The following is a 57671-nucleotide window of genomic DNA, read 5'->3' as shown; positions in this document are numbered from 1 at the left end:
TCGGTGGGATTCATTAATCGATCAATTAACACATCGAGAGAGCATGAATTCTCCAATTGATAAACTAGAGAGAAAGATTGGCTATCAGTTCAATGATGCCGATCTTATCCACTTGGCGCTGACTCACCGCAGCGCCGCAGGTAAACATAACGAACGTCTTGAGTTTCTGGGCGATTCAATTTTAAGTTTTGTTATCGCTGATGATCTTTACCACCGTTTCCCTAAGGTAAACGAAGGTGATATGAGCCGCATGCGTGCAACATTAGTACGTGGTCATACATTGGCAGAACTAGGTCGTGAATTCGAACTAGGAGATTACTTAAAATTAGGTCCAGGTGAGTTGAAGAGTGGCGGTTTCCGTCGTGATTCTATTCTAGCGGATGCTGTTGAAGCGATCATCGGCGCTGTCTATTTAGATAGTGATACCGAGACGGTTCGCGGCATTATTTTAAGCTGGTACCAATCTCGCCTAGAAGCAATTCAGCCTGGAGTATCTCAAAAAGATCCGAAAACTCGTCTTCAAGAGTTTTTGCAAGGTCGAAGAAATCCTCTACCTGTCTACACAGTGACTAATATTAAAGGTGAAGCACACAACCAAGAGTTTACGGTTGAGTGTGAAGTGGCAGGTGTGGATAAACCTGTTATCGGTAAAGGCACTAGCCGCCGCAAGGCAGAACAAGCGGCTGCTGAAACAGCATTAGAGCAACTAAGCAATGTCTGATAACAACCAAGATTTCGATATCGATGCATTCTTTTCATCTGATAGCAAACAAACCGGCCTACCGGAAAACCAACACTGTGGCTTCATCGCTATTGTCGGTCGCCCAAATGTAGGTAAGTCGACGCTTCTGAACCATATTCTGGGTCAGAAAATCTCTATTACATCACGTAAACCACAGACGACACGTCACCGTATTATGGGCGTGGAAACTGAAGGTGATTACCAAGCGATCTTCGTTGATACTCCTGGACTTCATATTGAAGAAAAGCGTGCAATCAACCGTTTGATGAACCGTGCGGCGAACAGCTCACTGAGTGATGTAAACCTAGTATTCTTCCTTGTCGACGGTACTCACTGGACTGACGACGATGAAATGGTTCTGAACAAACTGAAGAAGACCGACTTCCCAGTTGTACTTTGCATCAACAAAGTAGATAACGTTCAAGACCGCACTAACGTCATGCAACACATGATGGAAGTCTCTAAGAAGATGGACTTCATTGATGTTGTGCCAATCTCTGCGAAGCAAGGTAAGAACATTGATGTACTGCGTAAGCACGTACGTGAACACTTACCAAAAGCGACTCACCACTTCCCAGAAGAATACGTGACGGATCGCTCGCAACGCTTTATGGCATCTGAAATTATCCGTGAAAAGCTAATGCGCTTTACGGGTGACGAGCTACCTTACTCGGTAACGGTTGAAATTGAACGCTTCGATTACAACCCAGATAATGATGGCTTCCACATCAATGCTCTGATTCTTGTTGAACGTACTGGTCAGAAGAAAATGGTGATTGGTAAAGCGGGCGAGAAGATCAAAACGATTGGTCGTGAAGCGCGTATTGATATGGAAGAGCTATTCGGTCGTAAGGTTTACCTAGAGACTTGGGTCAAGGTTAAATCTGGCTGGGCTGATGATGAGCGTGCACTTCGCTCGTTAGGCTACATCGACGATCTATAATATATTGAACGTCACTTTCTGAGATTAAGAAAGTTGAACTGAAGATAAATCCAAGAGAGAGTGCGAACTCTCTCTTTTTGTATCTGTAATAAGGGTAAGTGATTGAGCGAAGGGTTACAGCGATGCTTTGTGTTGCACCGTCGGCCATACAGTGAGTCGAGTCTGATCTTGGACGTCTTCAGTGAAGAGTTCGGTCGGATGACGTTGATGTCTAAAGGCGCACGCAGCAAGCGTTCCAATTTGAAAGGTGCATTGCAGCCTTTTACGCCGCTACTGCTTAAGTGGTCTGGTAATGGTTCGATGAAAACCTTACGCCAAGCTGAGCCAATCAGCTTGGGGCTTCCTCTCGCGGGTATAAACCTGTATTCAGCCATGTATGTCAATGAGCTAATCGGACGCGTATTGATGGCTGAAGTACCCATGCCTGCACTTTTTCACGACTATCTTCATGCTTTAACAGAGCTCGCGCATAATGAGAATCCTGAGCCAGCACTGCGTCGCTTTGAGTTGGCTCTATTATCTGCAATGGGCTATGGGGTCGACTTTTTACACTGCGCAGGTACTGGTGAAGCCATCGATCCAACCATGACTTATCGCTACCGAGAGCAGAAAGGTTTCATCGCTTCAGTGCGTCGAGATAACCTAACTTTTATGGGCGATGAACTTATTGCAATCAGCGAACGTAGGTTTATCACTAAAGAGCAGTTAAAAGCGGCAAAACGCTTTACACGCATAGCCTTAAAGCCGTATCTTGGCGGCAAACCATTAAAAAGTAGAGAGCTATTTATGCCAACAATAGCCCTCTCTAGAGCACGGAGTATTGGAAAATGAGCTCAATCCTTTTAGGCGTTAATATCGACCATATTGCAACACTACGTAATGCACGTGGTACTAAATACCCAGATCCAGTACACGCAGCTGAAATCGCTGAACGTGCTGGCGCAGACGGCATTACTATTCACCTACGTGAAGACCGTCGTCATATCGTTGATCGCGATGTGCGTATTCTGGCTGAAACACTTCAAACTCGCATGAACTTGGAGATGGCAGTAACGGACGAGATGGTTCAAATTGCACTCGATACTAATCCTGAGTTTGTTTGTCTGGTTCCTGAAAAGCGTGAAGAGCTAACCACTGAAGGTGGTTTGGACGTTGTTGGTCAACTAGAGAAGATCAAAGCGGCGACACAAAAACTGTCTGCAGCAGGTATCAAGGTATCTCTGTTTATCGATGCTGACCGTGAGCAAATCGATGCAGCAAAAGCGTGTGGCGCACCGTTCATTGAACTGCACACGGGTCACTATGCTGATGCTAAGACAGAAGAAGACCAACAAGACGAGCTTAAGAAGATCGCAGCAGGCGCAAGCTACGCAGATGACTTAGGTATCACAGTCAATGCGGGCCACGGTCTGACTTACCACAACGTTGCGCCAATTGCGGCACTTCCAGAGATCTACGAGCTGAACATCGGTCACTCTATCATGGGACGTGCAGTGTTTGATGGCTTAAACAAAGCCGTTGCAGACATGAAAGCAATCATGGAAACAGCACGTAACAACGCTTAGTTTTGTTAGTCATAAGCGTTAAGCGATAGTTAATCATTAGATAGAAAGTAATTTGTAGAGGAAGCATGGCAGTTGTTGGATTAGGTACAGATATCGCAGAAATCGAACGTGTCGAGAAGGCGCTGTCGCGAAGTGGTGACGCCTTTGCTCAACGTATTTTGACGGATTCTGAGTTTGAAGTATTCCAACAGTTGAAGCAAAAAGGCCGTTACCTTGCAAAACGCTTTGCCGCTAAAGAAGCAGCATCTAAGGCATTAGGTACAGGCATAGCGCTAGGTGTGACCTTCCACGACTTTGAGATTTCAAACGATGAGCATGGTAAGCCAGTATTGAGCCTGCACAAGAAAGCACGTGAAATCGCAGAGGCGAGTGGCACAACATCAATTCACCTGACGATCTCAGATGAACGCCACTACGCTGTGGCAACCGTGTTACTCGAATCGTGATTGATTACGACTAACCTGAATCTAATGTTTGATTAGCGACTCGCTACAAAACAAAAAAGCAGAGCTTATGAGCTCTGCTTTTTTATTGGTTGAAAACCGTTTAAAGAGTCTTTGTTAAGAGCAAGTACTCGTCAAGCCTTCGTGGGTTTCAAATAGTGAATTGCAGTGGCTTGAACCTTCTCTAGCTCATCCTGAAGTTCAAAAAGCTCTGGCTCAATATCTTCAACAGAAGTGCCTGAACGTAGTTCTTTCTCTATTGTTGCACATACCGATTTCAACCTTGGAACACCACTGTACGAGCTGCTGCCATGCATCTTATGGATGATGTGTATCAGTTGCTCAACAGGGTAATCACTGTCTTCAATGGCTTTCTCTGCAGCCTCATAAACCTCAGGAATGAAGTCGACTAGCATTTGCAGCATATCGCGTGCGAGGTCTTCTTTATTGGCGGCTTGCTTCATCGCCGCTTGCCAATCAATGATGATGTTCTTGTGCACACTTGCTTCAGTTTCTGACACTTGGCTGTTATCGATTTCAGCTGAAACAGCAGGGTGGTCTGGATTTATCTTTTCGATGTGCTCAACCTCTGAGGTCGGGCTCCAGTGAATCAGAACCTGTTGTAACACATGCTCTTCAATCGGCTTGGTGAGGTAATCATCCATACCCGCTTCAAGCAGTCGGTCACGCTCGCCAATCATCGCATGAGCGGTTACGGCAATGACTGGCGTATTGGCATTGTTCGCCAGCTTCTTAATATTCTCACAAGCCGTCACACCATCCATTTGTGGCATTTGAATATCCATGAAGATGATATCAAACGGTGTTTCTGTCGCCTTGTCGATCGCCTGTTGTCCGCTAGTACAACTGATGACGGTTTCTACACGCTCTTTAAGCAGAGCGGTAATCAACTTAAGGTTGGCTGGGTTGTCATCCACGGCCATCACAGTAAGCGGTAGCTTCTCTTCAGAATGGGTTTCAATCGCTGGTGCTATCAAGGTTGGCGCTTGGTTAGACACCAAGGTTTGCAGTAGCTTCTTACGAGATAGAGGCTTGGTGATGCACTGAACATCAACCTCTTTCATTAGCTGCTCACCCAATGCTAACTCAGTACTTGGCGTACCAATAATCACGTTCTGCGCAATCTTCTTCGCCCCAATTGCCCAGCCGCTTACCGTATCAAATTGGTAATCTTGGTTAGCTGCAAGGTTAAGCAGAACATAGTCGTATGAGGTCGACTCGTCCGGCATCACCGAACGGTAAGTGACGACTAAGCCTTCCTGAGTCAAGATTTGCTGAGTAATCGAAGCCGCTTGCATGTTTGGTTCGATAAGCAGTAGTTGTTTGTCTTGCAGGCATTGAGTTTCAATCAGCTCGGTCATCGGCATATCGGTCGTCGAAAGCCTTAAGGTAAACCAGAAGGTTGAGCCTTGGTGCAGGCGACTGGTTAGACTGATTTCGCCACCCATTTGGCTAACAAGCTTCTGGGTGATTACTAGGCCTAGGCCAGTACCGCCATAGCGACGAGAAATACTTGCATCCGCTTGGCTGAAGGCTTGGAAAAGCTGTGCTTGCTGACGCTCAGAGATACCAATACCGGTATCGCGAACCATAAATTGCAGTTCGATGTTGTCTTCGCTTTGCGAGCGCAGTTCAACACTGATATCAATGTTGCCACGTTCAGTAAACTTGATTGAGTTACCAACGAGGTTGGTTAGGATTTGCTGGATACGCAGTGGGTCACCAACAACGCCCGGTGGCACTTTCGGATCAATCTTAAGCGTCAGTTCTAACCCTTTTTCATGGGCGTTGGTGGCTTGAAGGTTCACTACCTCTTCAAGGCTCGCTTGGAACTCAAATGGAATGTTTTCTAGGGCTAGCTTGCCGGCTTCTAGTTTCGAGAAGTCCAAGATATCGTTGATGATGCTAAGCAGGTTATTTGCCGAGCGTTCAATGGTTTGTAGGTAATCGGTTTGGCTGTTCGACAGGTGAGTCTTAAGCATCTGGCGAGTAAAGCCAATCACACCATTTAGTGGTGTTCTTAGTTCGTGAGACATGTTGGCCAAGAACTCGGACTTAACACGTGCCGCTTCTTGTGCGCGTTTTTTCGCGATGTCTAACTCAACGTTCTGAATCTCTAGCTGCTCAAGGGTTTCACGCAGATCTGAGGTTGCTTGGTCGATACTGTGTTGCATCTCTACGTGATATTCCGACAGCGACACCGCCATCGCGTTGATACCATTTTTGAGCGAGTCCAGCTCACCGTGCATTTTCCCTTCGATACGGACATCCAAGTGACCACGACGAATCCGGTCGACCATGTTTTTCATATGTGTGATCGGTTGAGTCACATCGTGCATCAAACGGAAAGCGAAAACACCAGAAAGACCCAGTCCAAGAATCAGAACTAAGAAGGCAGAGAACACCTCTTGGTATTGCTGCAAACGAAGTGAAGAAAGGTCTAATTCAATCGCAATATAACCAATCGCTTGGTTGGCCTGAGATTGACCATTGGCCGAGTTGATGTACTGACCTTCCGCAATAATCGGCGTCCGAAGAATCAGCGTATTATCGAGCAGGTTCGACGAACTCAAATGCGGGATCGGTTTATCTTTGGGATAGGTCAGGCTTTCAAAATCAGGGTGGAAGTTTGATGTTACAAACAACTCGTGACGTTCATCAAACACCGCGATACTACGCACAAGCTTAGAATTCTTTCGATGCGCATAGCTAATTAGCTGACGAACAGACTCTCGGCTTTCGAGTTGCATGCCGGATTCACTCGCAATCGCCAGTGGTTCAATGATGCTAGTACCAGTGTTAACCACTTGCCCCTCAAGGTCTTGATAGCGGTTAAATGAGAAAAATGCACTCAATAGCAACCCAATAATCAGGGTTGGAGCTAGAGTTAAGGTAATTACACGGGCTCTTAAGCCATATCTGGTCATGTTCTTTAATTACATCGAGGTCTGGATATGGGAAAATAACGCACACAATGGCGGTTAAGTGAACGGTAAGCTTAATCAAAGCCGTGACGTTCGACAATGATTCCAAGACAGAATAGTGAGTCCTGGATACCAATTACTTATTAAAAGATACATTAGGCACAAGCAATGGCACGTTTTTTCCAACCAAAAAAGAAAACTCAACTAGAGACCAAGCATCAATCGGTTTTAGTTGAACGAATGGATCACAATGGCGCTGGCATCGCTTATCAGAAAAACAAACCTGTTTTCATTGATGGCGCATTGCCCGGTGAGCAGGTGGTTATTCAACTTACTGAGAGTAAGAGTAAATTTGCACGCGCAAAACTCATCAAATTATTGAAGCCGAGCGAGCAACGTTTAAAGCCTTTTTGTAAACACTTTAGTCAGTGTGGTGGCTGCCATCTTCAGCACCTTGGTTACGACTCTCAGATTGAGCACAAGGCGCAATCTCTCACGCACTTAATGAATCAATATAAGACGGATAAGACTGAAGTTGCCCAACCTATTGTGGGTGATGAAACGGGTTATCGTCGTCGTGCGCGCATCAGCCTGTTTGTTGACAAAAAAACACAGAAGCTTCAGTTCGGTTTCCGCAAGAAGCAGAGTAAGCAGATCGAAAACATCACCGACTGTGCCGTGCTTGATCCTCGTCTGAATGTATTGCTGCCAAAGCTGAAAAATTTACTCAACACTTTCAGCAACCTTACCTCTTTAGGACACGTTGAATTAGTGTTGGGCGATACTGGCCCTGTTATGGTTCTGCGTCACCTTAAGCCTTTGGTAGAAAAAGATGAGCAAGCGCTGATTGCGTTAGCGAAAGGGGAAGGCGCGACGCTGTACTCGATGCCAGAAACCGACAAATTGCTTCGCTTAGTGGGTGATGCGCCAGCTTATAAAGAAACGGGTGTGACATTGCCGTTTGAACCAAACCACTTTATTCAGGTTAACCAGAAGGTAAACCAACAGATGGTGGCTCAAGCTATTGAGTGGTTAGAACCTAAAGCGGATGAGCGAGTACTTGACCTGTTTTGTGGGTTAGGTAACTTCAGTCTGCCGATCGCACAACAATCGGCGTTTGTGGTTGGTGTGGAAGGTGTTGATGAAATGGTACAACAAGCCACGTCGAATGCAGAATTAAACCAATTGAGTAATACCGAGTTTTACCAAGCGAACCTTGAAGAAGACTTATCTTCACAGCCTTGGGCAAAAGAGAAATTCGATAAAGTATTGCTCGACCCTGCAAGGGCTGGAGCGAGTGGGATCGTTGATCAAATTTCAGCGTTAGGAGCGAAGCGTGTGGTTTATGTTTCGTGTAATCCTGCTACTCTAGCTAGAGATTCTGAGAGCTTAGAAAAACAAGGCTATCAATTAGCCAAGCTTGGTATGTTGGACATGTTTCCACACACCAGTCATTTAGAATCAATGGCTCTCTTTATCAAGGCTTAGAGGCCCTTAAACAAGGCTTCAAAATGAATCACAAAGGCGCAGGGAAACTTGCGCTGATATCAATATGGTCGAACTAACTTGGAACCAGTTAGTCATATTGAATTGGGTATAAACAGAATAACTAGGAAGGCATGATGGTTGCGGTACGAAGCGCACATTTAAACCCAAGCGAACAGTTTGAGCTAGAAAGTTGGATTGCGTCATTGAATCAAGACGCAAAAACCTCAAATAAACTGATTAAAGTTTATCGTCACTGTGAAGAACTTTTAAAAGATCACGAGCAAGCATCGCTCTTGCTTTGGCGTGGCCGCGAGATGATCGAAATCTTGGTCACCTTGTCCATGGACCGTGCCACTTTAATTGCTGCACAACTTTTCCCCGTCGTCTCTAGCGGCGTTTTTGAGCGCGAAGCGTTTGAAGAAAGCTACGGCAAAGAAACCGTAAAGTTGATTGATGGCGTTGAAGAAATGGCGGCTTTGGGTCAACTTAACGTGACCCTTGAAGGCAGTGCTGCCTCGGGTCAAGTCGATAACGTTCGTCGCATGCTATTAGCAATGGTTGATGACTTCCGTTGCGTAGTCATCAAGCTAGCAGAGCGAATCTGTAACCTTATTGAGGTGAAAAAGGCACCTGATGCTGTGCGCCGTGCGGCAGCAAAAGAGTGTTCTAACATCTATGCACCGCTAGCGAACCGTTTAGGTATTGGTCAGCTTAAGTGGGAAATCGAAGATTACGCATTCCGCTACCAGCAGCCAGACACCTACAAGCAGATTGCAAAACAGCTGTCTGAGCGTCGTATCGTACGTGAACAATACATCACAGATTTCGTTGACGACTTAACGGCAGAAATGAACCGTTCAAGCATCAATGCTGAAGTCAGCGGTCGACCAAAACACATCTACAGCATCTGGCGTAAAATGCAGAAGAAAGGCTTGGCCTTTGATGAGCTTTTTGATGTTCGAGCTGTGCGTATCATCGCCGACCAACTTCAAGACTGTTATGCCGGTTTAGGTGTCGTTCATACAAAATACAAACACCTACCAAGCGAATTTGACGACTATGTGGCGAATCCTAAGCCAAATGGTTACCAGTCGATTCACACGGTTGTTCTTGGCCCTGAAGGCAAGACTATTGAGATTCAGATCCGTACCAAGCAGATGCACGAAGACTCAGAACTTGGTGTTGCGGCGCACTGGAAGTACAAAGAAGGTGCTTCAAGCGGCCGCAGTGGTTACGACGAGAAAATCACCTGGTTGCGTAAGCTTATCGATTGGCAAGAAGAGATGTCGGATTCTGGCGAGATGCTAGATGAAGTCCGTAGCCAAGTATTCGATGACCGCGTCTACGCGTTTACACCGCGTGGTGATGTGGTCGACTTGCCAATGGGAGCAACTCCGTTGGACTTCGCTTATCACATCCACTCGATGGTTGGACACCGTTGTATCGGTGCCAAAGTGGCAGGGCGTATCGTACCGTTCACCCATAAACTATCAATGGGCGACCAAGTCGAGATCATAACCCAGAAAGAGCCGAACCCATCTCGTGATTGGTTGAACCCAACCACAGGTTTCGTTCACTCTGGCCGTGCTCGTGCGAAAATCAACGCATGGTTCCGCGCGCAAAGTCGTGAGAAGAACCTAGAAGCGGGTCGTGACATTCTTGAGGTTGAATTAGCGAAGGTTGGTGCAACTCTAAAAGATGCCGATCAATACGCGCTAAGACGCTTTAATGTGAACACGCCAGATGAGCTTTATGCCGGTATCGGTAGTGGCGACTTGCGCATTAACCAAGTGGTTAATCACATCAATGCGCTGGTGAATAAGCCAACAGCCGAAGAAGAAGACAAGAAAGCGCTAGAGAAATTGCTTGAGTCGGAAAACAAGCCTGCACAACAGAGTCGTCCTAAGAAAGATGCCGTAGTCGTTGAAGGTGTTGATAACCTAATGACCCACCTTGCTCGTTGTTGTCAGCCAATCCCAGGCGATACGATTAAAGGTTACATCACTCAAGGTCGTGGTATTTCAGTTCACCGTAGCGATTGCGAACAGCTAAGTGAGCTAAGTCTACATGCACCAGAACGTATCATTGATACCGTTTGGGGTAATGGTTTTGTCGGTTCTTACATCCTAACGCTGCGTGTTGAGGCACTAGAGCGTAATGGTTTGCTGAAAGACATCACCTCACTGTTCTCGAACGAGAAGATCAGCGTGACGACAATGAAGAGCCGTATCGACTACAAACGTCAGTTATCGGTAATGGATTTCGATTTAGAAGTGACCAACATTGAGATTCTGAGTCGAGTGACAAGTCGAGTCGAGCAGATCAAAGATGTAATGAGCGTCAAAAGACTAGGCTAGTTTTTACGTCGTACTTGGCTTTCTAACCGTGTTAACTGCACTATACTCGCTTCATCACATAGGCAAGCTATGCTCAGAAGTCTCGTAAGTTTGTTGCCTTGTTAGAAGAACCAATTACTTAGTAAAAACCGAACAATGCATTGAATGACGCGTTGGTTTAACAAGAAAAATAGAAAGGTGAGTGGTTTTGGCTGCTCACCTTTTTTAGTTTTAGAAGACGTTATAAATTTAAAAATCAAAGACAGTTATAGGAAGAAAACGATGAATCACCCGATTGAACAACTTGAACAGATCATGGCTAAGCTGCGCGATCCAGAAGGTGGCTGTCCTTGGGATTTAAAACAAAATTTTGAAACAATTGTCCCGCATACTATCGAAGAGACCTACGAAGTAGTGGATGCGATTCACAACAAAGATTGGCCGAACCTACAAGAAGAGTTGGGTGACTTGCTGTTTCAGGTGATCTTCTATAGTCAGTTAGCGAAAGAGCAGGGGCTTTTTGAGTTCTCTGATGTGGTTGACGGCATTAATGAGAAGTTAACACGACGTCACCCGCATGTGTTCTCTGATACCGAGTTTGCCAGTGATGAAGAAATCAATGCTAACTGGGAAGCGGAAAAAGCCAAAGAAAAAGCACAAGCAGGCAAAACTCAAGAAAGTATTCTAGACTCAATACCAAACTCTCTACCTGCGCTTTCGCGTGCTACAAAGATTCAAAAGCAGGTCGCGAAATTTGGCTTTGACTGGGACTCAATTGGCCCAGTAGCGGATAAGGTTTTAGAGGAAGTTGACGAGGTGCTGGAAGAGGCGCTTCAAGTCACACCTAACGAAGATTTGGTTGAAGAAGAGTTGGGTGATTTGCTGTTTGCGACGGTCAATTTGGTGCGACATTTAGGTAAAAATCCAGAAACGGCGCTGAACAAAGCCAATCTGAAGTTTTCACGTCGCTTTAAAGGGGTGGAACAAAAAGTTCGTCAGCAAGATAAAAATTTGACCGATTTTTCACTACAACAGCTTGATTCCATGTGGGATGAAGTCAAAGTGGCGGAGAAAAGATAACCAAAGCTTTTATCATGAATTGATTTGAAGCAAAAAATAAAAAATAGCAGTGTGATAGATTTCACGTTGTGGCGATAAGGGGCTTCTGGTATATTTTCATCCCGTCCAGAAGTAGTCCATTTCCCTCATTCAACCAATTTCAGGTTAAACATGACGACAAATTACATTTTTGTTACTGGCGGGGTTGTATCCTCTCTAGGTAAAGGTATTGCTGCAGCATCTCTTGCGGCTATTTTAGAAGCTCGTGGTCTTAAAGTGACTATGATGAAGCTTGACCCTTACATCAACGTTGATCCAGGCACTATGAGCCCGACTCAGCACGGTGAAGTGTTCGTTACGGAAGATGGCGCTGAAACAGACCTTGACCTTGGTCACTATGAGCGATTCATTCGCACCAAGATGACTAAGCGTAACAACTTCACTGCAGGTCGTGTTTACTCAGACGTACTAGCAAAAGAGCGTCGCGGTGATTACCTAGGTGCAACAATTCAGGTTATCCCACACATCACTAACTCTATCAAAGAGCGTGTTATTTCTGGCGCAGCTGGCCACGATATCGCGATCGTTGAAGTTGGTGGTACGGTTGGTGATATCGAATCTCTACCATTCATGGAAGCGATTCGTCAGCTAGCAGTAGAACTAGGCCGTGAACGCGCAATGTTCATGCACCTTACTCTAGTGCCATACCTAGCAGCTGCGGGCGAAGTGAAAACTAAGCCAACGCAACACTCTGTAAAAGAGCTACTGTCTATTGGTATTCAGCCAGACATCCTAGTTTGTCGTTCAGACCGCAACATTCCTTCGAACGAGCGTAAGAAAATTGCTCTGTTCTGTAATGTGCAAGAAAATGCAGTTATTTCTATGCGCGATGTTGACTCTATCTACAAGATCCCTCAGCTTATTAAAGCTCAAGGCACTGATGAACTTGTATGTAAGCGTTTCGGCATCACAGCTCCAGAAGCAGATCTGTCTGAATGGGAACAAGTAATTTACGAAGAAGCTAACCCAACGGGTGAAGTGACGATTGGTATGGTTGGTAAGTACATTGAACTACCAGACGCATACAAATCAGTAAATGAAGCGCTAAAACACGCAGGCTTGAAAAACCGCCTAAGCGTTAATATTAAATACGTAGATTCACAAGACGTTGAGTCTCGTGGCGTAGAAGTTTTAGAAGGCCTAGATGCAATCCTAGTTCCTGGTGGTTTTGGTGATCGTGGTGTTGAAGGTAAGATTCTTGCTGCTCAATACGCTCGTGAAAACAAAGTACCGTACTTAGGTATCTGTCTGGGTATGCAAGTAGCGCTTATCGAGTACGCTCGTAACGTTGCTAAAATGGAAGGGGCGCACTCTTCTGAATTCTGTACTGAAACTAAGTACCCAGTTGTTGGTCTTATCACTGAGTGGACTGATGGCGAAGGTAAAGTTGAAGAGCGTACAGAATCATCTGACCTAGGCGGCACGATGCGTCTTGGTTCACAGCTTTGTCACCTAGCGAAAGGGACTAAAGCATACGAATTATACGGTAGCGCGACGATCCATGAACGTCACCGTCACCGTTACGAAGTGAACAACAATCTTCGTCCACAAATCGAAAAAGCGGGCCTAAAAGTATCGGGTCTATCTGCGGACAAGAAACTGGTTGAAGTTATCGAGAACCCGAACCACCCATGGTTCGTTGCTGCTCAATTCCACCCAGAGTTCACTTCAACACCTCGCGATGGTCACCCATTGTTTGCAGGTTTCGTTAAAGCGGCTGGTGAGTTCCAGCGCGGCGAGTTAGAAAAGTAAAAAGGAATACAGGTAGCTGCGTAAGTTGTGCTGCTACCTTTAAATTTGACATTTATATATTCAACGAGAAGGAAACATTCAATGTCTAAGATCGTTAAAGTTCTAGGTCGTGAAATCATCGATTCACGTGGTAACCCAACTGTAGAAGCTGAAGTACACCTAGAAGGCGGTTTCGTAGGTATGGCTGCTGCTCCATCGGGCGCATCTACTGGTTCTCGCGAAGCTCTTGAGCTACGTGACGGCGACAAATCACGTTTCCTAGGTAAAGGTGTTCTTAAAGCTATTGAAGCTGTAAACGGCCCAATCGCTGAAGCTCTAGTTGGTACTGACGCTAAAGCACAAGCTGACGTTGACCAAATCATGCTTGACCTAGACGGTACTGATAACAAGTCTAAGTTCGGCGCGAACGCTATCCTAGCTGTATCTCTAGCTAACGCAAAAGCTGCTGCTGCTGCGAAAGGCATGCCTCTATACGAGCACATCGCTGAGCTAAACGGTACTGCTGGTCAGTTCTCTATGCCTCTACCAATGATGAACATCATCAACGGTGGTGAGCACGCAGATAACAACGTTGACATCCAAGAGTTCATGATCCAACCAGTTGGCGCTAAAACTCTTAAAGAAGGTCTACGTATCGGCGCTGAAGTATTCCACAACCTAGCTAAAGTTCTTAAGTCTAAAGGCTACAGCACTGCAGTTGGTGATGAAGGTGGTTTCGCTCCTAACCTTAAGTCTAACGCTGAAGCTCTAGAAGTTATCGCAGAAGCTGTTGCAGCTGCTGGTTACGAACTAGGTAAAGACGTTACTCTTGCTATGGACTGTGCAGCATCTGAGTTCTTCGACAAAGAAGCTGGCATCTACAACATGAAGGGCGAAGGTAAAACTTTCACTTCTGAAGAGTTCAACCACTACCTAGCTGAGCTAGCGAACAACTTCCCAATCGTTTCTATCGAAGACGGTCTTGACGAGTCAGATTGGGATGGCTTCAAGCACCAAACTGAACTTCTAGGCAACAAACTTCAAATCGTTGGTGACGATCTGTTCGTTACAAACACTAAGATTCTTGCTGAAGGTATCGAGAAAGGCGTAGCTAACTCTATCCTTATCAAGTTCAACCAAATCGGTTCTCTAACAGAGACTCTAGCTGCTATCAAGATGGCTAAAGACGCTGGCTACACTGCAGTAATCTCTCACCGTTCTGGCGAAACTGAAGATGCAACTATCGCTGATCTAGCGGTAGGTACAGCTGCAGGTCAAATCAAAACTGGTTCTATGAGCCGTTCTGACCGTGTTGCTAAGTACAACCAACTTATCCGTATCGAAGAGGCTCTAGGTTCTAAAGCTCCTTACAACGGTCTTAAAGAAGTTAAAGGTCAATAATTCCTAGCGAATTATTAGCTTAAAGCTTTTGAAAGCGCTCTACTTCGGTAGGGCGTTTTTTTTGCCTGTAGAAAGTGGTGGAAAGGAGCTCTAGGTTCTAAAGCTCGTTCTTGTTACATCTAAAGTTCGTAATTCCCTAGACTGACGAAGGAAGGAATCGGGGGATCTCTTATTTGCGTTTGCCTCGATAGATTCCCAACTCAGTCGTTCCTCCTTCTTGGGAATGACGGATCACGAGTCTTAGGAAAGGCACTCTGTCTTCGGTGCTTTCGTCTGCAGTCGTTTGTTCGCCATTATCGAGATTGATGGAGGAGGGTGTTGAGAATCTTATTACAGGTTTCGAACAACAATAATTCTCCTACTTATTGATTCCCTTACACCACATATCTCGCACCAATAAGCTCATTATGGTATATATGTGCCTTATTCTAGTTCCTTCTTTTTCAACCGGCGAAAGGTGTTATGCGAATTTTTGCTTTAGTACTGCTCATAGTGTTTGGCTGGCTACAACACACACTGTGGCTCGGTAAAAATGGTATCTCTGATTACTACGGTGTGAACAACGAAATCCAAGTTCAGCAACAAGTAAACGAAAAGCTGCATGTTCGTAATGCCGAGATGTTTGCCGAAATCGACGATCTACGCCAAGGCTTAGACGCGATAGAAGAGCGTGCTCGTCATGAGCTTGGAATGGTAAAAGAAGGCGAAACGTTTTATCGCATCATTGGTGAGGAATCCCATTAATGTCGACTCAACTTCAAAGCGTGATTGCCGTTGTACCTGCGGCGGGCGTCGGTAGCCGAATGCAGGCCGACCGTCCTAAGCAATATCTTAAGATTAACGGCACAACGATTTTAGAACACACGGTTGAGAAATTATTGTCTCACCCACAAGTCTCTCAAATTGTCGTCGCGATTAGCGATGATGACCCATACTACCCAGAGCTTGCCCTTAATCAGAACCCACAAGTGATCAGAGTCCCTGGTGGAAGCGAAAGAGCGGACTCCGTGCTCTCTGCTTTAGATTACATCGCAGAGCAACAGCTCGGTGATTGGGTGATGGTGCACGATGCTGCAAGGCCTTGTGTTCAGTTGGGTGATATCGATAAGTTGATCTCAGGTGCGATGAGCCATGATGTCGGGGCTATTTTGGCCGCTCCTGTTCGTGACACGATGAAGCGAGGTGCCCAAGGGCAGATTGAGCATACCGTTGAACGAGCCGATTTATGGCACGCACTGACACCGCAAATGTTTAAAGCAGAGCCTCTGTGGAATGCATTAAGTGAGGCGCTTCAACAAGGTGTTTCGATTACCGATGAAGCTTCAGCCTTTGAGTGGAAAGGTTTATCGCCCGCTTTAATCGCTGGGCGTTCAGATAATTTTAAGATTACTCAGCCAGAAGATTTAGCGCTTGCTGAGTTCTATTTAAGTCAGAATAAGGAATAATGATGATTCGTATTGGCCATGGCTTTGATGTACATAAGTTTGGTGGTGAAGGCCCGGTAATTATTGGTGGCGTGAGCGTCCCTTATGAACAAGGTCTTATTGCACACTCAGACGGTGATGTTGCCCTGCATGCGTTATGTGACGCTCTATTAGGTGCGATTGCTGCGGGTGATATTGGTCGTCATTTCCCAGATACTGATGATGAGTGGAAAGGTGCAGACAGCCGTGAGCTATTGAAAGATGTTTATCGTCGAGTAAAAGAACAAGGCTACGTGATTGGTAATGCCGATATTACTATCATGGCGCAAGCACCAAAAATGGCGCCTCATATAGAATCTATGTGCCAAGCTATTGCACAAGATTTAGAAACCAGCATTAGTAAGGTAAACGTAAAAGCCACGACTACAGAGCGTTTAGGTTTTACCGGTCGCAAAGAGGGCATCGCATGTGAAGCGGTGGTCCTAATTACCAAAAGTGCGTAAGCACCAACACGAAAAGAACAGCATGTCAGATATTTTATCTTCATTGGCTTATCTAAACGGTAAACCAACTGCGAAAGCAAAACTAAAAGCAAAAGCCGAACACTTTGTCGTTAATGAAGACTTGGGTTTTGAATTTACTGGCGAAGGCGAGCATCTCATGGTTCGCATCCGTAAAACGGGTGAGAACACGAGCTTCGTGGCGAATGAGCTGGCTAAAGCTTGCGGTGTTAAGTCGAAAGACGTGAGTTGGGCGGGTTTGAAAGACCGTCACGCTGTGACAGAGCAATGGTTGAGCGTCCACCTACCGAAAGGTGAGCCTGACTTTTCAGCGTTCTTAGCACAATACCCAAGCATCGAAATCCTAGCGACAGCACGTCACAACAAAAAGTTACGTCCGGGCGATTTAGTTGGCAACCAATTTGAGTTGACCTTGTCTGAAGTAACGGATTGCGAAGATGTGGTAAAGCGCTTGGAAAAAGTTGCTCAAGTGGGCGTGCCAAACTACTTTGGTGCTCAGCGTTTTGGTAATGAAGGTAACAACTTATCTGAAGCTCGTCGTTGGGGCCGCGATAACGTTCGTACTCGTAACCAGAATAAACGCAGCTTGTACCTTTCTGCTGCGCGCTCGTGGATTTACAACCTAATCCTTTCAGATCGTATTGAGCAAGATGCGTTTTCATCAGCATTGGTTGGCGATATCGTGGTGAAAGACGGCGCTCAATTAACAGTAACGCCTGACAACATTGAAGCTGTAAACCAAGACATCGCGAACGGATCTGCTTTGATGACCGTTGCTTTGGCTGGCGATAATGCCTTGCCAACGACTGATGAGTCTCAAGCTCTAGAACAGAAACACCTTGATGCTGAACCGGATCTAATGGCTCTGATTCGTGGTAACCGTATGCGCCATGATCGCCGTGAAGCGTCACTGAAACCAACGGATTTAACTTGGGAAGTGAACGAAGATAATGTCACGCTTAAGTTCTCTCTTGATGCGGGTTGTTTCGCAACAGCGATCGTTCGCGAATTGGTTGAAGAAGTACACGTAGAAAGAAGCTACGAGCAATAACGATTCTGCTTGGAGCTAAGTCACTTGATATTGGAATTTAGTCACTTGGCATTGGAACAAAAGAAAGGATACAAGATGAAGATTTTACTCAGCAACGATGATGGTGTGCATGCTCAAGGTATTCATGAGCTAGCAAATGAATTACGTGATCTTGCTGAAGTTATCATTGTTGCACCTGACCGAAATCGCTCAGGTGCTTCAAATTCATTAACTTTAGAACAACCTTTGCGCGTTCAAGAAATTGCAGAAAATACCTACTCGGTACAAGGCACGCCGACTGATTGTGTGCATTTCGCGTTAAATGAACTGCTCAAGAACAATATGCCCGATCTGGTTTTAACGGGCATTAATCACGGTGCTAACCTTGGTGACGATGTGCTTTATTCAGGCACAGTCGCAGCCGCAATGGAAGGGCACTTCTTAGGCGTTCAATCGGTGGCGTTTTCATTGGTGGGTAAAAAACATTTTAGGACAGCGGCAGCGATTGCTCGTCGTATCGTCGAACAACATTTAGTAAACCCAATCCCAACTAATCGCCTGTTAAACGTTAATGTACCTGATTTGGCTTTAGAGCAGCTCTCTGGTACTCAAGTAACGCGCTTAGGTGCTCGTCACCATGCTGAAGATATGATTAAGCAAAAAGACCCTCGTGGTCATGATATCTATTGGCTTGGTCCTCCGGGTAAAGAGCAAGATGCTGGCGAAGGTACCGATTTTTACGCAATCGAACATGGCTTTGTATCGGTAACACCGTTACAAGTTGATCTGACGGCGCACGAGTCGTTAGGTGCGATGACAACATGGTTAGGGGAGAAGTAAGTGAGCAATCCACAAGCCGAGCGCTTAGTTACTTTTCTGATTGAAAATGGCATCCGAGACCAAAAGGTTCTTGATGCGATTTACCAACTGCCGAGAGAGAGCTTTTTATCACAGGCGATGTACCATCAAGCTTATGATAATAATGCGCTGCCGATCGGACAGGGGCAAACCATCTCGCAACCATACATTGTTGCTAAAATGACAGAGTTGCTTGAGTTACAACAAGATAGTCGCGTTTTGGAGATCGGTACCGGTTCTGGCTACCAAACCGCAGTATTGGCTCAGCTTGTTGATCATGTTTATTCGGTTGAAAGAATAAAGTCGTTACAATGGGATGCTAAACGTAGGTTGAAGCAACTCGATTTCTACAATATTTCAACTAAGCACGGTGATGGTTGGCAAGGGTGGTCTTCAAAGGCGCCTTTTGATGCGATTATTGTTACTGCTGCTGCAGAGTCGATTCCTCAAGCGCTTCTGCAACAGTTGAAAGATGGTGGTCGTTTACTGATTCCGGTTGGAGATGATGAACAACAACTGTTGAAGATCGTTCGTCACGGCGATGAATTTTTGTCGAGTGTTATCGAAATGGTGAGATTTGTACCTCTTGTTCCTGGTGAACTAGCTTAATAACAAGACTAATGGTGTAGGTGGATAGAGAGTCGATGCGTTCGAAGTTGTTTAAAGGAAGTACTTTACTGCTTAGCTGTGCCCTTGTTGGGTGTGCAGCGAATTCGCCTGCGCCCGTTTCAAGCCTTAACAAGAAATACTCATCGATTGATCGTGGTAGTTATCGCGGCAGTTACTATGAAGTGAAAAAAGGCGATACGCTTTATTTCATCGCTTATGTGACCAATAAAGACGTCAATGACCTCGTCAGTTACAACAAATTGTCTGCCCCTTATACTATCCATCCAGGGCAGAAGCTTAAGTTGTGGCGTCCTAGCTACAACGCGCCAGCGTATGGTAAATCAACGGTAGCGGCAGCAGCAGTTGCTGCGCCTGTCGCGGCATCGACAACGTCATCTGCGGCAAGTAAACCTAAAACCACATCGCAACCGAGCAAAAACTCTAAACCTGCCCCAGCTCAAACTACCACCAAAGTGGCGAAAAAAGATCCACCAAAGAAGGTTGAACAATCCAAATCAAAGGAGTATGTTGGTTCTAAAGGTAAACAGAATGTTACACCGTCCACCAAACCAACAAGTGATAAAGTATCCAAATGGTTATGGCCAACTAAAGGGAGAGTAATCAAGAATTTCTCTGTAGGCGAACAAGGAAATAAAGGCATAGACATAGCAGGACAGCGAGGTCAGCCAATAGTATCTACTGCAGGGGGAACGGTTGTTTATTCGGGTAATGCACTACGAGGCTACGGCAATCTAGTGATTGTGAAGCACAATGATAATTACTTAAGTGCATACGCGCATAACGACCGACTATTAGTATCTGAAGGGCAAAGTGTGAAACCAGGGCAGAAGATTGCAACAATGGGAAGCTCTGGAGCCAGCAGTGTTAGGCTGCACTTTGAGATTCGTTACCAAGGTAAATCAGTTAATCCAAAACGATATTTGCCTTAAATACAGTATGCAAAATTACGTATTGTATGGAGTGACACAGTCATTTAGCGACATATGAAGTTGTAATGTCATGCTAATTTCGCCAGGGGGAGGCGTTATGAGTATAAGCAATGCAGTAACCAAAGAAGAGTTCGATCTTGACCAAGCAACCACGGAACCGGAAGCTCTTGGAAAAGCAAAACGAACAGTCACTAAGAAAACCGAAGCGAAAGAAGAAGTTGAAGTTACGTCTAAAAGCTTAGATGCCACTCAACTGTATCTAGGCGAAATCGGTTTCTCACCACTACTAACCGCAGAAGAAGAAGTGCTTTACGCACGTCGAGCTCTACGCGGTGATGAAGCAGCACGTAAACGCATGATCGAAAGTAACCTGCGTTTGGTGGTAAAAATTTCTCGTCGTTATAGCAACCGTGGCTTGGCACTTCTCGATCTAATCGAAGAAGGCAACCTAGGCTTGATTCGCGCCGTAGAGAAGTTTGACCCAGAGCGTGGCTTCCGCTTCTCAACTTACGCAACATGGTGGATTCGTCAAACCATTGAACGTGCGTTGATGAATCAGACTCGCACTATCCGTTTGCCAATCCATGTTGTGAAAGAGCTGAACATCTACCTACGTACGGCAAGAGAACTATCACAAAAGCTTGACCACGAACCAACAGCTGAAGAGATCGCTTCTAAGCTAGATAAGCCAGTTGGTGATGTGAGCAAGATGCTTCGTCTAAACGAACGAGTGAGCTCTGTTGATACGCCAATTGGTGGTGATGGTGAGAAAGCACTGTTGGATATTATTCCAGACATCAACAATTCAGATCCTGAGGTTTCAACTCAAGATAGCGATATCAAGAACTCACTGATCTTCTGGCTTGATGAACTGAATCCGAAGCAGAAAGAGGTGCTTGCACGTCGATTTGGACTACTAGGCTATGAACCGTCAACGCTAGAAGAAGTTGGCCGTGAAATCAGCCTGACTCGTGAGCGAGTTCGTCAAATCCAAGTTGAAGGTCTTCGCCGTCTACGTGAGATTCTGATCAAACAGGGTCTGAACATGGAAAACTTGTTCAACGTTGAAAACGACTAAACGATATTCCACGATATCGATATAAAAAACGCTGACCTCATGTCAGCGTTTTTTAGTTTTAGCTTCTGGCTTAATTTTGACTTCAGTTAGAAACCCACAGCGCTTGGTTATTTAAACTAGAGTGCTATTTAAACTAGAGTGCTTCTTAAGTTAGAGAAGCTTCTTCAAGCGGTAGAGTTCTTCTAATGCTTGGCGAGGTGTTAGATCATCAGGATCAACATTCGCTAGTGCTTGCTCCACTTCACTCGGCTCAGGGATCAGGCTCAGTTGGTTCGCGATATCAACACCACTTGGCTTCGATGTCGGAGACTCAATACTCAATGCCTCGAGTTGTGTTAGCTTCGCGCGAGCGTTCTTGATCACGGCTTTTGGTACACCGGCCAACCCTGCAACCGCTAGGCCGTAAGATTTACTTGCCGCACCTTCTTGAACCGCATGCATAAAAGCAATGCTGTCGCCGTGTTCAACCGCGTCCAAGTGGACGTTGGCCAGCGTTGGAAGCTGGTTTGGCAGTTCAGTTAGCTCAAAATAGTGCGTTGCAAACAGTGTCATCGCATTGATTTGATTCGCTAGCCATTCCGCGCTTGCCCAAGCCAATGACAAACCATCATAAGTACTGGTACCACGGCCAATTTCGTCCATTAACACAAGGCTATTTGGTGTCGCGTTGTGCAGAATATTAGCGGTCTCTGTCATCTCAACCATGAAAGTTGAACGGCCAGAAGCCAGATCATCCGACGCGCCAATACGAGTAAAGATACGGTCGATAGAGCCAATAGTCGCGCTTTCTGCTGGCACATAACAACCGATATGGGCCATCAATGCGATAAGTGCAGTTTGGCGCATGTAAGTCGATTTACCACCCATGTTTGGACCTGTGATGATCAGCATTTTACGCTTGTCGTTTAGGTCGATAGGGTTGGCGATGAAAGGTTCGTCCATCACTTGCTCAACCACTGGGTGACGACCCGCTTGGATCTGTACACCTGCCGCTTCTGTCATGGTTGGACGGCAGTAATCCAGCGTATCTGCGCGCTCAGCTAAGTTCTGCAGTACATCAAGTTGAGATACTGAAGATGCGATGTTCTGTAGTCGTTCTAGATATGGCAGTAGTAAATCAAACAACTCTTCCCACAACTGCTTCTCGATCGCCAAAGCCTTCGATTTAGAGTTAAGGACTTTGTCTTCGTGCTCTTTCAGTTCTGGAATAATGTAACGTTCAGCATTCTTCAGCGTTTGACGACGTACATAGTGTAGCGGTACAAGGTGGCTTTGCCCGCGGCTTACCTGAATAAAGAAACCGTGTACGTTGTTGTAGCCAACTTTTAGCGTGTCGATACCGTGACGTTCACGCTCTTCTTGCTCAAGCTTATCCAGAAACTCGGTTGCACCCGCTGCAAGGTCACGCCATTCATCTAGCTCGGCGTTGTAGCCTTCTGCAATCACACCGCCGTCACGGATAACCACGGGCGGGTTCTCTTTGATTGCACGTTCAAGCAGTTCTGAAACCTCATCCAAAGGAGATGCGTACTGAGCAAGTTGAGTTAGGTATGGGTGCTTAAGCTGAGTCAGTGTTTCAGCAAGCTCTGGTAGGTATTCCATTGCTTGACGAAGTCGCGCCATATCACGAGGGCGGGCCGAGCGAAGTGCTAAGCGAGCTAAGATTCGCTCAATATCGCCGATCTGTTTCAGGGTTGGCTGCAGCTCAGTAAATAGAGCCAAATCTTTCATTTCACCAATCGCGTCTAGGCGCTGATCGAGTGCAGAGATATTACGCATTGGTTGATGTAACCAACGCTTAAGCATACGACTACCCATTGCGGTTGCAGTGTGGTCCAGCACTTCAGCAAGGGTGTTGTCGGTTCCACCGGCAAGGTTTTGTGTGATCTCTAGGTTACGGCGCGTTGCAGCATCGAGGATCACTGAGTGATCTTGCTTGTCCATTGTCAGTGAGCGAATATGCGGAAGCGCAGTACGTTGGGTATCTTTCACATACTGAATAAGACAGCCAGCTGCACATAAGCCAAGTTTTGCGCCTTCAACGCCAAAACCCACAAGGTCGCGAGTACCAAATTGTTGGTTCAACTGCTGCTTAGCGGTATCTAGTTCAAACTCCCATACCGGACGACGACGATTGCCAGTACGGCTTGCCATTAAATCAACGGGTTCGAAATCTTCAGGGAACAACAACTCACGCGGAGAAGTTCTCTGCAGTTCTGCTGCCATTGCTTCTTCGGTTTCTGGTTCACACAGTTGGAATCGGCCCGAGGTAATGTCTAGCGTCGCGTAACCAAACTTGCCATTGTGGTGGTAGATAGCGGCAATCAAATTGTCGACGCGTTCAGAAAGCAGTGCTTCGTCTGTTACGGTACCTGGTGTCACGATACGCACAACCGCTCGCTCGACTGGGCCTTTTGAAAGTGCTGGATTACCAATCTGTTCACAAATTGCTACGGATTCTCCGAGTTGCACTAACTTAGCTAGATACCCCTCAACGGCATGGTATGGGACGCCGGCCATTGGGATTGGCTCACCATTTGATGAACCACGCTTAGTCAGTGAAATATCGAGGAGTTGAGAAGCTTTTTTAGCGTCATCGTAGAAAAGCTCGTAGAAATCGCCCATGCGGTAGAACAGCAGAATTTCTGGGTTTTCTGCTTTTAGTTTTAGGTACTGCTGCATCATGGGAGTATGTTTTTGATCGGCTTTCACAGTTAACTTCTTTCGTTTATTTCTATTGCGGCTTAGGATACGTGAAAGCGTTTCGTGCGAAAAGCGGCTGATGCGAAAAGATGCGAATCCAAATGATATGACAGTAAATAAAGGGAAGTTGATAATGCAGATGACTCAAGCTCTTAGTGAAAAACTCGGACCATTACTGGCAAAACATAAACAAGTGCTAGTGACCGCTGAATCTTGTACTGGCGGCGGTGTAGCAACGGCGGTTACCGATGTGGCGGGCAGCTCTGGATGGTTTGATCGTGCTTTTGTTACTTACAGTAATGAAGCTAAGCAAGAGATGATTGGGGTTCAGCTTGAAACCTTGGTTGAGTTCGGCGCGGTGAGTGAACCTGTGGTGATAGAAATGGTCAAGGGCGCACTACAACATTCAAATGGCACTATTTCTGTGTCGATCAGTGGTATTGCTGGCCCTGGCGGCGGCACAGAAGAGAAGCCTGTTGGTACCGTCTGTTTTGCTTGGAAGGCTTTAAACGGCTGGGATAAAGTGGAAACGAATGTATTTACAGGTGATAGATCACAAGTACGCCAACAAGCCACGCACCATGCCCTGCAAGTTATTTATGATTACCTATCAATGGAAGGTAAGTAACATTTGTACAAATTATTTTCATACAGGTATAGACACTGTATGAATCAACAGTATAATAAAAGCCAATTAGTCACCCCTATGTGGGTTAGAAATAGATTCTAGATCGCTTGTTGAGACAACCGATTATGTGGAGATAGAAATGGACGAGAATAAACAAAAAGCGTTAGCCGCAGCCCTTGGTCAGATTGAAAAGCAATTTGGTAAAGGTTCTATCATGCGTCTTGGTGATAACCGCACAATGGACGTAGAAACTATTTCTACTGGTTCTCTATCTCTAGATATCGCACTAGGTGCTGGTGGCCTACCGATGGGACGTATCGTAGAAGTTTACGGTCCAGAATCATCAGGTAAAACAACGCTAACGCTTGAGCTTATTGCTGCAGCACAAAAAGTTGGCAAGACGTGTGCTTTCGTTGATGCGGAACACGCACTAGACCCTATCTACGCTCAAAAGCTTGGTGTTGATATCGATGCGCTTCTTGTTTCTCAACCAGATACGGGTGAGCAAGCGCTAGAAATCTGTGATGCACTGGCTCGTTCAGGTGCAATCGATGTACTTGTTATTGACTCAGTAGCAGCACTAACACCAAAAGCAGAAATCGAAGGCGAAATGGGCGATAGCCACATGGGTCTTCAGGCTCGTATGCTTTCTCAAGCGATGCGTAAGCTAACTGGTAACCTAAAGCAGTCTAACTGTATGGCTATCTTCATCAACCAAATCCGTATGAAGATTGGTGTGATGTTTGGTAACCCAGAAACAACAACAGGTGGTAATGCTCTTAAGTTCTACGCATCTGTTCGTCTTGATATCCGCCGTACTGGTGCGATCAAAGATGGTGATGAGGTTGTTGGTAACGAAACACGTATCAAGGTTGTTAAGAACAAGATTGCTGCACCGTTTAAACAAGCTGAAACTCAGATCCTATACGGTAAAGGCTTCAACCGTGAAGGTGAGCTTATCGATTTAGGTGTTAAGAACAAGCTGGTAGAAAAAGCGGGCGCTTGGTACAGCTACAAGGGCGATAAGATCGGCCAAGGTAAAGCTAACGCTGGTAAATACCTACGTGAAAACCCAGAAGTTGCTCTTGAGATCGACACTAAACTTCGCGAGTTGCTACTAACTCCTGCTGTTCTTGAAGAAAAAGACGTAGAACAGGAAGAAGAAAACGAAGAGCTATAAGCTAACGTTTTATGGAGTGGATGTTTGAAAACAACATTCGCTTTGAAAAATTTAAAGCCTCGCATTTTTATGCGGGGCTTTTTTATTGGGGCAGTTTCGCTCTGTGTGTCATTTAGTTAGATCTTCTTAGTTTATGGACTTTCTTCAATCGCTAGATAGCCAATTGAGTTCGGCTTTTCCACTGCCTGAACTAGTGAAATATTCTCCATTTTATCGATTTACAACTAAAATCATGCCCAAGGGTGTCTTTTCTACAAGAAAACTAGTCGAAGCCTTAACCATGATCTACAATACGGCAAAATTCTAACTCGACTATTTTCAGGAAGAGCTGCATGTACATGAGCACTGATGAGGTTCGCAACGCGTTCCTTAAGTTCTTTGAGAGCAAAGAACACCAAATCGTAGACAGTTCATCGTTAGTTCCACATAACGATCCAACCCTGCTATTTACTAACGCAGGTATGAACCAATTCAAAGATTGCTTCCTAGGCGCCGAAAAGCGTGCCTACACACGAGCAACTACGGCTCAGCGTTGTGTACGTGCGGGTGGTAAACACAATGACCTTGAAAACGTAGGTTTCACGGCTCGTCACCACACATTCTTCGAAATGCTAGGTAACTTCAGCTTTGGTGATTACTTCAAAGAAGAAGCGATTGCGTTTGCTTGGGAATTCCTGACTGAAACTCTTCAACTGCCAAAAGATCGTCTACTGGTAACGGTATACGAGACAGATGATGAAGCATTCGATATCTGGAACAAGAAAGTAGGTGTACCTGCTGACCGTATCGTTCGCATCGGCGATAAAGAAGGCGGTAAACAGTTCGAGTCTGATAACTTCTGGACAATGGGTGACACAGGTCCTTGTGGTCCATGTACTGAAATCTTCTACGATCACGGTGAGCACATCTGGGGCGGCCGTCCTGGTACACCTGAAGAAGATGGTGACCGTTTCATCGAGATCTGGAACAACGTATTCATGCAGTTCAACCGTCACGCTGACGGCACAATGGAACCGCTACCTAAGCCTGCTGTAGATACAGGCATGGGTATTGAGCGTATCTCTGCAATCATGCAGGGCGTTCACTCTAACTACGAAATTGATGTATTCCAAAAGCTAATCAAAGCGACAGCTGAAGTTGTTGGTCATGACGACCTATCTAACCAATCGCTACGCGTTATTGCTGACCACATCCGTTCTTGTTCATTCCTAATCGCTGATGGCGTTATGCCTTCAAACGAAGGTCGTGGCTACGTTCTACGTCGTATTATTCGTCGTGCTGTTCGTCACGGTAACAAGCTAGGTGCACAAGGCGTATTCTTCCACAAACTTGTGGGTGTACTGGCTGAAGTGATGGGTTCTGCAGCAGATGAGCTGAAGAAGCAACAAGAGCTTGTTGAAAAAGTACTGCGCATTGAAGAAGAGAACTTCGGTCGTACTCTAGAGCGCGGCATGGTTATTCTTAATGACGCACTAGATGCACTTGAAGGCAAAGAGCTTGACGGCGAAACAGTTTTCAAACTTTACGACACATACGGCTTCCCAGCTGACCTTACTAACGATGTAGCTCGCGAACGCGACTTTACTATCGATGAAGAAGGCTTTGAGAAGGCGATGGAAGCACAGCGTCAACGTGCACGCGAAGCTGGCCAATTCGGCACGGATTACAACGCGACGATCAAAGTAGACACCAACACTGAGTTCTGTGGTTACACAGGTACTGAAGGTTCAGGTGAAATCTCTGCGCTATTCGTTGACGGCGAAGAAGTATCTTCACTATCAGCGGGCGACAAAGCCATCATTATCCTTGAAGAGACACCATTCTACGCTGAGTCAGGCGGTCAATGTGGTGATGCTGGTACGCTAAAAACAGTATCGGGTCTGTTCAAAGTACAAGACACTCAGAAGCTAGGTAACGCATTTGCGCACCACGGTGAGTTAGTTGAAGGTGTATTTGCTAAAGGCGACAAAGTAGAAGCAACAGTTGACGCTGAGCGTCGTGCTGCTATCTCACTAAACCACTCTGCAACGCACTTACTGCACTCTGCACTGCGTGAAGTTCTAGGTGAGCACGTTGCTCAGAAAGGTTCTTTGGTTAAGCCTGATAATCTACGTTTTGACTTCTCTAATCTTGAAGCGGTAACACCTGCACAGATTAAAGAAGTGGAGCGCTTGGTTAACGCACAAGTTCGTAAGAACCACGTGATTGAAACCAACATCATGGACATCGAGTCAGCGAAAGAAAAAGGTGCAATGGCACTGTTTGGCGAGAAGTACGATGATGAAGTTCGCGTTCTGTCTATGGGCGATTTCTCTACTGAGCTTTGTGGTGGTATCCACGCAAGCAACACGGGTGATATCGGTCTGTTCAAGATCACTTCTGAAGGTGGTATCGCTGCTGGTATCCGTCGTATCGAAGCGGTAACAGGCGAAGCGGCTCTAGATGCTGTAGAAGCTCAAGCTAACGCTTACGAAGAGAAACTAGCTGAGTCAGCTAAGAAAGCGAAATTTCTAGAGAAAGAAATCCAACTGCTTAAAGAAAAGATGGCTGCAGCTGAAGGCGCAAACATCATGGGTAAAGTGGAAGAAATCTCAGGTACTAAAGTACTGGTTGCTGCAATTGAAGGCGCAGACAACAAGAACCTACGTACTATGGTTGATAACGCTAAAAACCAAGTGGGTAGCGGCATCATCCTGATTGCTAACGTAGCAGACGGTAAAGTTGGCCTGATTGCTGGCGTAACTAAAGACCTTATCGGCAAAGTTAAAGCGGGCGACCTAGTTAAGATGGTTGCTGAGCAAGTTGGCGGTAAAGGCGGCGGTCGTCCAGATATGGCTCAAGCGGGTGGTACTGACGTTGAAGCACTACCTGAAGCGCTTAAATCTGTACGCACTTGGCTAGAAGAACGTCTTTAAGCTTAAGTAATTGATACAAAGATGCCCAATCAGATGATTGGGCATCTTTTATTTTGTCTATCGGAAGTGTGTAAATCAGGTTTGATTGAGATTAACCACGAAGTTTAATGGTTACGTTAGACTCCTTGGTTCATTTTTTATTGCTTCGCCATGACGCGGAGTATGTGTTTTTTTGTCATATATAGACATTGGTCTTGGGAAGGTGAGGACGGGTGAAAATGCCTCTTATCGTGCAGAAATTTGGTGGAACGTCGGTGGGTTCAATAGAACGAATCCATCATGTAGCAGAGAAAATCATTGAAGCGAAAAATGAAGGGAACCAGATCGTGGTTGTCGTTTCTGCTATGTCAGGTGAAACAAATCGGTTGGTTAACTTAGCCACACAAGTTGATAGCGTCCCCAACGCTAGAGAATTGGATGTGCTGTTAACGGCTGGAGAGCAAGTTTCCATGGCTTTGTTAGCAATGACGTTACACAAGTTAGGTTATGAAGCGACATCGATGACCGGCTATCAAGCCAAGATACACACCGATTCTAATCATAACAATGCGACGATTGAGCGTATTGATACTGCTCCTATTCAAGCCTTGTTAGACGATAATCAGATTGTCATTGTCGCTGGCTTTCAAGGCACGAATGCTAAAGGCGACATTACCACTTTAGGCCGAGGCGGCTCAGATACTACTGCGGTTGCATTAGCTGGCGCACTGCAGGCGAAAGAGTGCCAGATTTATACCGATGTTGATGGTGTGTACTCTTGTGACCCGAGGGTTGTCAAACATTCGAAGAAGCTCGATACCTTAGACTTTCCGTCGATGGAAGAGATGGCTCGCCGAGGTGCAAAGGTTCTGCATTTACCGTGTGTTCAGTATGCATGGCAACATAATGTGCCATTAAGAGTGCTTTCCAGCTTTGAAGCAGGCGAGGGTACATTGATTGCGGGCAACCAGTGTTTGAATGATATTGCCGGCATCGCCATTCAAAGAGACATGGTACGTATCGAGTGTTTGAATGAGGATTTGCCATCTTTCATATCGCATTGCCAACTGTTAGGGATCGAAGTCTGTAGTGTGATCGAGGAAACAGAACGGGCAGCACTCATTATTAAACAAGACATAAGTGCCAAATTAAAACTAGTTTTTGACGAGAAAATCCGTAATAGTGAACAGGTTAGTTTGTTAACTGTGGTCGGAAGCCGAACACAAGAAATTGTGGTCAGTTCACATGGATTGTTGTCTGAAGGCGAAATTGATGTACAGCATCACTTATTGCAGCAGCAGTCTTTAACTTTGGTGATATCACCAACGCAAGTCGATATGGCTGCTAACATATTACACAATGCATACATCGTAGCGCGTGAAACACAGGGTTATCCTAAAAAAGAAGTGCATTTTGGTTAAATAAACTCAATCGATAGTTTACGAAAATATAACTTTTGTTGGATAATGCTCTCGTAGCTAGATAAATTTAGAGATTACTCAAGGAGCAAAGAATGCTAATTTTGACTCGCCGCGTTGGCGAAACACTGATGATTGGTGATGAAGTAACAGTTACTGTACTAGGCGTAAAAGGTAACCAAGTACGTATCGGTGTTAACGCACCTAAAGAAGTATCTGTTCACCGTGAAGAGATCTACATGCGCATTCAAGCTGAAAAAGGTAATGGTAACGTTGCATCTGGCAACTACTAATACTTTTGCGTAGAGAAGAGGCTAGCATTGTTGCTAGCCTTTTTTGATCTTGGAGAACAGAAGTGTTCATTGAGATATAGATGGCTTAGATAACTGGCCAGTATTCACTCGGTGAAATGAATGCTCCATAACACTGTGAAATACAGTTGCGGTTGTTCAATGTTGTTTCTTTCTATTTTGTTTGGCAAAGCTCAAGATTTGTTAGCTTCTCCTATAGCGTAAAAACGCATCCCGTAGTAAGGTGCAAACAGCGGTAGCACTTGCTGCTGAAGAAAATAGATAATTGTTTTCGGCTGTTTATTATTGCCAATCTTTCACCTTAATTTTTAAGGGAAAAAGCACGATTTGAATCTTATAAGTTCAATTTGCAAGCGCTTTGATTAAATAGCAAACGGTTGAGTGTTTTTGTCCAATTTTTTTCAATAAAGTGTTTGACATATTTTCGGTAAAACGTAATATGTGCCTCCGCAAGACGGTGAGGTGGCCGAGAGGCCGAAGGCGCTCCCCTGCTAAGGGAGTATGTGGTTTGTAGCTGCATCGAGGGTTCGAATCCCTCCCTCACCGCCATTTCTTGCGAGTCTAGAATTAGCCATTTAGACAATGTAAATGTGCGTCCTTAGCTCAGCTGGATAGAGTACCTGGCTACGAACCAGGCGGTCGGAGGTTCGAATCCTCCAGGACGCGCCATTCTCTCTTCTCTTACTTGTAAGTGATGTGAGAATAATGAATTAGGTGAGGTGGCCGAGTGGCCGAAGGCGCTCCCCTGCTAAGGGAGTATGTGGTTTGTAGCTGCATCGAGGGTTCGAATCCCTCCCTCACCGCCATTCATTACAGGCCGATGGCCTTTTTTTTTCTTCGTAGCAAGAAGAATGTGATATATTTCACAACTTCATTCTTAATGAATGAACACCGTGCGTCCTTAGCTCAGCTGGATAGAGTACCTGGCTACGAACCAGGCGGTCGGAGGTTCGAATCCTCCAGGACGCGCCACTATTTAAGGGTTTCCTCTCTATGAGAATGAAAATCCTTGTATTGGCTATAAGTTGATACTAAAACCGTGCGCTCTTAGCTCAGCTGGATAGAGTACCTGGCTACGAACCAGGCGGTCGGAGGTTCGAATCCTCCAGAGCGCGCCACTATTTAGGGTTTAGTTCTTATATGAATTTGAATCCTGATATTGATAAATCGTTTATCGAGAATTAATATCAAAAGCGTGCGTCCTTAGCTCAGCTGGATAGAGTACCTGGCTACGAACCAGGCGGTCGGAGGTTCGAATCCTCCAGGACGCGCCACTATTTAGGGCTTCCCTCTTATGAGAGGAAATCCTTGTATTGATTGTGTAATAACAACTTGATACTAAAACCGTGCGTCCTTAGCTCAGCTGGATAGAGTACCTGGCTACGAACCAGGCGGTCGGAGGTTCGAATCCTCCAGGACGCGCCACTATTTAGGGATTCTCTCTTACGAGAATAGAAATCCTTGTATTGGCTTAAGTTGATACTAAAACCGTGCGCTCTTAGCTCAGCTGGATAGAGTACCTGGCTACGAACCAGGCGGTCGGAGGTTCGAATCCTCCAGAGCGCGCCACTATTTAGGGCTTCTTTCTTATGTGAATGAAATCCTTGTATTGAATTGCTTAATAGTAAGTTGATACTAAAACCGTGCGTCCTTAGCTCAGCTGGATAGAGTACCTGGCTACGAACCAGGCGGTCGGAGGTTCGAATCCTCCAGGACGCGCCACTATTTAGGGCTTCTTTCTTATTAGAATGAAATCCTTATATTGATAAGTTGTTAGTAACAATGAATTGATATTAAAGCCGTGCGCTCTTAGCTCAGCTGGATAGAGTACCTGGCTACGAACCAGGCGGTCGGAGGTTCGAATCCTCCAGAGCGCGCCACATTATTAAAAAAAGCCTCGTTTATACGAGGCTTTTTTTATGTCTGCCACATAAATGTTGATTAAATGTTAAATTTACTTAAAATTTAACTTGTTGTATTTTAAGTACTTCTTGAATGCTTCTTTGTTATTCCACCTTTCTCATATCATTTCTCAGAAAAGCCCCGTTTAAGTCACAGTTTAAATATCTAAAAATGACTCATTTGACAGATTTATGTGATCTGATAGGCGAATAATTAACCTTATGTGTGCGTTATCCGTAACAGAACCTTAAACAAAATTGACAAAGTTTTACCAATCGAGATAATCCAAGGGTCGGGATCACTATTCGCTGAAATCCTGTACATATGTCAGGATGACGAAGAAAGGAAGCAACATGACTAATATTGGAAGCCTGCTAGGAGATGCGGCGACTCTAATGATAACGGGAATGTCCGTTGTCTTTATTTTTCTAACTATTCTAGTTTACCTCGTTCGGTTGATGTCAAAACTGGTACCAGAAGAAGTACCTGAACCGATCGCAGCACCTAAAAAAATTCAAAAATCACAATCAAACCCTTCAGCTGTTAGTCCACAGGTAGTGGCAGCAATTTCGGCCGCGGTTCATCAATACCGTGCGTCTACTGCTAAGTAGCATTTAAAGGATTAAAAAGGAGTTTATGAGCATGTCTAAACCACTAGCTATCACAGATGTGGTACTTCGTGACGCGCACCAGTCACTATTTGCTACTCGTATGCGTATCGAAGATATGCTGCCAATTGCGGCAGAACTGGATAAAGTCGGTTACTGGTCTCTAGAGACTTGGGGCGGCGCGACGTTTGATTCGTGTATCCGTTTTCTTGGAGAGGATCCATGGGAGCGTCTGCGTGAACTGAAAAAAGCGATGCCAAATACACCAATGCAGATGCTACTGCGTGGTCAAAACCTGTTGGGTTACCGTCACTACGCGGATGACGTAGTAGAAAAATTTGTTGAACGTGCCCATAAGAATGGCATGGACGTATTCCGTATTTTTGATGCGATGAATGACGTACGTAACTTTGAAAAAGCGGTGAAAGCAACGATTGATGTTGGCGGCCACGCTCAAGGTACCTTGTCTTACACAACCAGTCCGGTTCACAACTCTGATACTTGGGTTGATCTGGCTAAGCGTCTAGAAGACCTAGGTTGTCATTCACTATGTATCAAAGATATGTCAGGTTTATTAAAGCCTTATGAAGCGGAAGAGTTAATTACACGCATCAAAGCATCGTGTGATGTTCCTCTAGCGCTACATAGCCACGCGACAACCGGTCTATCGACAGCAACAGCGGTTAAAGCCGTTGAGGCGGGCATCGATATCCTAGACACGGCTATCTCTTCAATGAGCTGTACTTACGGTCACACACCAACTGAAACGGTTGTGGCGATGTTAGAAGGTACAGAGCGTGACACTAACCTTAAGCTTGACCAAATTGAACCAATCGCATCTTACTTCCGCGATGTACGTAAAAAGTACGCGAAATGGGAAGGCCAGCTAAAAGGCGTCGATTCTCGCATTTTGATTGCTCAGGTTCCTGGCGGCATGTTGACTAACATGGAAGGCCAGCTGAAAGAACAAGGCGCAGCCGATCGTATGGACGAGGTTCTTGAAGAGATCCCACGCGTACGTAAAGAGCTTGGTTACATTCCTTTGGTAACACCAACTTCTCAAATTGTCGGTACTCAAGCGGTTATTAACGTCCTAACGGGTGAGCGCTATAAGAGCATCACTAAAGAGACGGCAGGTCTGCTGAAAGGCGAATACGGCCAAGCACCTGCGGAAGTAGATGCTGAACTGCAAGCAAAAGTTCTGGATGGTGCAGAGCCAATTACTTGTCGCCCTGCTGACTTGCTTAAGTCAGAAATGGATACGCTGACTACGGACCTTTTAGAGAAAGCGAAATCAGAAGGCATTTCTCTAGCTGAAGATACCGTTGATGATGTCCTGACTTACGCACTTTTCCCACAAGTGGGTCTTAAGTTCCTTAAGAACCGTCGTAACCCTGAAGCATTTGAACCAGCACCAACGGCAGAAGTTGCGACTCCAGTTGCTGCAGCTCCGGCTCCTGTGTCTGGTGGCATCGAAAGCTACAGCGTGAAGGTTGATGGTCAAGTTTACGATGTCGAGGTTGGCCCACAAGGTGAACTAACATCTGTTGCGCCATCAGCAAAACCTGCTCAAGCGGCTCAGGCTGCACCTGTAGCAGCTTCTGATGCTGAAGCGGTTCCTGCTCCATTGGCGGGCAACATCTTTAAAGTTAACGTTCAGGCGGGTGCTGAGGTTGCTGAAGGTGACGTTCTACTTATCCTAGAAGCGATGAAGATGGAAACGGAAGTTCGTGCTGCTCGTGGTGGTATCGTTCAAGAACTGAATGTTAAAGAAGGCGATGCAGTTACTGTAGGCGCTCCACTACTAAGCTTGGCGTAAGGGAGTACCATGGAAGGATTGATGACCTTATGGTCTGAAACAGGGATTGCGAACTTTGAGTTCGGCCAGATCTGTATGATGTTGGTTGGTTGCTTATTGTTATTTTTGGCAATTCGTAAAGGATTTGAACCGTTACTTCTGCTACCTATTGGTTTTGGTGCTGTATTAGCAAACATTCCAAACGCTGGGTTTACTGATCCAGGTGGTTTGCTGTACTACGTTTACTACATTGGTATTGAAACGGGCATTTTCCCACTGCTGATCTTTATGGGTGTTGGTGCGATGACGGACTTCGGTGCGTTGATTGCGAACCCTAAAACGTTGTGGTTAGGGGCTGCGGCTCAGTTTGGTATCTTCGCGACGCTATTTGGTGCGATCTTGCTGAACTATGTTCCAGGAATGGAATTCTCGATGGCCGACGCTTCTTCCATTGCGATCATTGGTGGTGCCGATGGCCCAACCGCGATTTTCTTGGCGAGCAAGCTCTCTCCTGATCTTTTAGGTGCAATTGCAGTAGCGGCGTATAGCTACATGGCATTGGTTCCTATTATTCAGCCGCCAATCATGAAGGCGTTAACGTCTCCTGAAGAACGTAAGATTAAGATGGCTCAACTTCGTCATGTTAGCAAAGCAGAGAAGATCCTCTTTCCGCTTGCTGTACTACTGATGACGATTTTGTTCCTACCTTCAGCAACACCTCTAGTGGGTATGTTCTGTCTGGGTAACTTGATGCGTGAAGCGGGTGTGGTTGATCGCCTATCGAAAACAGCGCAAAACGAACTGATTAACGTTGTGACTATTTTCCTTGGTCTTGGTGTTGGTTCTAAGCTTCAAGCGGATACTTTCTTGAACTTGGAGACACTGGGTATTCTTGGATTAGGTGCGGTCGCGTTCAGTATTGGTACTGCGGGTGGCGTATTGATGGCGAAGGTTCTAAACCGTTTCTCGAAAGAGGACATCAACCCATTGATTGGTGCAGCTGGTGTATCAGCAGTTCCAATGGCGGCACGTGTTGTAAACAAGGTCGGTCTTGAGGCAAACCCTCAGAACTTCTTGTTGATGCATGCGATGGGGCCGAACGTAGCTGGTGTACTTGGTAGTGCGGTTGCGGCGGGTATTCTATTAGCGCTAGTTGGTTAATGGATTACTGGTCATGTATCGTTACGTTAATTGGTCGTCAATTTACGAATGAGCGGTTAACTTAGCCTTATTAAATGGTTTATAGTCAAAGGGATGCTTTCGCATCCCTTTCTTTTTATTAATTAGGGTGCTTGCTCACTAGGGCTTTTATCAATCAAGGAAATATGGAAATGGAAAATAAACAGATTGCGATTACTCAATTCGGCGGCGTCGAAAACCTTAGTATTCAAACCAGTGCGATTCCTAAGCCTAAGGCCGGAGAAGTGGTGGTTAAAGTTTCCTTTTCGGGCATTAATCCGATTGATGTGAAAACCCGAGCTGGCCTTGGTTGGGCAGCAGCACAAAACAAAGACAACCTTCCTTGGGTGCCGGGATACGATATTTCAGGTCAAATTGTCACGCTAGGCGAGCAGGCTGAACGTTTCACTATTGGTGATAACGTGGCAGGCTTTATTGGCTTCCCACTGCAAGGTGGCGGCTACAGCCAATATGTATGTGTTCCAGAAGCGGCATTAAGCATGGTCCCTGATTCTGTCACACTAGAAGCGGCAGCTGCATTACCACTTGCTAGCCAAACAGCAGCCCAAGCACTCAATAAAGCCGAAGTGAAAGAAGGCGATCGCGTGCTTATCTTAGCGGGCGCGGGCGGCGTTGGTCACCTTGCGGTTCAAATTGCAGTGGCTGCAAAAGCCGAGGTCTACACCACCTGCAGCGAAGCTAACCTCGATTATCTTGCAACGCTTGGCGCTCATGCGATCAACTATAAATTTGCCCCTGCTTCAGAACGAGTTTCTGATGTTGATGTATTGATTGATTTGGTCGGTGGCGATACCGCGCTTGACGCATTGAAGTGTCTGAAAGATGGCGCAAGAGTAGTGACCGTTCCGACTCTATCTGCAGAACTGATCTGCGAAAAAGCCACACTACTAGGTTTTACTGCATCAGGCATGCTGGTTGAGCCAAACCCTGAGCAAATGGACACCATGCTTTACATGGTGAGTGTTGGATTGCTTAAAACAGAAATTCAAGGTATCTACCAATTGGATGAAGCGCAGTCGGCGCATCTACAGGTTGAAACCGGGCATACCAGAGGCAAGGTACTACTAAAAATGCAAGAAGGCTGATAGGCAGTGCTAGAGTTCTTTAATTCCCTTTTTGAAAACATAGCGCTGTGGTTCTCTGACTCGGCGCTTTGGGTACTCTTCATCAGTGGTTTCTTAAGTGCCACGTTATTGCCCGGCGGTTCAGAAGCCAGTCTTGTTGCAGCATTGAGCCTAGATCAATTCTCAACATCGTCGATTATTCTCATAGCGACACTTGGTAACACCTTAGGTGGCCTGACTAATTATTGGATTGGTTTGTGGTTACCCAATCGAACTCAATCTGAAAAGCATGGTCATAAGGCTATGGCTTGGCTGAGCCGTTATGGTTACTGGACATTGTTATTCAGTTGGTTACCCGTTATTGGTGACCCTTTGTGTCTCGCGGCGGGTTGGCTGAGAATGAAATTTATCCCTAGCGTTATTTTGATAGCGATTGGCAAAGCCGCTCGCTACAGCTTACTTGCTGCTATCTACTTCGGTTTTTTCTAAGGAGAACCTATGAAAAAGGTTTTACTTGGTACATTTTCTCTTATCGCCATCGCAGGCTGTTCTTACAATGTACCTAGCTCAACATCCTTCTTTTCCTCATTGCCAGAAGGCGTCACTCTAGTCGAAGAGGTGAAGCCTTCTAAAGACAAAGTGGTGATCCCTTATACCAAGTATCAGCTTGAAAACGGCCTGACAGTTATTCTTTCCCCGGATGATTCTGATCCTCTTGTGCATGTTGATGTGACCTATCACGTAGGTTCTGCTCGTGAAGAGATAGGTAAATCGGGCTTTGCTCACTTCTTCGAACACATGATGTTCCAAGGTTCTGAGAACGTTGGTGACCAGCAGCACTTTAAGATCATTACAGAGGCTGGTGGCTCGTTAAACGGCACCACTAACCGTGATCGCACTAACTACTTTGAAACCGTTCCATCTAACCAACTTGAGAAAATGTTGTGGTTAGAATCAGACCGAATGGGTTTCTTATTGGATGCGGTTTCTCAGAAAAAATTCGAAGTTCAAAGAGGCACGGTTAAAAACGAACGTGCTCAAAGTTACGAAAACCGTCCTTATGGTTTGATGTGGGAACGCATGGGTGAAGCGCTTTACCCTGAAGGTCACCCTTACTCATGGCAACCAATCGGTTATGTGGAAGATCTAGACCGTGTTGATGTGAATGACCTTAAGGCGTTCTTCCTGCGCTGGTACGGCCCAAATAATGCGGTACTGACTATCGGTGGTGATATCGACGTTGATGACACGCTAGAGTGGGTGAACAAGTACTTTGGTCCAATCCCTCAAGGCCCTGAAGTTAAGGCTGCAGAGAAACAACCAGCCGTGCTAACAGAAGATAAGTACATCACTCTAGAAGACAATATTCGTCAGCCGATGGTGCTTGTTGGTTGGCCAACAACGTATCGTGGTGAAGAGACACAGGCTTCACTGAATGCACTGTCTAATGTATTGGGTTCAGGCACCAACAGTTACCTGTATCAAAACCTCGTAAAAACACAGAAAGCAGTCAGCGCAGGCTCTTTCCATGATTGTGCTGAGCTTGCTTGTACCATGTATGTGTATGCGATGGGTAACTCAGGAGAAAAAGGTGATTTGACGGTTCTCAATAAAGAATTGATGGATACCCTAGAGCAGTTCTCGAAAGAGGGCGTTCAACAAGAGCGTCTAGACCAGATCACCGGCATGGCTGAAGCGGATGCGGTTTTTGCACTGCAAAGTGTCAAAGGTAAAGTTTCACAACTCGCATCTAACCAAACCTTCTACGGTCAGCCAGATCGCATTGAATCACAGTTGGATCAAATCCGCGCGGTGACTCCTGAAAGCGTAAGTAAAGCTTACCAAGATTTCATCGAAGGTAAGCATAAGGTGACCTTGAGTGTGGTTCCTAAGAAGCAACTCGATTTAGCGGTTCGTGAAGCGACCTTTACCACGCCGCCACGCACTTTGCCTGAATACAGCAAGGTGACAGAAGACCAACTGGATTTCAGAAAAGCACCTAATACCTTTGATCGCAGCGTGATGCCAGAAGTGAACTTTGGTGTTGAAGCAACGATGCCTGATTTGTACCGCATGCACTTTGCAAACGGCACGGATTTGATTGGTACTGTGACCAGCGAAACACCGACCGTACAGCTACAGATTCAACTTCCAGCCGGTGAGCGTTATGTCCGTAAAGGTCAAGAAGGCCTAGCGAACCTAACTGCTTCGATGATGGAAGAAGGTTCGACAAAACGAACGGTTGAAGAGCTACAAGCGACACTAGATAAGCTTGGTAGCAGTGTGAGCATCAGTGCGGGCAGTTACACCACGGATATTTCAGTTTCTACGCTAGAGAAAAACCTGCCTCAAACCCTGGCGATTGTGCAAGAGGTTCTGTTTGAGCCTAAGTTTGATGAGCGAGACTTCGAGCGTGTTAAGAAACAGATGCTAGAAGGTGTTGTGTATCAGCACCAACAACCAAGCTGGATGGCGTCTCAAGCAACCCGTGAGGTGCTGTTTGGCGACAGTATTTTTGCTCGAGCGAGCGACGGTACTAAAGCATCTCTATCGAAACTCACTCTAGACGATGTGAAAAAATTCTATGATCAACACTACACACCTGAAGGTGCCAATATTGTTGTTGTGGGAGACGTCTCGAAGAAAGAGATTGGAAAGCAGCTACAATTCTTTGAAGAGTGGCAAGGCGATGCAGCGCCATTAACGCGCCCACAGATCGTCAAAGAGCTTTCAGGTCAACACCTGTATTTGGTCGACAAACCGGGTGCACCACAAAGTATTGTTCGCTTGGTGCGTAAAGGTCTGCCGTTTGATGCGACAGGTGAACTGTATTTGAGTCAACTGGCTAACTTTAACCTAGCGGGTAACTTTAATAGCCGTATCAACCAGAATCTACGTGAAGATAAAGCCTACACTTACGGTGCAAGCGGTTACTTTGCGAGTACACGTGAAACGGGCGCGGTGGTATTCAGTGCACAGGTAAGAGCGAATGCGACGGTTCCATCGATTCAAGAGTTCATTAATGAGCTGAACGAGTTTAGTCAAAGTGGGTTAACTGACGAAGAGGTGAAATTTATGCGCCTTGCCGTCGGTCAACAAGATGCGCTTAAATACGAAACGCCAAGTCAAAAGGCTGGGTTGTTGAGTAATATTGTCGCATTGAGCCTTGATGAAGATTACCTACAACAGCGTAATCAGATAGTTGAAACGGTTTCAAAAGAGACCTTAAACGAGCTATCGAAGAAATGGTTCGACCCGAATGATTATCAAATAATCGTTGTTGGTGACGCGACTTCGCTTCGCCCACAATTAGAAAAGTTAGATATTCCAATAGAAGAGCTTGAAATCATTCGTTAGAGTACACATTAAAGGGGGAGGGAAGAGACTCTACTTTTCTCCTCCAACCTAATTTATGATAGTTCTAATCAGAACAATATAAGATAAGTGAACTGAATTTTGACTGATTTTGCTGCGCGACTAAAGCAAGTTGCAACCAACCCTAAGACCTTCTCTCAATTTGGTCGTGGTGTTGAAAGGGAAACGTTACGCTACACGGAAGATGGCCACCTTGCTACTGGGCCGCACCCTAAAGCTTTAGGATCTGCGTTGATGAACGAATGGGTAACGACCGATTTTTCTGAGTCGCTACTGGAATTTATCACGCCTGTTTCTAATGACGTTCCGACGCTTTTGAATCAGTTGTCTGATATCCATCACTTCACGCAAACCAAGTTAGATGGCGAAAAGCTATGGCCGCTCTCTATGCCTTGTTACGTTGGCAGTGAAGATTACATTCAGCTAGCGCAATACGGTACTTCTAACAACGGTAAGATGAAGACGCTATACCGTGAAGGCCTAAAGCGCCGTTACGGTAGCTTGATGCAGATTATCTCGGGTGTTCACTTCAACTTCTCATTCCCAGAAAGCTTTTGGGATAGCCTGTTTGGAGAGCAAACAGAAGAAGCGCGTTGCGAAGCTAAGTCAGATGCTTACTTTGGCTTGATCCGTAACTACTACCGTTTTGGTTGGTTAATTCCTTATTTCTTTGGTGCATCACCTGCGCTGTGTTCTTCTTTCATCAAAGGAAGAGAAACCAACCTACCTTTCGAAAAGGTTGGTGAGACACTGTATCTACCAAAAGCAACGGCACTGCGCCTGAGTGATCTTGGTTACACGAACAGTGCGCAAAGTGTATTGAAGATTGGCTTCAACAGCCTGGGTCAGTACCTTGAAGGCCTGAATCAAGCAATTCGTACGCCATCAGAAGAATTCGCCGAGATCGGCACAAAGGTTGATGGTGAATACCGTCAGCTAAATAGCAACGTACTGCAAATTGAGAATGAGCTTTACGCTCCAATCCGTCCTAAGCGTGTCGCGAAAAGTGGTGAGAAGCCATCTGAAGCGCTGGCTCGCGGCGGCGTTGAGTACATCGAAGTTCGTTCTCTAGATGTAAACCCATTCAGCTCAATCGGTATCACCGAGCAGCAAGTTCGCTTCTTGGATCTATTCCTAACTTGGAGTGTACTAACAGACTCTGCTGAGATGGATAACTGCGAACTTGAATGCTGGCGCGATAACTGGAACAAGGTGATCTTAGAAGGTCGTCAAGTTGGTCTAGAGCTGCAAATTGGTTGTCATGGCGAGCGCTTGTCTCTGCAAGATTGGGCGAAGCGTGTTTTCAAAGATCTACGCTCAATTGCAGAAATGATGGACGCGGAACAAGGCGGTCGTGCATACCAAGAAACATGCGATACGCTTGAGGCTTGGATTGATAACCCTGAGCTCACGATTTCTGGCCAGTTGCTAGAAGAGACCAAAAAACTGGGTGGCTTAGGTAAAGTGGGTTGCGCGTTAGGTAAAACGTATGCTCAACAACACAAAGCGCACCAATATAAAGTTTACTCAGCTGAATTGATGGAAGCGGAAGTTCAACGCTCTGTGATTGCTCAGCAACAAAGTGAAGAAGCAAGCACTCAAGATTTTGATAGCTTCTTAGCGGATTATTTTTCGTATTTAAAAGCATAGCGAGACTTTGGTGGAAAGGAAGCAAGACTTATTAGGTCAGCCTACTCGTGTGAGTGGTAAATGGTTACCTGTAGTGACTGTTGGTGTTGTCTCTAGCCTATTGGTTGGGTGTGCAACGCCACCGCCTAAGCAGCAAGATAATTTGTGTAGCATCTTCAGAGAACATCCATCTTGGTATGAAGATGCACTTGATATGCAAGAGGAGTGGGGCACGCCGATTAACGTAGCGATGGCTTTTGTGAAACAAGAGAGTAGCTTTCGTCATGATGCACGCCCACCCAAAGATTACATTCTTGGCTTTATTCCGTGGGGACGCGTAAGCAGTGCCTACGGTTATGCACAAGCTCAAGACCCTGCTTGGGAAGACTTCCAAAAAGCGACCAATAACGGTGGTTCAAGAACCAACTTCGATGATGCATTGATGTTTATTGGTTGGTATACCAGTGAGACACGTCGTCAGCTGGGTATCTCGCTATGGGACCCCTATAACCAATACCTGGCTTATCATGAAGGGCGTGGTGGTTATAAGCGTAAGTCATACAACAGCAAGCCATCGCTAATTAAGGTGGCTCGCAAAGTCGAACAGCAAGCAAAAGATTATGGATGGCAGCTGAAACAGTGCCGCAAAGAACTAGAAGACAATCGAAGCTGGTTTTTCTAAAGCCAGCCGTCACGGAGAAGAGCAATGCCTTTATTAGATAGTTTCACTGTTGATCACACACGCATGAACGCACCTGCAGTTCGTGTTGCTAAAACAATGCAAACCCCAAAAGGGGATACCATCACTGTGTTTGACCTGCGTTTCACTGCGCCAAACAAAGACATCCTATCTGAGAAAGGTATCCATACTCTTGAGCATCTATACGCTGGTTTCATGCGTAATCAGCTGAACGGTTCAGATGTAGAGATCATCGATATTTCACCAATGGGTTGTCGTACTGGTTTCTACATGAGCCTAATTGGTGCTCCTACAGAGCAACAAGTCGCTGACGGTTGGTTAGCTGCGATGAAAGACGTACTGAAAGTTGAGAACCAGAATAAGATCCCTGAGCTGAACGAATACCAATGTGGTACAGCGGCAATGCACTCTTTGGATGAAGCGAAAGAGATCGCGAATGCAATCATCGCTGCAGGCATCTCTGTAAACAAGAATGATGAACTGGCACTGCCAGAGTCGATGCTTCAAGAGCTTAAAATCGACTAATCATTTTTAGTTCACCTTGAATACGCTTCACTCTAGATACATTTTGCTCTAGAGACTGAGCGGGCTAGATATAAAAAGAGCTAGATACTAAAAGGCCCGATTCAATGAATCGGGCCTTTTGTTTTTATCGCGTGTGAGCTTGTGTTTGCTCATTTAGCCATTTCAGCAATCCACATTTATCCGTTAACGATCTGTGGGAACACTCGCACCAGCTTGATACGGTTCTCTTCGAGTTCTACGATTTCCATTGGGTGGCTGGCAACCTGAACACTCAGGTGACTCTCTGGAATATCTTCAAGGTGTTCCAGTATCAAACCATTCAATGTTCTTGGACCGTCGGTAGGCAATGCCCACTGTAAGCCTTTGTTGATATCTCGGATATTGGCACTGCCTTCAATCAAGAAGCTACCATCACTTTGTGGCGTGATCTCTTCAGATAAGCTTGGTGCAATTGAAGTAGTAAACTCACCAACGATCTCTTCCAGAATATCTTCCAAGGTAACCAAGCCGTTGATGTCGCCATACTCATCAACAATCAAACCGATGCGCTGTTTATTGCGCTGAAACTTAAGCAGTTGAATGTTGAGTGGTGTCGCTTCAGGAATAAAGTAGATCTCATCTGCCGCACGCAGCAGGGTCTCTTTATTGAATTCGTTTTTTTCCAGCATTAAACGGTAAGCTTCACGCAACCTAAGCATACCTACCACTTCATCTATCTGGTCTCGGTATAGAACCACACGACCATGAGGAGAGTGGGTCAGTTGGCGAACAATCGATTTCCAGTCATCATTGATGTCGATGCCCGTGATTTCATTACGAGGCACCATGATGTCGTTCACGGTCACGTGCTCTAAATCTAGAATCGACACCAACATATCTTGGTGACGCTGGGGAATAAGACTGCCTGCTTCATTTACCACGGTTCTGAGCTCTTCTGAGCTTAAGTGGTCGGTCGCATCATGGCTGGCTTTGACACCCAAAATACGAATGAAGCCATTGGTAATGAAGTTCACTAAGATCACCAATGGCGACAGTACCTTCATCAGAACCATCAAAAGGATGCTGCTGGCGTAAGAGACACGTTCAGGAAATAGAGAAGCAATGGTTTTTGGGGTTACCTCGGCGAATACGAGGATCACGAGAGTTAGGGTACCAGTAGCGATAGCCACACCGATATCCCCGTAAATGCGCATACCAAGAATAGTAGCGATCGCAGATGCCAGAATGTTGACGAGATTGTTGCCGATGAGAATGAGGCCAATCAATCTGTCTGGGCGGTTCAGAAGTTTTTCTACACGTTTGGCACCTTTATGACCCGTATTGGCCAAGTGCTTTAAACGGTAGCGGTTCAAGGACATCATGCCCGTTTCGGAACCAGAGAAATAACCAGAAATTACAATGAGACACGCGAGTAGCGCAAATAAGATACCCGTTGATATGTCGTCCAAAACTATTCTTTTCCTATTTGTGTATCTTGATTAATTTATGACCGAACATGGTCGAGATGTCAATTGAATCTAACGGACTCAATATTTTAAAGGCAAGGTGTGTGAGACCTTGCCTTTATTTTACAGACTAGTTCAGGATGATTTCCTGAACGAAGCGGCTACCGAAGTAGGCTAATGTGAGCATGCTGGCGCCCGCCAGTGCGAACCAAGTGACTTTCTGTCCACGCCAACCTTTTTGGTAGTGACCCCATAAAAGAATGGAGTAGATAATCCAAGCGATAAAAGACAATACCGCTTTGTGCGCCTTTCCTTGAGCAAACATATCTTGTACGAAGATAAGGCCAGTCAGCAAAGTACCCGTTAATAAACCATTACCAATCAGAATGATCTTGAAAAGCTGTCTCTCCACCATCATTAAAGGAGGTAGGTTAGGGTTAATCACTAAGGCTTTTTTCTTTTTAAGCTTGTGATCAAGCCACGCGAGTTGCAGGGCGTACAACGCACCGATAGTCAGCGTCGCGTATGAGAACAATGCTAGAGAGATGTGCACGAGCAGTTTCGGGTCATTCTCTAGATGTTTAATAAAGGTACTTGGAAGAAACGTTGCTGCCATGAGGTTAAGCGCTGCGAAGCTATAAACAACAGGCAAAATGAACCACAAGCGGGTTCTGAGCATCGCGCCGCTCATCACCAAAGAAATGATTAAACTGATTAATGAAGCAACGTTCAAGATACTGAGGTTTTGGCCACTGGCATTAAAGATTAAATCGCCAAGCAACCAAGCATGGAAAGCTAAAGCAAGTAATGCGCTGATAAACACCGTTTTTACACGGATTCCTGTTTGGTGCACGAGACCTGGAATGATCGTGGAAATCGCCATTGTATAAAGAAAGGCTGCTGCGATCGCAATAAGACTGTCCATGGTATCCATTTAAATGATTACTAATTGACGAATTATACCTTGCATCGCTCTTTGGGGCTACGGTGAACCTCACTCAATTCCAAGTGAACAATGTCTCACATCACAAGCGTGGATGATTAACGCTCCACAACGGGTATGACTCTAATCAACGCTAATGTATACTCACAGTAATAGTCGCAGGATTGAGCGAAGAGAAAACTATGTTTGATAATTTAACGGATCGTCTATCCAAAACGCTGAAGAACATCAGCGGTAAAGGTCGTCTGACCGAAGACAATATAAAAGAGACGCTGCGTGAAGTACGTATGGCGCTACTTGAAGCCGACGTTGCACTGCCAGTTGTCCGCGATTTTGTTAAGCGCGTAAAAGAAGGCGCTGTGGGTGTTGAGGTTTCTAAATCTCTAACGCCAGGTCAAGAATTCATTAAGATCGTTCAAGCTGAACTTGAAGCGGTGATGGGTGAGTCTAACGAGGCTCTTAACCTAGCAGCGCAGCCGCCAGCTGTTATCTTAATGGCGGGTCTACAAGGTGCGGGTAAAACCACATCGGTAGGTAAGCTATCTAAGCTTCTAACTGAGCGTGACAAGAAAAAAGTTCTGGTTGTATCTGCCGACGTTTACCGTCCAGCGGCGATTAAACAGCTTGAAACGTTAGCAAGCGATGTAGGCGTAGACTTCTTCCCATCTTCAGCTGACCAAAAGCCTCTTGATATTGCAAACGCTGCAATCGACCACGCGAAGAAGAAATTCTACGATGTACTATTAGTCGATACTGCCGGTCGTTTGGCTATCGATGAAGAGATGATGGGCGAGATCAAAGAGCTTCATACTGCAATTAAACCAGTAGAGACGCTGTTCGTTGTTGATGCAATGACAGGTCAAGATGCTGCGAACACTGCAAAAGCCTTTGGCGATGCGCTACCACTAACCGGTGTTATCTTAACGAAAGTAGATGGTGATGCGCGTGGTGGTGCTGCACTGTCTGTTCGTCATATCACAGGTAAACCAATCAAGTTCTTGGGTGTTGGTGAGAAAACTGACGCACTAGAACCGTTCCACCCAGATCGTGTTGCTTCTCGTATCCTAGGTATGGGCGACGTACTGTCTCTTATTGAAGACCTACAGAAAAACGTTGATACCGAGAAAGCAGAGAAACTGGCTAAGAAGTTCAAAGAGAAGAAAGGCTTTGACCTTGAAGACTTCCGTGAACAGCTTGGTCAGATGCAAAACATGGGCGGCATGATGGGCATGATGGATAAGCTTCCAGGCATGTCTCAGCTACCAGACAACGTTAAAGATAAAGTTGATGACAAGATGTTCAAGCAGATGGAAGCGATCATCAACTCTATGACAATGAAAGAGCGTCAACGCCCTGACCTAATCAAAGGCTCACGCAAAAAGCGTATTGCTGCTGGTTCTGGTACACAGGTACAAGATGTAAACCGTATGCTTAAGCAGTTCACCCAAATGCAGAAGATGATGAAGAAGATGCAGAAAGGTGGCATGAAAGGCATGATGCGCAACATGCAAGGCATGATGGGCGGCGGTGGAGGTATGGGCGGAATGGGTGGTGGCTTTAACCCGTTCGGTCGATAACCTACAAATGTAAGCTTTAGCTACGTTACTTTTCATAGTGTTAGCCGTGTCACAGAAAGTGTACGGCAGCTATGTTGGTGAAAAAATAGCTAAAGCCCTTGCATTGCACCGGAATAAGAGTAAAATTCCGGGGCTTTAATTTGGCACGAGACCCCAAGCTATTACTTAGACTTGGGGTTAATTATTTTATTAAGAAAGCAAAGAGGACGACATGGTAACCATTCGTTTGGCACGTCACGGTGCAAAGAAGCGCCCATTCTATCAAATCGTAGTTGCGGATAGCCGTAACGCTGCAACTGGCCGTTTCATCGAGAAAGTAGGTTTCTTTAACCCTACTGCTCAAGGTCAAGAAGAAGGTCTTCGTCTAGACCTAGATCGTGTTAACCACTGGGTTGGTCAAGGCGCATCTCTATCTGATCGTGTAGCTAAGCTAGTTAAAGACGCTCAAAAAGCGGCTTAATTCTTTTTTAAAGAGAAATAGCTTATGTCGATGAAGGGTAAAGAAACAATGAGCAAGCAAGACGAAAAAATTGTTATGGGCAAGTTTGGTGCTACCTATGGCATTCGTGGCTGGCTTAAAGTTTTTTCCTACACAGACAATGCTGAAAGCATATTTGATTACTCCCCTTGGTACGTTAACCAAAAGGGGAAGTGGGTTGAATTCAAAGTAGAAAGCTGGAAACGTCATAACAAAGGTATGGTGTGTAAGCTGGAAGGTTTTGAGATCCGCGAGGACGCTCATGTACTGACCAACTTTGAAATTGCAGTAGACCCTGCTTCGTTACCAGAATTGTCAGAAGAGGAATTCTACTGGCGTGAATTGTTTGGTATGCAAGTTGTAACCACTAAAGGTTACGATCTAGGTGTTGTTACAGACATGCTAGAAACTGGCTCAAACGATGTTCTAGTAATCAAAGCAAATCTTAAAGATGCTTTCGGACAAAAGGAACGGTTAGTACCGTACCTTGAAGAGCAAGTGATCAAGAAAGTTGATCGCGAAGCTCAACGGATCGAAGTTGACTGGGATCCTGGATTCTAACTTTAAAATCATAGAGCGAGAGAACACATGTGGGTTGGCGTAATTAGCCTATTTCCTGAAATGTTCCGTTCAGTTACTGATTTTGGAGTAACGGGTCAAGCGGTAAAGAAAGGTCTTTTATCTATTGAGACATGGAATCCTCGCGATTTCACTCATGATAAACATCGCACTGTTGATGACAGACCTTACGGTGGTGGTCCTGGCATGTTAATGATGGTTCAGCCTTTGCGCGACGCTATCCAAACTGCCAAGCAAGCATCACCGGGAAAGACGAAGGTTATCTATCTTTCACCTCAAGGTCGTAAACTCGACCAGAAAGGTGTTGAAGAGCTGGCAACAAACGAGAATTTACTTCTTATTTGTGGTCGCTACGAAGGGGTAGATGAGCGCATCATTCAATCTGAAGTTGACGAAGAATGGTCAATTGGAGATTTTGTGATGACGGGTGGCGAGCTGCCAGCCATGACGCTGATTGATTCAGTATCTCGGTTTGTTCCGGGTGTACTTGGAGATTTCGCTTCAGCAGAAGAAGATTCTTTTGCAAATGGCTTGCTAGATTGTCCCCATTATACGCGCCCTGAGGTGCTAGACGATAAAGATGTGCCATCGGTACTCAAGTCTGGAAACCATAAGGACATTCGTCGCTGGCGATTAAAACAATCGTTGGGCCGAACTTGGCTAAGAAGACCAGAACTCCTGGAAAACCTAGCTCTGACTGACGAACAGGAACAATTACTGGCTGAATTCATTAAAGAGCAACGCTCTTAACGAAAAGCAAGCAGTAACCTATTAAATTTAGTATCAGTTTATTCTAGGAATTTATACAAATGAGCAACATCATTAAGGCTCTTGAAGAAGAGCAACTAAAATCAGACCTTCCTAAATTCGCACCAGGTGACACTGTTGTAGTTCAGGTTAAGGTAAAAGAAGGTGACCGTGAGCGTCTACAGGCTTTCGAAGGCGTTGTAATCGCTATTCGTAACCGTGGTCTACACTCTGCATTCACAGTTCGTAAGATCTCGAACGGTGAAGGTGTAGAGCGTGCGTTCCAAACTCACTCTCCAATGGTTGATAGCATCGAAGTTAAACGCCGTGGTGCAGTACGTCGTGCCAAGTTGTACTACCTACGTGAGCGTTCTGGTAAGTCAGCTCGTATTAAAGAGAAACTTGCTAAGAAGTAATTCTTTTTGCATTCTATCGATAAAAGCGGAGCCATTTGGCTCCGCTTTTTTGTGTCTGCTATTTAGAGTTTCGAAAACCAGAGATCCTCAACTCGCTCGTGCCTCACTGTTGGGGGTGACGATTGGATAGCAGGGAATAGGCCTGATATAAAAAAGGTAATCGAAAGAGGCTTTATGCAGTCGGCTTGAACAATAGAGCTAAGTAAACCTGGAGAACCGTCATTCCCTAGACTGACGAAGGAAGGAGTAGGGAATCTCTTTCAGTAAACACCAAACTATCGGCAATAAAAAAGGATTGACGCAAAACGTCAACCCTTCAATCATTTTTCCGAATCTCGAATCTCGAATCTCGAATCTCGAATCTCGAATCTCGAATCTCGAATCTCGAATCTCGAATCTCGAATCTCGAATCTCGAATTTTAGTACGGATCTTCCGACCAACCGTCGCTATCTGACATATCTGGTGCGCCTGCGATGCTGTTCTCTTCGTCTGCCCACTCACCAAAATCAATCATCTGACATTGCTTGCTGCAAAACGGGCGATGTGGGCTTTGTTCACCCCATTCAACGTCAGCATTACATTGAGGGCATTTAACGATGGTGATTTTCTTCGACATAGTGATTCTTAAATTGAGGGGGAATAATAGTGAGTTTAGGCTCGAGTGAGCACTCAAGCCAAACGATAAAAGGAAATTAATTAGGTGCAGATAGCCAATTCAAATTCGATATCTTGAGTACAAGCTTGCCCTGTTTCAAAACTCATGAATTTAACAGCAAAACGGTTCTTATGACCCGAAATCATCGGGTAAGCACCGTATTGCATTGGAATTGAAAGGCGAAGGATATTCGCTTCTTCAGCATCGCTCTGGAAGAAGCCTGCACGAGCAATTTGCTCTTTAAAGTGACCAGTCTCTCTGGTTAGCTTTAACCATAGCGTTAGCGCTTCATACAGAGGCTGTAGGCTATCCATCCATGCCTTGGCGTCTCTCATTCTCTTATCGAGAGGAAGATGCAGCCAATAATGCAGAGCAGGTAAATCAAAGCAGCATGAGCCACCAGGTAGATTAAAGCGTTGGCGAATCGCACTCAGGAAACGGTCTTCCTTAAGTGATTGTCCAAAGCGCTCCGCTTGCATCAGCTCGCGATAGATGTTGCCAATATCGGTGAGTAGTGATGTAAGCATCTCTTGATCGACACCTTCAACATCTAACCAACTTTTGTAGGTTACACGTTGCTTCTCAATGTCTTTTGCGAGTTCGCTCTTGAGTTGGATCTGTTCGAAGATTTCAATCAGATCAAAGATAGAACGGAAAAAGAGTTGATACTGTTGAGCATCGGAAAATGTAGAAGACAAGTGTAGCTGCCTCAAGAGTGATTCAACTCTTAAGTAGATGCGTGTTTTCTCATTTAGAGGATGTTCAAATTTGTGGGTGATCATCGAGCAAACCTTCATTCAACATTGTTCTATTCTGACCCATCTACTGTACTGATTGCCAGATACTTTTGATGTAAATCTGTGATTTGAGGCAAAAGTTCTTGGTTTTTAGTATGGTTTTTAATCACGTCATCTGCAACTGCTAAGCGCTGTTCTCTTGAAGCCTGTGATTTTAAAATTGACGCCACTTGTTCCCTAGAAACATTATCTCGACTCATCGTACGCTCTATTTGTACTTCAGCTGGAACATCAACGATTAACACGCGATCGGCCATGCCTTGCATTTGGTTTTCAACCAAGAGCGGTGCGACTAATAAAGCATAAGGAGAGGTGACTTTAGACAAGTCACTGTCAATTTTGTCGCGGATCATTGGGTGAAGAAGGCCATTGAGCCACTGTTTTTCTGTTGGGGCAGAGAAGATTACTTCACGCAACTTGGCTCGGTTTAGTGTTCCATCTTCTAGCAAGATGTCTTCACCAAAATGAGTTGTAATCTGATTCAGGCCTTCACTGCCTAGTGCGACGACTTCACGTGCCACGATATCAGCATCGACAATATCAATGCCAAAATGTTCGTTGAACAGGTTAGCGACGGTCGTTTTACCACTGGCGATACCGCCACTTAATCCGATAATGATTGCCATGGTTACATTCCTAGTACAGAAGTTAAATACCAACCCATGATGTCGTTACCCCACATCAAGCTAACCCAACCTGCGATGGCAAGATAAGGTCCAAATGGAAAGGCTTTATCTATGCCTTGCTGTTTCAAGCGCAGCTGAATCAAACCGAAAACCAAACCAACAAGCGACGATAAAAGGATGATCATTGGTAGATGCTGCCAACCCAGCCATGCGCCAAGTGCCGCTAACAGCTTGAAATCGCCGTAACCCATGCCTTCTTTGCCAGTGAGCAGTTTAAACAACCAGTAAACCGACCATAGAGCTAGGTAGCCTGCCATTGCGCCAATCACAGAGTCTTGAAGCGATACTGGGCTGATATTAAACAGAGCTAAGGCAATACCAGACCAAACCAAAGGTAAGGTGATTTGATCAGGCAGTAGCATGGTGTCGAGATCGATAAAGGTCGCCGTAATGAGTGCGAAGGTGAAAAAGATCAGAGCAATAGCGTAGAAACCAAAACCAAAGTGGCTCGCGACTACGGTACAAAGGATTGCAGTAAGCAGTTCAACCAAAGGGTAGCGAACACTGATTGGATTCGCACAACTGTGACATTTACCCTTTAAGAACAACCAGCTTAATACTGGGATATTATCGATGATTCTTAATTGGGTTTCACATTTCGGACAAGTCGAACGTGGAATGCTCAGGTTAAATTTCCCTTCCGGTGCCGGAATTTTGTATTGAGAGAAATACTCCGAGCACTCTTGTTGCCATTCACGTTCCATCATAATCGGTAAGCGGTGTATGACGACGTTGAGGAAGCTGCCAATAAGGAGGCTAAAAATGAAAGCTAATACGGGGAATAGCCAAGGATAGTAGTGAAATACTTCCATAGTGTCCTTTACCACTTGATCTATATGAGCAGAAGTTTGCTACTCATGGGTGTTTAGTTGCTTTTGGCTATCCTAACACACTCATAAGATTAAAGATCGGTAAGTACATCGCAACCACAAGCCCGCCAACAACAGTCCCCAAAAATACGATGATCAATGGCTCTAGGATCTTGCCCAGATTATCGACGGTGTTGTCTACTTCAAACTCGTAAATCGAGGCCACTTTATTAAGCATGTCGTCAAGGTTTCCTGACTCCTCCCCAATCATCACCATTTGCAACACCATCTCGGGGAAGGCATTGGTATTACGCATCGCGATATACATTGGCATACCTGCAGCTGTTTCACGGTGAACCTCAATGATCGCCGATTCATAATGCAAATTGCCTGCGGTTTTGGCGGTGGTTTTAAGGCTCATGAGAATCGGAATACCAGAACTAAAACTGGTTGATAAGGTTCGGCTGAATTTGGCAATAGAGGCTTTGGCCATCACACCACCAAGCACCGGAAATCGTAACCCTAAACGGCTGGCTGATAATCGAATCGAGTAAGAGCGCTGACACAGTTGATGGACCAATAGCGCTATAAATCCAATGCCCACAGCGGCATAAAAACTGTAAGCCTGCATCCAATGAGAAAGATGAAGAACTTGTTGGGTAAACCAAGGGAGATCGGCGCCAAACCCTGAAAACATCGATTCAAATTCCGGGATGACCATGGTTAGCATTAAGTAGGAAACGGTAAGGGCGACCGCAACAACCATTGCTGGGTAGATGAGAGCCTTTATAACTTTAGATTTTAGTTGCTCACTTTTTTCACGGTATGTCGCCAATCGTTCAAATACTTGCGCTAGGTTTCCAGAGAGTTCTCCTGTCGCAACTAAGTCGGTATACAGATCATCAAAGTGACGGCTTGCGGTTCGCATCGCTTTTGATATGGGAGTGCCTGCTTCTACACCTTTACAGATATGCGACAAGATAGATTTCATCTCAGCTTTGCGATGGTTGTCTGAGACTAACTTGATAGCCTGTACGATAGGGACTCCAGTGGCCAACATAGTCGCAAGCTGTCGAGTTAAAATAGTGATGTCTTTGGGTTTTACGCGATGTGTTAAACGAGTCAGTGCAGAGATGCTTTTCTTTTTGATTTTCTTGATTTGAATGTGCTGATCTTTGAGCTTTTCTCGCACCTCTAGTTCGGTGAGCGCTAAGGTCTGCCCAGACACTTTCTTGCCTGAGCTATTAATGCCTTTCCAATGATAGCTTTTTAGTTGTGATTGCTTGGACTTCCTGCTCATTGGTGCTCCATTGAATTATATGTACAGAACACGTTGTAGCTCTTGATAGCTGGTGGTGCCTTCAAGCAGTTTGTCTAAACCAGACTCTTGCAGTGTTCTCATGCCTTCTCGGCGGGCGAGATCTTCAATCGCTAACGCATTAGGTTTGTTAATTAGGCTGTTTTTAAGTTTGTCGGTAAATGGCATTACTTCATAGATACCAACGCGACCGGAGTATCCTTGATTACACTCATTACAGCCTTGAGAGTTAGCTTTGTAGATGGTTTGGCTATTTGGGATAGAGTGACGCAAGTAAATATCTGGTGAACCGTCTTCAGCTTTACAGTGGTTACATAAGCGTCTCGCAAGACGTTGAGCAATAATCAAGCTTAAGGATGAAGCAAGGTTAAAGGGTTCAATACCCATGTGAGCGAGTCGAGTCACGGTTTCAGCTGCGGAGTTGGTGTGCAGTGTAGAAAGGACCAAGTGACCAGTTTGCGATGCTTTGATCGCGATCTCTGCAGTTTCTAAATCTCGGATCTCACCGACCATCACCACATCAGGATCTTGTCGTAAAAACGATCTCAGTGCTTCCGCGAATCCAAAGCCGATCTTAGGTGTCACCTGTACCTGATTGATACCACATAGGTTAATTTCAACAGGGTCTTCGGCTGTAGAGATATTACGTTCAGTGGTATTCAGTACTCGAAGCCCAGTATAAAGAGAAACGGTTTTGCCACTGCCGGTTGGCCCGGTCATTAAGATCATTCCTTGTGGGCGTTTTAAGGCATTAAGGTATAGGGTTTTTTGATCTTCACTGTAGCCAAGCTTGTCGATATCGAGATTGGCCGAACTGCTATCAAGCAGTCGCAGTACTATCTTCTCCCCCCATAAGGTCGGCAGTGTTGATACACGCATATCTATCGCGAGTTCATCATTCAGACGGAGCTTAATGCGCCCATCTTGCGGCAAGCGCCGTTCGGCAATATCAAGTTTGGCGAGAATCTTTAAACGAGCAGATAAACGGCGACTTAAATGGGAGGCGGGTTGCTGTATTTCAACAAGGATTCCATCACAGCGCAGGCGCACACGGTAGTGTTCTTCATAAGGTTCGAAGTGAATATCAGAAGCGCCCTTACGCACCGCATCGACCAGTATCTGATTGATAAATCGGCTAACGGGGGAGTCGTCTTGGCTGAGGTCTTCAATCGAAGTCATCTCATCGTCGGAGACTTCAACCAGGTTGGCAAGTTCGTCTTGGGTGATCTCTTTACGCTTAGAGTCTTGCCCTGAAATAGAGCGGCCATACAACTTTCGTATTGCGCCTTCTAATTCAGAATAGTTAGCGACAACGAGTTCTATCTGCAATCCAGTCGCGAATCGGAAATCATCTTCTGCTTGTAAATCCGTCGGATCAGCAGAGGCGAGGGTGAGAGTCGAGCTAGAGACTGAAATCGGGATAGCGTGATATTTGGTAATGAGTTCACGAAGTCCTAATTGATCGCACAAGACTTCGTAGTCAACATTGGCAAGTTGTACTAACGGCAAACCGAAGATGGCCTGAATGTTATGTGCGAGACTCTCGCTAGTGAAGAAATCAAGAATGAGTAAAGCTTCAGGCGTAGAAACTCCTGAAGCTTGTACATGTTCCGCCACGGCTTGTTCTTGAGTCATGCTAAGTAAATCAGCCTGACGTAGAACGGTTGGGAGGTTGGTTAGCACTATTTACAGTTTTTCGGTAGTAAATCGTCAGTTACAGGAGTCGCTGCTGTTCCTTTACACTCCCAAGCTCCATCTTGTGCTCTGGACAGCGCAAATTTCTTATTTACTAAAAGAGTGCTAACGCCTGAACTAGCAAAAGTAAATGTAATTGTCCCCACACCAGCTGAACTTCCTTTAGCAAATGCTATCGTTCCTGATGGGATTGATGATGGGACTCCGAGAGCATCTTCGGTTTGCCCACTAGTAGAACCATCTGGGAAGCTTCCATTTTCGACAGAATAAGCTTCAACATTTGTTTTTACTCCTGTTGCAGTAGCAAGAGCGGAAGCAACCTCAGCCTTAGCTACATACTTTTGATATTGAGGAATTGCAATTGCAGAAAGGACACCTATTACAGCCACTACAATCATCAACTCAATCAGCGTAAAGCCTTTTTGGTTCGTTCTTTTGTTCTTGTTATTCATTGTCTAATTCCATTCTTTAGTTTGTTTCAGTGAAAGCACTGGTTGATTGAGAGAATAGAAGTCGGAATGGGGAAGTGGAATGGTGTTCAGGTGTGGTCGCGAGTGGTTTTGTATTTATTAGTGTGGTGTTTCATATAGTGCGCAAATTTATGCGATCAACTTAAATAACGGCTTGAAATACTGACAATTAAGGTAATAAAAAGGCACTGTCATTAACAGTGCCTTTAGCGATAACTTATTTATTATTCAGTAAATTACGCTTTGAATCTCATTGATAGATCCATTGCTTTTAGGTGCTTAGTTAATGCACCTACCGAGATGTAATCAACACCCGTTTCAGCAAACTCTGCAATCGTATCTAGTGTCACGTTGCCAGAGTTCTCTAGTGCAGCACGACCCGCATTAATCTTAACGGCTTCACGCATCATGTTTGTGGTGAAGTTGTCTAGCATGATGATGTCTGCACCAGCGTTGATCGCTTGCTCTAGCTCTTCTAGGCTCTCTGTTTCCACTTCAACAGGCTTACCTGGGTTAAGCTCTTTTGCTGTTGAGATAGCTTTCTCAATGCCACCACAAGCGATGATGTGGTTTTCTTTAATTAAGTAGGCATCGAAAACACCGATACGGTGGTTGAAACCGCCGCCACAAGCGACTGCGTATTTTAGTGCGCTGCGCAAGCCAGGAATCGTTTTACGAGTATCTAACAGGCGGCACTCTGTGTGTTTGATTTTGTCAGCATAGATAGCGGTTGCTGTCGCACAACCAGATAGCGTTTGAATGAAGTTCATTGCGTTACGCTCACCAGTTAATAGTGCGCGCGCTGGACCGGTTAGGGTGCAAAGCGTTTGGTTTGGTTCAACCTTATCGCCATCTTCGACGTTCCACTCGATAGTTACTTCACCGCCTAGCTGTTTAAACACCTCATCAGCCCATGCTTTACCACAGAATACGCCGTATTCACGAGTGATGATGGTTGCGCTGTTGATCGCGTCTGCTGGGATTAGACTTGCTGTGATGTCAGCCGCTGGATCTAACGTACCGCCTAGGTCTTCTTTGATTGTTTCTGCGACTGCTCGAGTGATCTCGAGAGGCAGTTGCTCTTTTAAGTAGTCAAGGCGTTGGTGGCTGTTATGTGTGTTTTTCATCGCAAATCTAATCTTGAAAGGGAGTGGGAATGGAATGATACTCTTGCTTAACTTCAAATTAAAGAGGCTAGCGTGACTGCTCCATGGGCAAGGTCACAATCTACTGTGCTAGCAAAAAAAGAAAGTGAGACCAAGATGACGATCTGCTCCAACGGATGGTACGACAACGCTCGGCATGTTCCTTCCCCGTATTTTGATGTAAGGCCTAGTGTTGATGATATCTCTCTGCTGGTGGTTCACAACATTAGCCTGCCACCGGGCCAATTCGGTGGTCCTTATATTGAGCAGTTTTTTATGGGCAAGCTAGACCCCGCTGAGCATCCCTTTTTTAAGGTGATTCATCAAATGCGTGTGTCTGCACACTGCTTGATTCGTCGCGATGGTGAAGTGGTGCAGTTCGTTTCTTTCCTTGATCGAGCTTGGCACGCCGGCCAGTCGAGTTTTGCAGGGCGTGAAAGGTGCAATGATTATTCGATTGGTATTGAACTGGAAGGCAGTGACTTTGTTGCCTATACCGAGCTGCAATATCAAGCACTGACCCAGTTAACGGAATCACTGGTATCAAGCTTTCCTCAGATCACCAATGAACGCATCACTGGCCATCAATATATTGCACCTCTGCGCAAAACTGACCCAGGTTTGGTTTTCGATTGGCAGAAGTTTAAAGGTAAGCTGAACTTTTAGGCTTTCATTTTCTTTATGGCTCTGTTGATTACAGAGCCTTAGATAGTCAACGCTGAGCATAATTACTTGTGAATTTTTGTTGTTGCGATGTAAAGAAAGTGGTTGAAGGAAGGGCATCAATAAATC

At 45.4% G+C, this 57671-nt stretch carries 50 protein-coding genes, 10 tRNA genes and 1 pseudogene (1 of these 61 running past the window's edge); 49 read left to right on the top strand and 12 right to left on the bottom strand.

All coding sequences use genetic code 11. The features are described from left to right. The 6 genes from lepB to acpS all read left to right on the top strand — a co-directional run. Positions 1 to 17, top strand: the final stretch of a protein-coding gene (lepB, locus tag L0992_13580; protein XGB66730.1) for a signal peptidase I. The gene continues 880 nt to the left of window position 1, outside the view; 17 of the gene's 897 nt are visible here — the last part of the coding sequence; the start codon falls outside the window, past its left edge; it ends in the stop codon at positions 15 to 17. Positions 18 to 43: 26 nt separating this feature from the next. Continuing rightward, complete coding sequence (gene rnc / locus L0992_13575) at positions 44 to 721, top strand: ribonuclease III (GenBank protein ID XGB66729.1); 678 nt, start codon at positions 44 to 46, stop codon at positions 719 to 721. Beyond that, positions 714 to 1685, top strand: a complete 972-nt coding sequence (gene era / locus L0992_13570; GenBank protein ID XGB66728.1) for a GTPase Era — start codon at positions 714 to 716, stop codon at positions 1683 to 1685. The genes rnc and era overlap by 8 nt, the downstream gene beginning before the upstream one ends. Positions 1686 to 1787: 102 nt before the next feature. Then, complete coding sequence (gene recO, locus L0992_13565; GenBank protein ID XGB66727.1) at positions 1788 to 2516, top strand: DNA repair protein RecO; 729 nt, start codon at positions 1788 to 1790, stop codon at positions 2514 to 2516. After that, positions 2513 to 3250, top strand: a complete 738-nt coding sequence (pdxJ, locus tag L0992_13560) for a pyridoxine 5'-phosphate synthase (protein ID XGB66726.1) — start codon at positions 2513 to 2515, stop codon at positions 3248 to 3250. Before recO ends, pdxJ begins: the two co-directional genes overlap by 4 nt. 65 nt (positions 3251 to 3315) lie before the next feature. After that, positions 3316 to 3696 carry a holo-ACP synthase gene (gene acpS / locus L0992_13555; protein ID XGB66725.1) on the top strand — a complete coding sequence of 127 codons (381 nt, stop codon included), beginning with the start codon at positions 3316 to 3318 and terminating at the stop codon, positions 3694 to 3696. A gap of 131 nt (positions 3697 to 3827) precedes the next feature. On the opposite strand, the gene barA is transcribed toward acpS, so the two are convergent. Then, a complete protein-coding gene (barA, locus tag L0992_13550) occupies positions 3828 to 6641 on the bottom strand; it encodes a two-component sensor histidine kinase BarA (protein ID XGB66724.1) in 2814 nt (937 codons plus the stop codon). A gap of 165 nt (positions 6642 to 6806) precedes the next feature. Here barA and rlmD point away from each other — a divergent pair, with 165 nt between their 5' ends. From rlmD to rpoS, 13 genes are all read left to right on the top strand, one after another. Next, on the top strand, positions 6807 to 8126 hold the full coding sequence (gene rlmD / locus L0992_13545; protein XGB66723.1) for a 23S rRNA (uracil(1939)-C(5))-methyltransferase RlmD: 1320 nt from the start codon (positions 6807 to 6809) through the stop codon (positions 8124 to 8126). Positions 8127 to 8260: 134 nt separating this feature from the next. Continuing rightward, positions 8261 to 10483, top strand: a complete 2223-nt coding sequence (gene relA, locus L0992_13540; protein ID XGB66722.1) for a GTP diphosphokinase — start codon at positions 8261 to 8263, stop codon at positions 10481 to 10483. 261 nt (positions 10484 to 10744) lie between these two features. Further along, complete coding sequence (gene mazG, locus L0992_13535) at positions 10745 to 11542, top strand: nucleoside triphosphate pyrophosphohydrolase (protein ID XGB68738.1); 798 nt, start codon at positions 10745 to 10747, stop codon at positions 11540 to 11542. A gap of 150 nt (positions 11543 to 11692) precedes the next feature. After that, on the top strand, positions 11693 to 13333 hold the full coding sequence (locus L0992_13530) for a CTP synthase (GenBank protein XGB66721.1): 1641 nt from the start codon (positions 11693 to 11695) through the stop codon (positions 13331 to 13333). An 81-nt stretch (positions 13334 to 13414) separates the two neighbouring features. Next, the gene (eno, locus tag L0992_13525; protein ID XGB66720.1) at positions 13415 to 14713 is read left to right on the top strand and encodes a phosphopyruvate hydratase; all 1299 of its coding nucleotides are present in this window, start codon (positions 13415 to 13417) and stop codon (positions 14711 to 14713) included. Positions 14714 to 15175: 462 nt separating this feature from the next. After that, the gene (gene ftsB / locus L0992_13520; protein XGB66719.1) at positions 15176 to 15457 is read left to right on the top strand and encodes a cell division protein FtsB; all 282 of its coding nucleotides are present in this window, start codon (positions 15176 to 15178) and stop codon (positions 15455 to 15457) included. Further along, complete coding sequence (gene ispD, locus L0992_13515) at positions 15457 to 16158, top strand: 2-C-methyl-D-erythritol 4-phosphate cytidylyltransferase (protein ID XGB66718.1); 702 nt, start codon at positions 15457 to 15459, stop codon at positions 16156 to 16158. Before ftsB ends, ispD begins: the two co-directional genes overlap by 1 nt. Before the next feature lie 2 nt (positions 16159 to 16160). Further along, positions 16161 to 16640 carry a 2-C-methyl-D-erythritol 2,4-cyclodiphosphate synthase gene (ispF, locus tag L0992_13510; protein ID XGB68737.1) on the top strand — a complete coding sequence of 160 codons (480 nt, stop codon included), beginning with the start codon at positions 16161 to 16163 and terminating at the stop codon, positions 16638 to 16640. 22 nt (positions 16641 to 16662) lie between these two features. Next, positions 16663 to 17709, top strand: a complete 1047-nt coding sequence (truD, locus tag L0992_13505; GenBank protein ID XGB66717.1) for a tRNA pseudouridine(13) synthase TruD — start codon at positions 16663 to 16665, stop codon at positions 17707 to 17709. A gap of 75 nt (positions 17710 to 17784) precedes the next feature. After that, the gene (surE, locus tag L0992_13500) at positions 17785 to 18528 is read left to right on the top strand and encodes a 5'/3'-nucleotidase SurE (protein ID XGB66716.1); all 744 of its coding nucleotides are present in this window, start codon (positions 17785 to 17787) and stop codon (positions 18526 to 18528) included. Then, positions 18529 to 19155 carry a protein-L-isoaspartate(D-aspartate) O-methyltransferase gene (locus L0992_13495; protein ID XGB66715.1) on the top strand — a complete coding sequence of 209 codons (627 nt, stop codon included), beginning with the start codon at positions 18529 to 18531 and terminating at the stop codon, positions 19153 to 19155. 35 nt (positions 19156 to 19190) lie between these two features. Next, the gene (nlpD, locus tag L0992_13490) at positions 19191 to 20105 is read left to right on the top strand and encodes a murein hydrolase activator NlpD (GenBank protein XGB66714.1); all 915 of its coding nucleotides are present in this window, start codon (positions 19191 to 19193) and stop codon (positions 20103 to 20105) included. A gap of 97 nt (positions 20106 to 20202) precedes the next feature. After that, on the top strand, positions 20203 to 21183 hold the full coding sequence (gene rpoS, locus L0992_13485) for an RNA polymerase sigma factor RpoS (protein ID XGB66713.1): 981 nt from the start codon (positions 20203 to 20205) through the stop codon (positions 21181 to 21183). A 150-nt stretch (positions 21184 to 21333) separates the two neighbouring features. On the opposite strand, the gene mutS is transcribed toward rpoS, so the two are convergent. Further along, positions 21334 to 23895, bottom strand: a complete 2562-nt coding sequence (gene mutS / locus L0992_13480) for a DNA mismatch repair protein MutS (GenBank protein ID XGB66712.1) — start codon at positions 23893 to 23895, stop codon at positions 21334 to 21336. A 124-nt stretch (positions 23896 to 24019) separates the two neighbouring features. Here mutS and pncC point away from each other — a divergent pair, with 124 nt between their 5' ends. From pncC to luxS, 24 genes are all read left to right on the top strand, one after another. After that, positions 24020 to 24514, top strand: coding sequence for a nicotinamide-nucleotide amidase (gene pncC / locus L0992_13475; protein ID XGB66711.1), 495 nt, complete (start codon positions 24020 to 24022; stop codon positions 24512 to 24514). A 139-nt stretch (positions 24515 to 24653) separates the two neighbouring features. Further along, positions 24654 to 25694 carry a recombinase RecA gene (gene recA, locus L0992_13470; GenBank protein ID XGB66710.1) on the top strand — a complete coding sequence of 347 codons (1041 nt, stop codon included), beginning with the start codon at positions 24654 to 24656 and terminating at the stop codon, positions 25692 to 25694. 332 nt (positions 25695 to 26026) lie between these two features. Then, entirely contained in the window at positions 26027 to 28609 is a 2583-nt protein-coding gene (gene alaS, locus L0992_13465) for an alanine--tRNA ligase (GenBank protein XGB66709.1), read from the top strand. A gap of 218 nt (positions 28610 to 28827) precedes the next feature. Then, on the top strand, positions 28828 to 30009 hold the full coding sequence (locus L0992_13460) for an aspartate kinase (GenBank protein ID XGB68736.1): 1182 nt from the start codon (positions 28828 to 28830) through the stop codon (positions 30007 to 30009). 92 nt (positions 30010 to 30101) lie between these two features. After that, positions 30102 to 30299: a carbon storage regulator CsrA gene (gene csrA / locus L0992_13455; GenBank protein XGB66708.1), complete on the top strand. Its 198-nt coding sequence runs from the start codon at positions 30102 to 30104 to the stop codon at positions 30297 to 30299. A 474-nt stretch (positions 30300 to 30773) separates the two neighbouring features. Further along, a tRNA-Ser gene (locus L0992_13450) sits at positions 30774 to 30866 on the top strand. A gap of 43 nt (positions 30867 to 30909) precedes the next feature. After that, positions 30910 to 30986, top strand: a tRNA-Arg gene (locus L0992_13445). 44 nt (positions 30987 to 31030) lie between these two features. Beyond that, positions 31031 to 31123: transfer RNA gene (locus tag L0992_13440), tRNA-Ser, on the top strand. A gap of 89 nt (positions 31124 to 31212) precedes the next feature. Then, positions 31213 to 31289: transfer RNA gene (locus L0992_13435), tRNA-Arg, on the top strand. 69 nt (positions 31290 to 31358) lie between these two features. Further along, positions 31359 to 31435: transfer RNA gene (locus L0992_13430), tRNA-Arg, on the top strand. 79 nt (positions 31436 to 31514) lie between these two features. Continuing rightward, positions 31515 to 31591: transfer RNA gene (locus L0992_13425), tRNA-Arg, on the top strand. 74 nt (positions 31592 to 31665) lie between these two features. Further along, positions 31666 to 31742 (top strand) — tRNA-Arg (locus tag L0992_13420). Between the two features lie 67 nt (positions 31743 to 31809). Further along, a tRNA-Arg gene (locus L0992_13415) sits at positions 31810 to 31886 on the top strand. 76 nt (positions 31887 to 31962) lie between these two features. After that, positions 31963 to 32039 (top strand) — tRNA-Arg (locus L0992_13410). 81 nt (positions 32040 to 32120) lie between these two features. Next, a tRNA-Arg gene (locus L0992_13405) sits at positions 32121 to 32197 on the top strand. A gap of 375 nt (positions 32198 to 32572) precedes the next feature. Continuing rightward, positions 32573 to 32830, top strand: coding sequence for an oxaloacetate decarboxylase subunit gamma (locus L0992_13400; GenBank protein ID XGB66707.1), 258 nt, complete (start codon positions 32573 to 32575; stop codon positions 32828 to 32830). A gap of 31 nt (positions 32831 to 32861) precedes the next feature. Beyond that, on the top strand, positions 32862 to 34646 hold the full coding sequence (oadA, locus tag L0992_13395) for a sodium-extruding oxaloacetate decarboxylase subunit alpha (protein ID XGB66706.1): 1785 nt from the start codon (positions 32862 to 32864) through the stop codon (positions 34644 to 34646). Positions 34647 to 34655: 9 nt separating this feature from the next. Continuing rightward, positions 34656 to 35786, top strand: coding sequence for a sodium ion-translocating decarboxylase subunit beta (locus tag L0992_13390; protein XGB66705.1), 1131 nt, complete (start codon positions 34656 to 34658; stop codon positions 35784 to 35786). 170 nt (positions 35787 to 35956) lie between these two features. After that, entirely contained in the window at positions 35957 to 36910 is a 954-nt protein-coding gene (locus L0992_13385; GenBank protein ID XGB66704.1) for an NADP-dependent oxidoreductase, read from the top strand. A 6-nt stretch (positions 36911 to 36916) separates the two neighbouring features. Beyond that, entirely contained in the window at positions 36917 to 37378 is a 462-nt protein-coding gene (locus tag L0992_13380; GenBank protein ID XGB66703.1) for a DedA family protein, read from the top strand. A 9-nt stretch (positions 37379 to 37387) separates the two neighbouring features. Next, positions 37388 to 40246, top strand: a complete 2859-nt coding sequence (locus tag L0992_13375; protein XGB66702.1) for an insulinase family protein — start codon at positions 37388 to 37390, stop codon at positions 40244 to 40246. A gap of 99 nt (positions 40247 to 40345) precedes the next feature. Then, positions 40346 to 41914, top strand: a complete 1569-nt coding sequence (gene gshA / locus L0992_13370) for a glutamate--cysteine ligase (GenBank protein XGB66701.1) — start codon at positions 40346 to 40348, stop codon at positions 41912 to 41914. Between the two features lie 10 nt (positions 41915 to 41924). After that, entirely contained in the window at positions 41925 to 42575 is a 651-nt protein-coding gene (locus L0992_13365; protein XGB66700.1) for a hypothetical protein, read from the top strand. Positions 42576 to 42599: 24 nt separating this feature from the next. After that, the gene (luxS, locus tag L0992_13360; GenBank protein XGB66699.1) at positions 42600 to 43118 is read left to right on the top strand and encodes an S-ribosylhomocysteine lyase; all 519 of its coding nucleotides are present in this window, start codon (positions 42600 to 42602) and stop codon (positions 43116 to 43118) included. Positions 43119 to 43294: 176 nt separating this feature from the next. Here the strand turns inward: luxS and L0992_13355 are convergent, their stop codons facing one another. Together L0992_13355 and L0992_13350 are read right to left on the bottom strand one after the other, a co-directional pair. Beyond that, on the bottom strand, positions 43295 to 44566 hold the full coding sequence (locus L0992_13355; protein ID XGB66698.1) for a CNNM domain-containing protein: 1272 nt from the start codon (positions 44564 to 44566) through the stop codon (positions 43295 to 43297). Positions 44567 to 44693: 127 nt separating this feature from the next. Beyond that, complete coding sequence (locus L0992_13350; GenBank protein XGB66697.1) at positions 44694 to 45488, bottom strand: inner membrane protein YpjD; 795 nt, start codon at positions 45486 to 45488, stop codon at positions 44694 to 44696. A 200-nt stretch (positions 45489 to 45688) separates the two neighbouring features. Here L0992_13350 and ffh point away from each other — a divergent pair, with 200 nt between their 5' ends. The 5 genes from ffh to rplS all read left to right on the top strand — a co-directional run bounded on the left by ffh (position 45689) and on the right by rplS (position 49303). Further along, entirely contained in the window at positions 45689 to 47083 is a 1395-nt protein-coding gene (gene ffh / locus L0992_13345) for a signal recognition particle protein (GenBank protein XGB66696.1), read from the top strand. A gap of 211 nt (positions 47084 to 47294) precedes the next feature. Further along, on the top strand, positions 47295 to 47543 hold the full coding sequence (rpsP, locus tag L0992_13340; protein ID XGB66695.1) for a 30S ribosomal protein S16: 249 nt from the start codon (positions 47295 to 47297) through the stop codon (positions 47541 to 47543). A 24-nt stretch (positions 47544 to 47567) separates the two neighbouring features. Then, complete coding sequence (gene rimM / locus L0992_13335) at positions 47568 to 48122, top strand: ribosome maturation factor RimM (protein XGB66694.1); 555 nt, start codon at positions 47568 to 47570, stop codon at positions 48120 to 48122. Between the two features lie 27 nt (positions 48123 to 48149). Beyond that, positions 48150 to 48890: a tRNA (guanosine(37)-N1)-methyltransferase TrmD gene (gene trmD, locus L0992_13330; GenBank protein XGB66693.1), complete on the top strand. Its 741-nt coding sequence runs from the start codon at positions 48150 to 48152 to the stop codon at positions 48888 to 48890. A gap of 59 nt (positions 48891 to 48949) precedes the next feature. Continuing rightward, positions 48950 to 49303 carry a 50S ribosomal protein L19 gene (gene rplS, locus L0992_13325; GenBank protein XGB66692.1) on the top strand — a complete coding sequence of 118 codons (354 nt, stop codon included), beginning with the start codon at positions 48950 to 48952 and terminating at the stop codon, positions 49301 to 49303. A gap of 419 nt (positions 49304 to 49722) precedes the next feature. On the opposite strand, the gene yacG is transcribed toward rplS, so the two are convergent. From yacG to nadC, 8 genes are all read right to left on the bottom strand, one after another. Then, the gene (gene yacG / locus L0992_13320; protein ID XGB66691.1) at positions 49723 to 49920 is read right to left on the bottom strand and encodes a DNA gyrase inhibitor YacG; all 198 of its coding nucleotides are present in this window, start codon (positions 49918 to 49920) and stop codon (positions 49723 to 49725) included. 80 nt (positions 49921 to 50000) lie between these two features. Further along, positions 50001 to 50741, bottom strand: a complete 741-nt coding sequence (zapD, locus tag L0992_13315) for a cell division protein ZapD (GenBank protein ID XGB66690.1) — start codon at positions 50739 to 50741, stop codon at positions 50001 to 50003. Positions 50742 to 50767: 26 nt separating this feature from the next. Beyond that, positions 50768 to 51382 (bottom strand): dephospho-CoA kinase, encoded by a 615-nt coding sequence (gene coaE / locus L0992_13310; GenBank protein ID XGB66689.1) that lies wholly within the window; start codon positions 51380 to 51382, stop codon positions 50768 to 50770. A 2-nt stretch (positions 51383 to 51384) separates the two neighbouring features. Beyond that, a complete protein-coding gene (locus L0992_13305) occupies positions 51385 to 52254 on the bottom strand; it encodes an A24 family peptidase (protein ID XGB66688.1) in 870 nt (289 codons plus the stop codon). 67 nt (positions 52255 to 52321) lie between these two features. Continuing rightward, the gene (locus L0992_13300; GenBank protein ID XGB66687.1) at positions 52322 to 53551 is read right to left on the bottom strand and encodes a type II secretion system F family protein; all 1230 of its coding nucleotides are present in this window, start codon (positions 53549 to 53551) and stop codon (positions 52322 to 52324) included. A 15-nt stretch (positions 53552 to 53566) separates the two neighbouring features. Beyond that, positions 53567 to 55252 (bottom strand): type IV-A pilus assembly ATPase PilB, encoded by a 1686-nt coding sequence (pilB, locus tag L0992_13295; GenBank protein XGB66686.1) that lies wholly within the window; start codon positions 55250 to 55252, stop codon positions 53567 to 53569. Further along, the gene (locus L0992_13290) at positions 55252 to 55716 is read right to left on the bottom strand and encodes a pilin (GenBank protein XGB66685.1); all 465 of its coding nucleotides are present in this window, start codon (positions 55714 to 55716) and stop codon (positions 55252 to 55254) included. The genes pilB and L0992_13290 overlap by 1 nt, the downstream gene beginning before the upstream one ends. Positions 55717 to 55970: 254 nt before the next feature. After that, positions 55971 to 56861 (bottom strand): carboxylating nicotinate-nucleotide diphosphorylase, encoded by an 891-nt coding sequence (nadC, locus tag L0992_13285; GenBank protein XGB66684.1) that lies wholly within the window; start codon positions 56859 to 56861, stop codon positions 55971 to 55973. Positions 56862 to 56944: 83 nt separating this feature from the next. Between nadC and ampD the strand changes: the two are divergent. Further along, positions 56945 to 57545 (top strand): annotated as a pseudogene (ampD, locus tag L0992_13280) (1,6-anhydro-N-acetylmuramyl-L-alanine amidase AmpD). Positions 57546 to 57671: the final 126 nt, after the last annotated feature.

The organism is Vibrio pomeroyi, from assembly GCA_041879425.1.
Classification (GTDB): domain Bacteria; phylum Pseudomonadota; class Gammaproteobacteria; order Enterobacterales; family Vibrionaceae; genus Vibrio; species Vibrio pomeroyi_A.
This window is presented reverse-complemented; position numbering and strand designations above follow the sequence as displayed.

What these genes read in the sequence shown, in the direction of transcription:
- ftsB (XGB66719.1), top strand. Translation starts at nt 15,176, where the DNA reads ATGCGAATTTTTGCTTTAGTACTGCTCATAGTGTTTGGCTGGCTACAA.
- L0992_13305 (XGB66688.1), bottom strand. Translation starts at nt 52,254, where the DNA reads ATGGAAGTATTTCACTACTATCCTTGGCTATTCCCCGTATTAGCTTTC.
- relA (XGB66722.1), top strand. Translation starts at nt 8,261, where the DNA reads ATGGTTGCGGTACGAAGCGCACATTTAAACCCAAGCGAACAGTTTGAG.
- eno (XGB66720.1), top strand. Translation starts at nt 13,415, where the DNA reads ATGTCTAAGATCGTTAAAGTTCTAGGTCGTGAAATCATCGATTCACGT.
- acpS (XGB66725.1), top strand. Translation starts at nt 3,316, where the DNA reads ATGGCAGTTGTTGGATTAGGTACAGATATCGCAGAAATCGAACGTGTC.
- L0992_13385 (XGB66704.1), top strand. Translation starts at nt 35,957, where the DNA reads ATGGAAAATAAACAGATTGCGATTACTCAATTCGGCGGCGTCGAAAAC.
- nadC (XGB66684.1), bottom strand. Translation starts at nt 56,861, where the DNA reads ATGAAAAACACACATAACAGCCACCAACGCCTTGACTACTTAAAAGAG.
- alaS (XGB66709.1), top strand. Translation starts at nt 26,027, where the DNA reads ATGTACATGAGCACTGATGAGGTTCGCAACGCGTTCCTTAAGTTCTTT.
- L0992_13300 (XGB66687.1), bottom strand. Translation starts at nt 53,551, where the DNA reads ATGAGCAGGAAGTCCAAGCAATCACAACTAAAAAGCTATCATTGGAAA.
- coaE (XGB66689.1), bottom strand. Translation starts at nt 51,382, where the DNA reads ATGGCAATCATTATCGGATTAAGTGGCGGTATCGCCAGTGGTAAAACG.
- luxS (XGB66699.1), top strand. Translation starts at nt 42,600, where the DNA reads ATGCCTTTATTAGATAGTTTCACTGTTGATCACACACGCATGAACGCA.
- L0992_13390 (XGB66705.1), top strand. Translation starts at nt 34,656, where the DNA reads ATGGAAGGATTGATGACCTTATGGTCTGAAACAGGGATTGCGAACTTT.
- rnc (XGB66729.1), top strand. Translation starts at nt 44, where the DNA reads ATGAATTCTCCAATTGATAAACTAGAGAGAAAGATTGGCTATCAGTTC.
- L0992_13460 (XGB68736.1), top strand. Translation starts at nt 28,828, where the DNA reads ATGCCTCTTATCGTGCAGAAATTTGGTGGAACGTCGGTGGGTTCAATA.
- rplS (XGB66692.1), top strand. Translation starts at nt 48,950, where the DNA reads ATGAGCAACATCATTAAGGCTCTTGAAGAAGAGCAACTAAAATCAGAC.
- L0992_13375 (XGB66702.1), top strand. Translation starts at nt 37,388, where the DNA reads ATGAAAAAGGTTTTACTTGGTACATTTTCTCTTATCGCCATCGCAGGC.
- barA (XGB66724.1), bottom strand. Translation starts at nt 6,641, where the DNA reads ATGACCAGATATGGCTTAAGAGCCCGTGTAATTACCTTAACTCTAGCT.
- L0992_13350 (XGB66697.1), bottom strand. Translation starts at nt 45,488, where the DNA reads ATGGACAGTCTTATTGCGATCGCAGCAGCCTTTCTTTATACAATGGCG.
- ffh (XGB66696.1), top strand. Translation starts at nt 45,689, where the DNA reads ATGTTTGATAATTTAACGGATCGTCTATCCAAAACGCTGAAGAACATC.
- mazG (XGB68738.1), top strand. Translation starts at nt 10,745, where the DNA reads ATGAATCACCCGATTGAACAACTTGAACAGATCATGGCTAAGCTGCGC.
- rpsP (XGB66695.1), top strand. Translation starts at nt 47,295, where the DNA reads ATGGTAACCATTCGTTTGGCACGTCACGGTGCAAAGAAGCGCCCATTC.
- nlpD (XGB66714.1), top strand. Translation starts at nt 19,191, where the DNA reads ATGCGTTCGAAGTTGTTTAAAGGAAGTACTTTACTGCTTAGCTGTGCC.
- pncC (XGB66711.1), top strand. Translation starts at nt 24,020, where the DNA reads ATGCAGATGACTCAAGCTCTTAGTGAAAAACTCGGACCATTACTGGCA.
- L0992_13530 (XGB66721.1), top strand. Translation starts at nt 11,693, where the DNA reads ATGACGACAAATTACATTTTTGTTACTGGCGGGGTTGTATCCTCTCTA.
- zapD (XGB66690.1), bottom strand. Translation starts at nt 50,741, where the DNA reads ATGATCACCCACAAATTTGAACATCCTCTAAATGAGAAAACACGCATC.
- era (XGB66728.1), top strand. Translation starts at nt 714, where the DNA reads ATGTCTGATAACAACCAAGATTTCGATATCGATGCATTCTTTTCATCT.
- rimM (XGB66694.1), top strand. Translation starts at nt 47,568, where the DNA reads ATGTCGATGAAGGGTAAAGAAACAATGAGCAAGCAAGACGAAAAAATT.
- trmD (XGB66693.1), top strand. Translation starts at nt 48,150, where the DNA reads ATGTGGGTTGGCGTAATTAGCCTATTTCCTGAAATGTTCCGTTCAGTT.
- recA (XGB66710.1), top strand. Translation starts at nt 24,654, where the DNA reads ATGGACGAGAATAAACAAAAAGCGTTAGCCGCAGCCCTTGGTCAGATT.
- truD (XGB66717.1), top strand. Translation starts at nt 16,663, where the DNA reads ATGTCAGATATTTTATCTTCATTGGCTTATCTAAACGGTAAACCAACT.
- csrA (XGB66708.1), top strand. Translation starts at nt 30,102, where the DNA reads ATGCTAATTTTGACTCGCCGCGTTGGCGAAACACTGATGATTGGTGAT.
- L0992_13290 (XGB66685.1), bottom strand. Translation starts at nt 55,716, where the DNA reads ATGAATAACAAGAACAAAAGAACGAACCAAAAAGGCTTTACGCTGATT.
- ispD (XGB66718.1), top strand. Translation starts at nt 15,457, where the DNA reads ATGTCGACTCAACTTCAAAGCGTGATTGCCGTTGTACCTGCGGCGGGC.
- rlmD (XGB66723.1), top strand. Translation starts at nt 6,807, where the DNA reads ATGGCACGTTTTTTCCAACCAAAAAAGAAAACTCAACTAGAGACCAAG.
- rpoS (XGB66713.1), top strand. Translation starts at nt 20,203, where the DNA reads ATGAGTATAAGCAATGCAGTAACCAAAGAAGAGTTCGATCTTGACCAA.
- yacG (XGB66691.1), bottom strand. Translation starts at nt 49,920, where the DNA reads ATGTCGAAGAAAATCACCATCGTTAAATGCCCTCAATGTAATGCTGAC.
- L0992_13400 (XGB66707.1), top strand. Translation starts at nt 32,573, where the DNA reads ATGACTAATATTGGAAGCCTGCTAGGAGATGCGGCGACTCTAATGATA.
- oadA (XGB66706.1), top strand. Translation starts at nt 32,862, where the DNA reads ATGTCTAAACCACTAGCTATCACAGATGTGGTACTTCGTGACGCGCAC.
- ispF (XGB68737.1), top strand. Translation starts at nt 16,161, where the DNA reads ATGATTCGTATTGGCCATGGCTTTGATGTACATAAGTTTGGTGGTGAA.
- pdxJ (XGB66726.1), top strand. Translation starts at nt 2,513, where the DNA reads ATGAGCTCAATCCTTTTAGGCGTTAATATCGACCATATTGCAACACTA.
- surE (XGB66716.1), top strand. Translation starts at nt 17,785, where the DNA reads ATGAAGATTTTACTCAGCAACGATGATGGTGTGCATGCTCAAGGTATT.